The organism is Alishewanella maricola (assembly GCF_016343785.1).
Lineage (GTDB): Bacteria > Pseudomonadota > Gammaproteobacteria > Enterobacterales > Alteromonadaceae > Alishewanella > Alishewanella maricola.
This window is the reverse complement of the sequence record NZ_JAEINI020000001.1, coordinates 230,302-287,972: the sequence shown is the minus strand read 5'-3', so window position 1 is coordinate 287,972 and position 57,671 is coordinate 230,302. Positions and strand designations below refer to the sequence as shown.

Here is a 57,671-nt window from a genome sequence, read left to right as displayed (position 1 = left end):
CGCCAGAAACCAAATCGCGCAACAATAATGTTGGCAGGATATCTAACGGCATTACCCGCTCGTAGTTACCAATAGGTACCATGGCACGTGAAGAGCCATTCGTGGTTGTGGTCAGATTGAACAGTTTTTTAGGGTTAAGGTGGCCAAGGTAAGCACGGGTAACTGAGTGTTTTTCAGCGCCAGGTACAATCCAGCCAAACAATAACTTTTCAAAGCCTTCGGTTAATACCGAAACCTGATTGTGGAAGCGACCAATATAACCATGAACGCCCTGTGCGGTAGTACCTGCCAGTACTGAGCCTGAAATGATACGGTTTTGACCTTCGTTAAGTTCACCGGCAGTCAGTTCAGTAGTTGAAGCGCCCAGCAAGGTTTTCACCAAACGTGGATTTTTCACTACAGGACCGGCCAATGAAATCACCCGCTCACTGTGTAATTGCCCCGTTGTAAATAATTTACCAATGGCAATAACGTCTTGATACCCAAGGTGCCAAACGACTTTTTTCGCACTGGCTGCATCGAGTAAATGAATATGCGTGCCCACTAACCCAGCAGGGTGTGGACCATCAAATTCGGCTACAGTGACCTGAGAGACGCTAGGAATAGCCACACCGGCTTTTTTACTCAGGTAGGTTTTACCTTCAGTTAAACGTGAAACCACCGTTAAACCATGAGTAAACGCGTCGGCATCAGCATTAATGACCACAGCAGGATCGGCTGCTAATGGATTGGTATCCATCGCATTAACAAAGATGGCACGTGGCGTACTATCAATGGCAGGAGAACGGGAAAACGGCCGCGTACGCAGCGCTACCCACAATCCTGAGTCGATCAAGTTTTGTTTAACCTGCTCTACTGACAAACTGGCCAATTGCTCGACAGAGTAAGAGGTAAATTGTTCAGCCGCATCGCCGCTAGCTGCAATCACAACAGATTGCAAAACTCGTTTAGCGCCACGATTGATTTCTTTAACCGTACCCGCGATTGGGGCAGTAAACTTAACGCCAGGGTTTTTCTTGTCTTCGAAAAGCACCTGACCTTTTTTTACTGTATCGCCCACTTCGACCGCCATGGTCGGACGCATACCAACATACTCTTCACCTAAAACGGCGACAGTTGTGATGGCATTGCCCGCACTGATCTCTTGTTTAGGACTGCCTGCAAGGGGAATGTCCAAGCCTTTTTTGAGTTTTATCATACGTACTTGCACTACTATTTTGGGAAGAAACAGGGCCTAGTTTTTCAGCTGCTGAGCGGCAGCACACCTGGTTGAACAATTTAGCAAATTACAACTGCGCAAAACTTAACCAGATACACGTATTAAAGTGACGGATTCTAGCATTAATACCAGCTTGTATCCATGGTAATACCAAAAATTATCCATGTTGTATTGTACAGCAAAGTTGCTGTATCAAACGTATAAAAACCGCCTTGCGACGGTTTATTCAGCTGAGTCAATACGACTAATTGATTAGATTCTGTAACAGCACTAAGGCTTCAACATCAGCGGTATAATCAACGTGCTGGTAACCGAAACCAAACAGCCGTAAAAATTCATTGTGGTACCCCACATAGTCAGTCAGGGTATCAATGTTTTCGGTGGTCACTTGTTGCCATAAGTCTTTTACGGTTTGCTGTACATGATCGCTTAATTCTTTTCCATCCATGCGTAAACGACCGGCTTCATCAAGTGTCGGTGTAGCGCTATATAAACCCTGACGGAACAAGCCATTAATTTGCTCAATACAACCTTCATGGGTGCCTTCTTCTTTCATCACGCGGTACAGCAAGGAAATATACAACGGCATGATCGGAATGGCGGAGCTGGCTTGCGTGACTAAAGCTTTTAACGACGCCACATAGGCTTTGCCTTTTTTGCTGGCTAAGCTCGCCGTAATGGCCGCAGCGGCCCGGTCAAGATCTTCTTTGGCTTTACCAATAGTCGCCTTGCCGTAGATAGGCCACGTTAATTCTTTACCAATATAGGTATAAGCCACGGTCTGACAATTATCGGCTAACACACCGGCCGCATCTAATTGGCTTAACCAACGTTCCCAATCTTCGCCACCCATCACTTTAACGGTGTTAAAGATCTCTTCATCGTTTGCTGGCTCTACTGACACCTCTTCAATTTCTCGTTTAGAGGTATTGAGGTTTTTTGCGGTGTAAGATTGGCCAATCGGTTTTAATACCGAGCTAAACACTTCACCCGTAACAGGATCTTTACGCCGAGGGGCTGCTAAACTGTAGACAACCAGATCAATTTTGCCCATTTCACTACGAATGGTTTCAATTGCTTGCGCTTTTAATTCATCGGTAAAAGCATCACCGTTTAAATGTTTGTTCCAAACACCCGCGGCATTCGCTGCAGCTTCAAAAGCGGCGGTGTTATACCAACCCGCAGAACCGGTTTTATTGTCACTCGGGGCTTTTTCGAAAAAGATACCCAGGGTATTGGCACCCGAACCGAAAGCGGCGGTAATTCTTGAGGCTAAACCATAGCCCGTTGAAGCACCAATCACTAGCACGTTTTTCGGGCCATTTGTCACGGCCCCTTGCGCTTTTACATAAGCAATTTGTTCATTTACATGTTCTGCACAGCCAACTGGGTGTGCATTAGTACAGATAAAACCACGAATTTTAGGTTGAATAACCATAAAGAGTCCTGCTGTTGTCTTGAGTAAAGTAGCGCTAGTGTAAAACTTTAACGCAAAAAACAGGTCGGATCAGCTAATATTGATCATGACGAGGCTTTATCTGCTTTGCTACCACCGAAACATTTAGGCGAAGCTGGAGGTTTTTCTGCGTAGTATTCATACCATTCTGAAGGGGTATAAGTATGTAACGCTAAAGCGTGAATTTTCTCTGCCAGCTCTTCCGCGACGATGGCATTAACCGCACGATGCCGCTGTAACAGGCGCATGCCGTTAAAAGCAGGCGTGACGATGACAACTTTAAAATGAGACTCTGAACCTGCGGGCACATTATGATTGGCACTTTCGTTAACCACATCAAGAAATACGGGATTAAAAGCATCCAATAATTTTTGCTCTATTGCAGTATGTATTAGCATTGCCGTTCTGCTCCTTTGGGTGTCCTTTAATGCATTTTAGCTAAGGCCGTGACGTTTGTCCTGCTCAAGGTAAGTGCGAAGCGTTAAATCATCGCTAAACCAATAAGCATAAAGCTAAAATAAATTTTTTTATGCTAACGTAATACTACACTAGCGATAATTCGAGCTACGCCAGAGGGATTGCTGTTGTCGCTACCTGCTGGGCGTGTCAAAATGCCAGCCTTACTATTGAGATGAAGTGGTTATGAATACGCAGTTTACGCTTGGTTCTATCAGTCTTACCTTACATCGTTGGCCTTTAGCGCAGCCGAATCATAGTCTCCAAGCCTGGGATGCCGCAGACGAACTGATTCTCACTCAAGCTCTACCTTTACTTTCTGATTTAACGCAGCGTTTAGCCAAGCCGTCTAAAGTGTTGATCATTAATGATGCCTTTGGTGCTTTATCCTGTGGGCTGGGTGCCGGTTCGCAGGTATTAATGCAAGATTCTGTGCTTGCACAGCTGGCGTGTCGTTATAACCGTACCCAAAATCACTTGGATAATACGAACATCACAGAATTATCCAGCCTTGATGCCTTACCATACGCCCCTGATCTGGTGCTATTAAAAGTGCCACAAAACCACAGTTATTTAGCCCATATCCTCACCGCACTAAGCCAAGTGATGACCCAAGAAACGCAACTGGTGGTGGCGGCCAAAGCAAAAGATATTACCAAGCAAGTACTGGCACTTTTTAGCCATTATATTGGGCCCACCCAGGCGTCACTGACTGAAAAAAAATGTCGGTATATTCAAAGCCAATGGCAGGCGGATGCCACTCAGCGCGACGCCCCTGCCGCCATGCGTTGGCCACTTGATAATAGCCACTTTACCATGGTTAACTATGCCAATGTGTTCGCGCGAGAAAAACTCGATATTGGCGCCCGTTTGTTTTTAGCGCATTTACCCAAAGTGGCACCTGGCAGTCGTGTCATTGATTTGGGCTGTGGCAATGGCGTATTGAGTTTACAGTTGTTAGCGCAACAACCGGATTGCAAACTGATTTTAACCGATGAATCCTATTTGGCGATCGCCTCGGCACAAGCCACCATTAGCGAAAACCTGCCTGAACGACTTGGCGATTGTCAATTTGTTGCCGATGACTGCCTAACGCAACAAGCAGAGCACAGTGCAGACTGGATTATTTGTAATCCGCCTTTTCATCAGCAAAATGCCGTCACGACCCATGTGGCAAGCCAAATGTTTCGTGATGCGAAACGTGTCTTAAAAACCGGCGGACGACTGCGTATTGTTGCCAATCGCCACTTGCCTTATAAGCTGCAGTTAGAAAAGTTATTTGGACATTGCCAGCAATTAGCGGCTAACCCAAAATTTGTTATTTTAGAGTCCATCAAAAGGAGTTAATAATGCGTTATTTATCGCTGGTATTGCTGCTACTCGTTGCCGGTTGTGCCACCAAGGTACCGTCGTTTATCGTGGCACCACAAATTTTTTGGCCACAAACAACTGAACTCAGCGGGCGTCAATTTAGTTTTGCAGTGGTCGATTTGCGTCCAAGAACGCACAGTTTAACCATTCAGCAGGGGGGGAATGAAAATAACTATCGAACCTCCAATGATGTTCGTTTTCAGTTAGAAAAAACCGTGGCGGCTGCCTTAACCGAGCAAGGCGCAAACTTACTTGGCCAGCAAGGCACGCAATTAAAAATTCAAATTAACCAATTACAAGCGAACGTTCAACAACGGCCGCTTGATCACCTAGTGACCAATCAAGTTGCGCTAACCATCTTTATCCAACGTGATGATGGTAGCTTTACTAAATCCTATGCCGGTGATAGCAGCTATACCGCTCCTTTTAAAGTCGATTTAGCTGCGGTAGAACGTGAACTACGTATTCTAACTGAGCAAGTGTTAAACCAATTACTGCAAGATCCTACCTGGAAATCTGAGCTGAACTAAAGGAGCATTTATGAAACAACTTATGTTTATCATGTTACTGCTGTGCGGCGTTTCGGCGCACGCGGGGCAATTTATGCAACCTGATAACTTGTTTCCTAAAGTGAAATTTATGACCTCACATGGCGATATCGTGGTGGAATTAGATCGCAGCCGCGCGCCACTGAGCGTCAATAATTTTTTAAGCTATGTTAAAAAAAACGCTTACAACAATACGATATTCCATCGGCTTGTGCCGGGTTTTGTATTGCAAGGGGGGGGCTATACCCCCGATTACAAAGAGATTGACACGCTAAAGCCGGTCTTTAACGAGTCAGGCAATGGCCTAAAAAATCAACTCGGCTCCATCGCGATGGCACGCTTAAACGATCCGCATAGTGCGGTTAGTCAATTCTATTTCAATCTGGAAGATAACAGCAGTTTAGATCCGGGCAGTCGTTGGGGCTATGCCGTATTTGGGCAAGTGGTTTCCGGTATGGAAGTACTCGAGAAAATCCAAAATGTTGAGACTGAAATCAATCAGCAAAACGGCTGGAGCGATGTTCCGGTAGAGCCGGTGATACTAAAAATGGTCATTCTGCTCCCACAAGAGTAATTTTGACTATACTTCGGTAAAGGCTTTTTGGCGGAACTGAAGTATGGCCACTCATTTTACTGATGAAAAATCTCGGCAATTGGTGTTTTATGCCTCGCGTTTTTTGCGCGGCCAATTGCCACATCATGAATTACATTTGTTTATCTGGGATACCTTAGAAGAATGGGCGGCTTTGCAACAGCGCCCTACTACCCCCCCTCACCCGCAAGAACGTGTATTTTGGTATTTGCTGCATCAGCTGGAATTTTGGCCTGAACAGCAGCTATTGCATAACAAAAGATTGAAGCGCAACTTACAACTTTGCCTCGGCTTTATCGTCGGTAAAGCTCAAAGACCGCTCAATTGTGTGGGCTTAAGGCCCTAAACCGAAAATCTGCATTAAAAACCGTTACTTTTCAAATTCATGCTCTTTGCTGTGAGCTGCGTGTCTGTTAAGGTTTGCCTTCAGATAATTCAGGATGGGCCAGATGACACTCGGTAAACAACAAGGCGCAGCGCAAAGCTGGCGGCAAACGCTGCAAAGCTATCAAGATATCCGCCTGCTTTTCATCTTTTTCATGGGTTGTGCCTCTGGTTTTCCTTGGGTATTAATTGGCTCAAATATGAGTGGATGGCTAAGTGATGCGGGCCTGTCTCGCACGGCCATTGGTTATTTTGGCTCAGTGTTTATTGTCTATGCCTTAAATTTTTTATGGGCGCCTTTACTTGACCGCGTCAAACTACCGCTGCTTTATGCCTGGCTAGGTATGCGCCGTAGTTGGATCCTACTGATGCAAAGTATTATGTTATGCGCCACTATCGCCATTGCTTTTACCGAACCCAGCCAAAGCCTGTTGCTGACTTCGCTGCTTGCAATGGCCATTGCGCTGTCATCAGCCACTCAGGATGTGGCCATTGATGCCTATCGAATTGAAATGATCGGTGATGATAAAGTGCGAGTCGCACCAGCCGCGGCCATGGGAGTAATTGGTTGGTGGACCGGTTATTCCTTACCCGGCTACTTGGCTTTTGCCAATGCCGATCAATATGGTTGGCCTGCCGTGTATTTGGGTATGGCGTTAGTAATAGTGCTATTAATGTTCTTTACCTTAATCAGTAAAGAACCCCTGAATCAACGTGATCTATTGCAGCAGCAAGCGGCCGCTCGTCATAGCGCGGCAGTCGGCAAGCAAGTTGCCCGCCCTTATCTGATTTGGTTAACCGTAACCGTGCTAGAGCCCTTTTTGGACTTCTTTCGCCGCAACGGTTGGCAGTTATCGTTGGCCATCCTCAGTTTTGTGTTTTTATTTAAAGTGGGTGAAGCGTTCTTAGGCCGCATGTCAGTGCCATTTTATAAAGAAATTGGTTTTTCAAATGAGCAAATTGCCGAATACTCTAAATTGGTTGGTTGGTTTGCCACCATTGTCTTTACCCTAATCGGTAGTGCCATCAATATTCGTTTTGGTATTGTGCGCGGCTTATTTATTGGCGGCATCGCCATGGCTGCCAGTAATTTGATGTTTGCTTGGATCGCCTTAGTCGGGCCAAAACCCGAGTTATTTATTGCCGCTATTTTAGTCGATAACTTTACCGCTGCTTTTTCCACCGTCGCCTTTGTATCTTTCTTAACCTGGCTAACCGGCCGCGCTTTTACTGCTACCCAATACGCACTGCTCGCCTCTTTGGGTAATCTGGGTCGTACCACCTTAGCTTCTTTTAGTGGTGAAATGGTAGATTTACTGGGGGGGAATTGGGCGTTGTTTTTTGTTTTCACCTCGTTAATGGTGATCCCCGGTTTATTGCTGTTATTGTGGGTAGGTAAACGACTACAGCAACGTGAACAAACGCAACAATAAAGCATTAAAAAAGCCGCTTATCACGCCATGTTTATCCCACAAACATAACACGAAGAGCGGCTTTTGAAGTTGTTGTACTGGCTAGCCGTTAGTTAACTGCAGTAAACCTTCGGCAGGATCAACCTCAAGCGCTTGGCAATAACGCACAAACTCGACGACATCCAATCTACGTTCTTGATTTTCAACCTTACCAATAAAGGAATGCGGTGTGCCTAATAACTCAGACAAACTGCGCATAGTGTGACCTTTCTCTTGTCGTTGTCGTTTTAACCAAACACAAAGCCGTTTATTTTCATCAGAAATGACACTTTTCGTACCTTTCATTTTTTTTATTCTCCGAGCGTGTTACGCTTTTATTTATTATAGTTTATGCGCTCCTTGCAATATTGGGTTGTTGTGGTCTTGCTTGACTAACACGGATGTGACTAGTAACTAATATCATAGGTTGCGATAAGCGTACAGATTTTCAGGTTAAAAAATCAGGCGGTTAACAAGATTAATACGTTTTAAAAATATGAGCGTAAATGAGTATCTTTTTGAATATCGGCAGCGCAAAGCGCCATGAGGAAACAATGGTTAGATTAGTCTTCTTGTTACCATTATTAATGAGTTTAGGTTGGTATTTGTTCTTACGCAACTACGGCATTCCCTTAAAACAAGGCCTGCGGGGCTTTATCTATATCGGGGCATTTAACGCTATTATCGCATTAGTGTTGTGGGCGTTAATTCTCATCACCAATCGTTAAGCACCCTAAAACACGGTATCTGTGTTAAAACAGATACCGCTACATTGTTCAGGGTGAGAAGCTTACGCCAGAGCAGCGTAAAGTATGAGCGGGTTATACCGAAAAAGAAGAACCACAACCACAGGTTGTCGTTGCGTTCGGATTTTGCACAATAAAACGGCTGCCTTGTAAGCCTTCGGTGTAGTCAACCACCCCACCCATCAAGTACTGTAAACTCATCGGGTCAACAACCATGGCCACGCCTTGCTTTTCAATTAACAAGTCGCCTTCATTCACTTTTTCATCGAAGGTAAAGCCATATTGAAAACCTGAGCAACCACCGCCGGTGATATAAACCCGCAGCTTTAAGTCCGGATTTTCTTCTTCACTGACTAGGGTAGCGACTTTACGCGCAGCCGCATCGGTAAACTCTATAGGGATCTGTAATTCAGACATGGTGGCTCCAACCAGCATAACAACGGCGGCAATTATCTAATACCTGACTAATTTATTCAAGTATTAGGCGCAAGTGAGCGATAATAGTTCAGTACGTGCGAATGCCGCGACCGACACGCGCTGACCAACAGCACGCCAGTACTCATTTATGCCGCAACTATGTTAAACTTCGTTTAATTTAATCCACTTAGCATGAATTATCCTATGCGGCGCTGGCAAGATCACCTCCCCGCCTTACAACGGCGACTGGCTCTCCCCCAAACCTCGCTTCAGTTGTGCTTACTCGGCATGCTCGGCGGGTTAATTGCTGCGTTATTAATTATCTGCTTTCGTTTAGCTATTATCGGTATTCAAGGCTTTTTTCTAGAGCATACTGATGACTTTGCCAGTATCGATGCTGAATTACGCTGGTTATTACCCTTAGGTGGTGCGGCTTGTATTGGCTTAATCGCGCTGTTTACCGGTTATAAACACTATCGCCTTGGCATCCCATTTGTGATCCACCGCATCAAAACCGCTTACGGGGTTATGCCCTTTCGCAATACGCTTAGTCAGTTCTTTGGTGGGGTGGTCGCGCTCGCCAGTGGCTTTTCGGTGGGTCGGGAAGGCCCATCCGTGCATCTTGGTGCCTATGGTGCGAGCACCGTTGGCCGTTATTTAAAACTACCCTATAACAGCGTGCGTATTTTGGCAGGGTGTGGCATTGCAGCCGGGATTTCAGCCTCGTTTAATACGCCATTGGCGGCGATGATTTTTGTGATGGAAGTGGTACTGCGTGAATATCGCATCCATGTGTTTATACCTATTATGCTGGCTTCGGTGGTGGGTGCTATGGCCACCCAACTGGTTTTTGGCACCGACCGTGAACTCGCGGCATTAGATATTATTAGTCTTAGTGTTTGGCATTTTCCATATTTAATTCTTTGTGGCGTTATCTTTGGTGCGGTTGCTTGGTTTTTTAATAGCAACATGATGCGCTTATTAACGCTGTTTAAAAAGTGGCCCTTATTATTGCGCCTTGCTTTGGCCGGCATGGTAACGGCGTTAGTGGGTTATCTGATCCCTGAGGCCATGGGCGCAGAAACGGGCGCTATCCAATTTGCTATTAATAGCCCTACTGCCATCCATCTCCTGTTATTGATTTTAGCCGGCAAAATGATTTTAACGTTGTTTGCCATTGGCTTAGGTGTGCCTGGTGGCATCATTGGCCCGGTTTTTGGTATCGGCGTTGTATTAGGTACCATTTTAGCCATCGTACCGGCGCTGATTGTTGATAACAGCAGTAATGCCGGTACTTATGCGGTTTTAGGTATGGCGGGAATGATGGCGGCGACGCTGCATGCCCCCTTAGCCGCCTTGGTGGCCGTGTTAGAGTTAGCCGCGAACCAACATATTATCTTGCCGGCCATGTTGGTTATCGTTACCGCCTATGTCACGACGGTGCAATTTTTTAATAATAAATCGATTTTCTTGATGCAACTCGACTTTATGCAGTTGCCGTATAAATTATCGCCCGCAGATGATGTGCTGCAAAAAGTGGGGGTATTAGCCGTCATCAGCCAAGAATATCAAGTGTTAGATAATCCCGATGAACAGACGGTTTTAGCCAGTCTCGACACGCTTCAACCGCCCACACAATTAATCATTAAACGCCAAACCAGCGATAGCCTGCAATTTTTTACTGCACAATACGACATCAGTCTAACGCTCACTGGTGAAAGTGCCGTGCAATACACGTCTATTCAAGGTTTATCGCATCAAAGTACCATGGCAGAGGTATTTGCTATTTTAGAAGACGAACGCGAAGGGCTGGTTTACATTTATCAAGACGACCCAGCTCATCCGATCGGTATTATCCGCTGGGACCAACTGCGGGCACTTTTAACTAAACAGAATAACTTACTATGACCCTGATCCTTGTTTACAAAGCTTTACACCTGTTTTTTATGGTCGCCTGGTTTGCCGGTATTTTCTATTTGCCGCGCTTATTTGTTTATCACGCTGAAACGCAAAGCACCGATTGCGATAAGACTTTTAAAGTGATGGAGCGGCGGTTACTGTTTTTCGTTACTCCCTTTGCCTTACTTACCTTGGTTTTCGGCCTGTTATTAATTGGCAGCTATGGAAGCGCATGGTTTGCCGCGAGTCGCTGGCTACATTATAAATTGCTGTTAGTTATCCTGCTGTACCTCTATCACGGCTATTGTTTTAAGCTATTGGCCGATTTTAAACATAACCGCAATACACGCAGCGCACGTTTTTATCGGATTTTTAATGAAGCACCGGTGCTGATCCTGTTGGCAATAATTCTGCTGGCGGTATTAAAGCCGATATAAATAGCACTAACTTTTCCGTATAATGAAGCCAGTTTGGCCTCTGGGTCTCTTCCATTCGCTATCCGAAATAAGTGAGCACGCACTATGAGCTTTAAAGGTCAGCATATCCTGTCGGTTAAACAATTTGACCGCGACAGTATCCAATATGTGTTTGATATTGCCCGCAAGATGTCCCCTTATGCCAGCAGAAAAAAACGGACTAAGGTACTCGATGGCGCTATTTTGGGTAATCTGTTTTTTGAACCGAGCACCCGTACTCGGGTAAGCTTTGGTTGTGCTTTTAACCTGCTAGGCGGTGAAGTGCGCGAAACCACGGGCATGGAATCGTCAGCCTTGTCTAAAGGTGAGTCGTTATACGATACCGCACGAGTGATCAGCAGTTACAGTGATGTTATCGCGATGCGCCATCCGCAAGCCGGCTCTGTGGCAGAGTTTGCTGAAGGTAGCCGTGTGCCGGTATTAAACGGTGGCGACGGCGCCAACGAACACCCTACTCAGGCCTTATTAGATCTGTTTACCATTGAACGTGAACTAACCGCCTCTGGCCAGAGTATTGACGGTATGCATATTGCCATGGTGGGTGATTTAAAGTTTGGCCGTACCGTGCACTCGTTGTCTAAACTACTTAGTTTGTACAAAAACTTACAAATTACCCTGATTTCGCCACAAGAATTAGCCATGCCTGATGAGGTGGTGAGCAGCTTAGAAAACGCCGGCCATCGTTTGACTATCAGCGACAAACTCGAAGGCAATTTGAACGCCGACATCGTCTATCAAACACGGATCCAAGAGGAACGTTTTCCGTCGAAAGCCGAAGCCAATTTATACCGTGGTAAGTTTCGCTTAAACCAAGAAATCTATACGCGGCACTGTAAATCGAACACCGTGATTATGCATCCTTTACCCCGAGATTCACGACAAGAAGCCAATGAGTTAGATAATGATCTTAACCTCAATCCTAACTTGGCTATTTTTCGCCAGGCCGATAATGGCATCTTAGTCCGGATGGCGCTGTTTGCGTTAACCCTGGGGGTCGAAAACGTGATCCAAGATTATGAATGCGCTGTGCCTTGGTATAGCAACAAATAACTGACAGGAATCCGATAATGTCCATCTCTTCAGAACTCTTCAGCCGCGCACAACACACGATCCCCGGTGGTGTAAACTCACCGGTTCGTGCCTTTAAAAGTGTCGGTGGCGAACCTTTTTTCGTTGCTCGTGCTGATGGCGCCTATTTATTTGATGTCGATGGCAAACGCTACATCGATTACATCGGCTCTTGGGGCCCGATGCTATTAGGCCACAATAACCCGGTGATCCGCCAAGCGGTCATTGATGCTGCGGCACATGGTTTAAGTTTTGGTGCTCCTTGCCCAGCCGAAGTCACCATGGCAGAAACCGTCGCAAAACTGGTCCCAAGCATGGAAATGCTGCGGATGGTCAGCTCTGGCACCGAAGCCACCATGAGCGCGATCCGTTTAGCTCGGGGCTACACGGGCCGTGATACCATTGTAAAGTTTGAAGGCTGTTACCATGGCCATGCAGACTCGCTGCTGGTTAAAGCAGGTTCAGGGGCGCTGACTTTAGGTGTTCCCAACTCCCCTGGCGTGCCAGCCGATTTTGCCAAATATACTCTGACCTGTGAATTTAACAATTTGGCGCAGATCCAACAGTTATTCGCAGCACAAGGTAGCGAAATTGCTTGTATCATCGTCGAACCGGTTGCCGGCAATATGAACTGTATTCCGCCAGAGCCAGGATTTTTAGAAGGCTTACGGCAGCTTTGTGATGACTACGGCAGCGTCTTGATTTTTGATGAAGTGATGACCGGCTTTCGGGTCGCCTTAGGCGGCGCTCAAGCCTATTATGGCGTAAAGCCAGATCTGACCACCTTGGGTAAAATCATTGGTGGTGGCATGCCAGTTGGCGCTTTTGGTGGTAAGAAAGCCATTATGCAGCATATCGCGCCACTGGGCCCTGTTTATCAAGCGGGTACCTTATCAGGCAATCCGATTGCCATGGCGGCAGGCTTAGCCGCCATGCAAGAAATCAGCAAGCCTGGCGTATACGAAGCATTGACCGAGAAAACCAGCCGTTTAATTACCGGGTTAGCTCAAGCGGCGGCGCAACATGGCGTGCCAATGAGTTTTAACCAAGTCGGTGGCATGTTTGGTATGTTTTTTACCAACGAAGGCCGCGTCAGTAATTATCAGCAAGCAACTCGTTGTGATATTGCTGCGTTTAAACAGTTTTTCCATGGCATGTTAGAACAAGGCATTTACTTAGCGCCTTCGGCTTATGAAGCCGGTTTTTTATCATTAGCACATACTGATGATGATTTAGCCGAAACCATTAGCGCAGCGGCTAAAACGTTTGCCGCACTGTAATTAAGCGGTAACGCCAATAAGGGCGCGCCTGGCTGGTGCGCCCTTTTTTATCGGTTAATCACACTGATTTAATGCTAATACGCTGTCTTGATGGGCCGGCAATAACCAACTATTCGGGCAATACTCAGGGACGGGTAAACCGCTTTGCGTCGAAAAACGTTGCCATTCTACTTGTTCGGGCATATACCGAATTAAATTATGGGTGCCTTGTTGTTTAAAATAATCGGTAAACACCCTTAAAGCGCCGCTACCCCCGGTTAAATTAGTCGATTTGTTATCATCTCGCCCCAGCCAAACGGTCACCAATCGATCTTGATCAAAACCGCTAAACCAACTGTCCCGATAATCACTCGAGGTGCCGGTTTTACCCGCAAACGTAGGTTGTGGCCAGGTGCGCGCTAAAGATTGCGCGGTGCCCGTTAAGGTTGATTCGATCATCGCATAATGCAATAAATAAACATCTGCGGCAGGATAACGCACGCTCGGGGTCAAATTACGTTGATACACTACCGCACCATTTTGATCGGTGACCGCCTGTACCGTGGCCAAGCTTTGATGAACACCATTATTGGCGATGGTTTGATAAAGCTGACTGACTTCATAAGGTGAGAGTTCTAACGAGCCTAACAAGGCAGATGGGTATAAGGTAATATTACGCTCTAAGCCCAAACGGCGCAGGGCTTCTTGCAATTTAGGCATACCCAGTTGTAAGCCCAACCGCACCGTTGGCACATTTAATGAATCAGCCAAAGCGCGCATGAGAGAGACATTACCGCGAAATGTCTTATCAAAGTTCTGCGGTTGCCAATCTTGATTATTACTGCGTAAGCTCAGCGGGCTGTCGTCGAGCATGCTACCAAGGGTGTAGCGACCCCGTTGTGCCAAAGCTTCTAAATAAATGGCCGGTTTAATTAAACTGCCAATAGGCCGCCGCGCTTCCAGTGCACGGTTAAAACCCGCATACCCCGCAGTTTTACCACCTACCAAGGCTTGAACAGCGCCCCGTTGATAATCCACCACCAGCATCGCGGCTTCTAGCTCTTTATCCATAGCCGGAACCAGCTGAGTCACCGTGCGCTCGGCTTGGGTTTGCGCCATCGGATCCAAATAAGTAAACACTTTAATGCCACTGTGCATCAGATTGCTGTCCAGCGCTAATTGCCGTAATTCACGTTTCACGGCATCCATATAAGCCGGGAAGTTGGCATTTAAGTATTGCCCTCTTGCCACCACTTCTACCGGCCGAGTTAACGCCTGCTCGTAAGCACGTTGATCTAATAAATGTTGCTCAAACATCAGCCGCAGCACTAAGTCTCTCCGCTGCTTAGCACGCTCTGGAAACCGGCGTGGATCGTAGTAACCTGGGCCTTTAACAATGCCAATTAACAAGGCGTACTGATCGGCACTCAGTTCAGTGAGCGGTTTACCAAAATAAAAACGGCTGCCTAAACCAAAACCGTGCACCGCCGTGGCATGATTTTGCCCAAGGTAAATCTCATTTAGGTAAGCCTCAAGGATCTGATCCTTACTAAAACGATAATCGAGCACTAAGGCAATCATCGCTTCGTTAACCTTGCGCAGCAGCGTGCGATCCTGCGTTAAATACATATTCTTGGCTAACTGCTGGGTCAGCGTCGAGCCGCCCTGCACGGTGCGCCCCGCCGTAATATTGACCCACAAGGCACGTAATACCGATAACGGCGATACGCCACGATGTTGATAAAAATCGCGATCTTCTACCAGCAATAGCGTTTCTTTCAGCAAGCTTGGCACCCACTCTAAGCGCACTAATTCACGATCTTCTTGGTGGGGTGACACCAAATGCTCGATTAATTGCGGCTCAAGGCGTGCCATGCTTAATGATGACTTTTGTTGCAGCAATGCACTGATGCCACTGCGATTAAACTCGACACTAAAACGTGAAGCGGCTTGAGTGCCATCGACAAAGGTAAAACTACGGCGAAAAATCTCTACGGTGTTGCCACTGGTGCGAAATTGTCCTGGCCCAGACACTGCATTTACGCGTTGGTATTGCAGCTGCTCCAGCTCTTGCACCAACTGTTTCTGTGTCAGGTATTTGCCAGGAAACAGCTCTAAGCTGCGGCCATAAATTTGTGCTGGCACTTGCCATTTTTGCCCTGAAAAGGTGCTGGTGATCTTACTGTCGAGATATATAAAATACAAAAACAGCCCTAGAAATCCTGCCAAAGCGAGCTTTAAAGAGGTTATCCAAATCAATCGCCACCAGCGAGCTGGCCGAGCGGAGGTGGGCACTTTTTTACGAGTTCGAGTCATAGCGCATCGCTTTTTTGGTTTTAGTCGTCGGTAAGGCTTTCGCAGGATCGTCCGGCCAAAAATGTTTCGGATATCGGCCTTTCATTTCTTTTTTTACTTCATGCCAGCCTTGCTGCCAAAAACTGGCCAAGTCACGGGTAATTTGTAGTGGTTGTCGGCCAGGCGATAGCAAGGTCACACTTAACGCCAATTTACCATCGAGCACTTGCGGCGTGGTTAGTTGACCATACATTTCCTGAACCCTTACTGAAAAACCCGGCCCGCCAGGTAAGCAATAATCAATCGCCACCCGGCTGTGTGCCGGCGTGGTAAAAAACTCGGGTAAGCATTGATTCAGTTGTTGCTGCTGGCTATAACTAAGTTGCTGCCAGAGAAGATCATACAGGGGTAATTGCGCTAGCTGATTAACTTTATTGATATCCGCTAAATAAGGCCCTAACCAGCTCGTCATATTCGTGGTCAGCCCTGACAGACTGAGATCAGGCAAGCCAGCATACTGGTGTTGCGTTAACAAGGCGACACGCTGTTGTAGCTGCTGACAGCGCGCATTAAAGGGTAATATCGCAATACCTTTTTTCGCTAAGTAAGCTAACCAAGCTTGTTGCTTTTCAGCGGCAGTAAGCTGCAAGGGTTGCGGCCGCCGCTGCAGCACAATTTCACCAAACAGACGTTGCGACTCACTATAAAAGCCCGCTTGCTTTTCATCCCAGCCGGTATGAGGCTGCCATGCTAGCGCGGGCCAATCCTCCAGAATATCAGGCAGCGCAATGGCTACCGCTTGTTGCATCCGGTTGCTTTGCGCTGTTTGTGTAATACTCACGGCCACCACTAAATCTTGCTGCTGTAACGGATGGTTGGCGGGAAAACTGGCGCCTACGCCATTGGCTAAAAAATAACCCTGGCCACGGCGCTGTGCTAACCGATCTGGAAATGCTCGTAACAATAAAACGGGTAACAAACCAAGCGGCAAGCTGGTATATTTTTTAGCAGCCAATCGCTTAGCAAATACTTCGGCTTGTTGATAACGCCGCTGCTCTTGCGCTGGACGTTCTGCTAAGCGCTGCACTTGGCGGTAAAGATCCTCTTGCAAATCGCGGCTATCTTCTAGCAAGGCGGCCAACAAAGCGGCTAGCCAAAGCGCACCGGGTTGAGTGGTCTCTAACGTTTTGGCGTGCTGTAACATACTGGCTAAACGTATATCGGTGCCAAATTGATAAAGTGTTTGACCATAAGCCGTGATTTGCCCACGCTGATCCAGCACTTCAAGTTGTTGCAACAGGGCTGTTGCCGCCGCTAAGTTTGCTGATTGTGGCGAGGTTAACCAGTTTAGGTCTGCCGGTTGGCAACCCCAAACGGCAATCTCTAAACGTAAGCTGGTTAACTCGCTGATCTCAATTTCTGCAGGTTCAAAAGCCGTTCGCCGCTGCCATTGTTCAGCACTGTCTAAGCGATAACACCAACCTTCGCCAAGTCGTCCAGCTCGACCGGCTCGTTGTATTGCCGCTGCTTGGCTAATGGCAACCGTATCTAAGCGCGTCAGGCCACTGCGAGCATGATAACTGGCACGTCTTGCGACACCACTGTCGACCACCACATGAATGCCTTCAATGGTTAAACTGGTTTCCGCTAAATTCGTAGCCAATACTATTTTATAATGCCCTGTCGCCGGAGCGGCTATTGCGGCTTGTTGTGCCGCCAAACTCATACTGCCCAACAGTGGCAATACGCGCAGATTTGCCGCTAAGTCTTGCTGAGCTAACCACTGCGCAGCCTGATTAATTTCTGCTTGGCCGGGTAAAAAGACCAAAACACTACTTTGATGACGCCAAAAGCCCTGCAGAGCTAAGCGGGCACTTTGCAGCGCGATGGGCTCTTTATTCAACGGTTGATAAACGATATTTACCGGATAACTGCGCCCTTCGCTTTGCAATACTGGTGCCTGTAAATAGCGGGCCAGCATACTGGTGTCCAAGGTCGCCGACATCACTAAGATACGCAGCTGCTCGTTCAGTTGTTGTACTTCAAGCGCCAGCGCTAAACCAAAGTCAGCATGCAAAGAGCGTTCGTGAAACTCATCAAAAATCAGGATATCGACACTACTCAGCTCAGGGTCTTGCTGAATTTTCCGCGTTAAAATACCTTCGGTGACAATAAGCAGCCGAGTTTCAGCGCAATATTGGCTGTCTTGGCGAATTTGATACCCCACCGTCTGTCCAACGGGCTCATTCAGTTGGGCGGCGAGATAACTGGCGATGGTGCGCGCGGCTAAGCGCCGTGGCTCAAGCAATAGCAGCCGCTTACCTGCAAAAGCGGGGTGCTTGAGCAAATACAATGGTAAAAAAGTCGATTTGCCGGCACCTGGTGGCGCCGACAAAATAACCTTAGGCTCATGCTGCAGTAGCTGACAGAGCCTGGGCATAATCTCGTTTACAGGTAACACCAACCGCTACTCAGCACGGATCGCAGAAATGCGGCCAGGGTGACAAGTTAAATTACGCCGATAATTCATGTAACAACATAGCCGCGATTGTGCGGATCCCTTGACCCGTTGCACCCACGGCTAAAAAGCCATTAGCGCTATCACGATAGGCTGCCGCTAAATCAAAGTGCAACCAACCTTGGCCATTATTTGGCACAAAGCGACTTAAGAAACCGGCTGCATTACTGGCACCACCGGCGCCACCGCCTTTTACTGGCCGGCTGTTAGCGGTATCGGCAAAGGCCGACGGACACTGTTGCTGATGCCAAGGCTCTAAAGGCAGTTGCCACAGTAACTCTTGTTGCTGCTCGGCATAACTTAGCGCGCGTTGTGCTAAGGGTTTATCTAATGCAAACAGGGCATTGTATTCTGAGCCAACCGCCGTTACGGCTGCACCGGTTAACGTCGCCGCATCAATAATTAACGGCGCACCACTTTCCGCTGCCATTTGTAAGCCATCGGCCAAGACTAAACGCCCTTCAGCATCGGTATTAACAATTTCGACTGTGGTGCCATTTTTATAAGTAATAATATCGCCCAATTTGTAAGCATGACCACTGATCAAGTTTTCAGCACAGCACAAAATCAGTTTAACCCGCTGGGTTAAGCCCTGCAAAATAGCCAAGGCTAACGCCGCGGTCACCGTAGCGGCACCGCCCATATCACATTTCATGTGCAACATGCCTTCGGTCGCTTTGATCGAATAACCACCACTGTCAAAGGTAATACCTTTACCGACCAAGGCAGCCGCCACCGGAGTATCCGCTTTACCGCTGGGGTTAAAATCCAGTTCTAACATTGCGGGCGCTCGCACGCTACCGCGACCTACTTGATAAATACCATGCCAGCCTTCGCTGACTAATTGCTCACCACTGATCACGCGATAGCTCACTTTAGCAGTGCCAGCCACTTCTTCAATAAAGGCAGCGGCTTGTGCGGCTAACTTCTCTGGTGATAATTGCTCAGGGGTTTGATTAATTAACGCTTTAGCAAACTGAAAACAACGCGCTTGTTGCTCTAACCGTGTGACTGTGGCGCTATCACCGGTAAAGTGCACGCCACCTTGGCGCTTGGCATTCACAAAACCTTGATAAAATGCCCACTGTAATTCCAGCGGCCACTCACCGCTTAATTGCAACGACGTTACACCTAAGCCATCAAGCATCCGAGCGGCTCTTTGCACGTTACGGCGCTCTTGACCTGCGCTAAGATGAATTTGATAACCTTGCTCACTGGGGCTAATTAACGCATTAGCGCCAAACTGGGCCGCGGCGGGTTGCTGTTGCAAACTGATGTGAAGTACTGAACTGTTTGAATTCATTCTTAGCTCCGAAAATAAAAGGGCAAAGTAAGCCATCTGCTGGCTGATGGCGTATTGTAGCACACTGCAGTACTTTGCTAACGGCAGTGCGCTTAACAAATAACGCAAAATAAGTGTTTATTATTACTCACTTGAGCGAAAGTCAATGCAGACTTATCGAAAATAAGTGACGGCAAGGCGGTCTGTCTGTATACTTCCGCGGTTTTTTATTAGTGATTGCGGTAGCGGTGATATTCTGCTATCTATAGCCGCCAGCTTTTTGGCTTGGTGGGATTGTACAGGAGAGAATCATGCCAGTAGGCAATAACAATAAATCCCTTGGGCTATTAGCGCTAGCGGGCGTAGTTCCCTATGAAGCAGCGGTCGGGGAAGAGTACATGAACCCGAAGCAGTTGGAACATTTCCGGAAAATTCTGGATGCATGGCGCCAACAACTTCGTGAAGAAGTGGATCGCACTAAAACACATATGGCTGATGAAGCAGCCAATTTTCCTGATCCAGTGGATCGTGCAGCTCAAGAAGAAGAATTCAGTTTAGAATTACGCGCACGGGATCGTGAACGTAAGTTGCTGAAGAAAATTGAAAAAACGTTACAAAAGATTGAAAATGACGACTTTGGTTTCTGTGATACCTGCGGTATCGAAATCGGTATAAAACGGTTAGAAGCACGTCCTACTGCTGATCAATGTATTGATTGTAAGACGCTGGCTGAAATCAAAGAGAAGCAACTCGGCGGTTAACGCTGCGGCAACCTCAGTGTCAGTGCATCTTGCAACGCAAACGGCCGGTTATCGCGGCCGTTTTGCTCCCTCCCCCTCGGGGCCATTACATTTTGGCTCACTTGTGGCGGCTGTTGGTAGTTATCTTCAAGCAAAAAGTCAGCACGGCCAATGGCTGTTACGTATCGAAGATATTGATACGCCTCGCATGCAAGCCAATGCCGATAGCGACATTATGCGCACCCTAGAAAGCTTTGGTTTATGCTGGGATGGCCCGGTTATTTATCAAAGCCAACGGTTGGATCGCTATCAAGACGTATTTAATCAACTCCAGCAACAAGGCTTGTTGTACGGTTGCCAATGTTCACGCAAAGCAATCCAAGCCGCCGGCGGCCTCTATAACGGGCGCTGTGCCGCTAAACAATTGACGACACCGCCTTTAGCCTGGCGTCTGCGTGCGGCAGATGTGGATTGTCATTTCCATGATCAGGTGTTTGGTAACCAGCGTATCGATGCCGCCTTAGCTGCAGAAGATTATATCGTTAAGCGCCGTGATGGGTTATTTAGTTATCAACTGGTGGTGGTGATTGATGATCAGGATCAACAGGTCAGCGAAGTGATCCGAGGGGCCGATTTACTCAGTATGACTCCCAGGCAACAACATTTGTTTCAATTGCTGGGGCAAACCGCGCCACTTTACGGCCATTTACCCCTAGCCGTTACCGCGCCGGGGCAAAAACTGAGTAAACAAAACCATGCAAGCGCCCTCGCTCATTGGCCAAATCATCACAGTTTAACGGCGGCATTACGTTTGCTAGGCCATGCCCCGCCTGATGAACTGCGGCAAGCGCCAGTAACGGAAATACTTGCTTGGGCTACCCAGCACTGGCAGCTGGCGAAAGTACCAAAACAACTCGAAATTCGCTGTGCAGATTTTGCGTAATTTGCGCGACATTCACTCAGCGTAATTAAAATACAGAGAGTGTTGCCTTGCATTCTCATTTTCTGCAGATTCAGGTATGATACGCCGGTTTTTTCGGCTCAAAACAGCCCGTTCGTTTCCATTGAGGAGAAACACCATTATTTCGCGCGTGATTGACTTTTGCCGTCGTACCCTTGGCGCAAAAAATACCGAAACCGTAACGACCGAGCCAGTGGCTGCCGTTGCAAAAACTGCCGTCTCTAGCTTACCGCCGATGCGGGTTATTGGCCGTGATCAACACTCGATTTCTCGCAAAGACATCAGCCCGAATGCGCTGAAGGTACTTTATCGTCTAAAAGACGCTGGCTTTGAGGCATATTTGGTTGGCGGGTGTATCCGCGATTTATTGATTGGTTTAAAACCAAAAGATTTTGATGTGGTAACCAATGCTCGCCCAGAAGAAATTAAACAGGTCTTTCGTAACTGCCGCTTAATTGGCCGCCGCTTTCGCTTAGCGCATGTGGTTTTTGGCCGTGAAGTCATCGAAGTAGCAACGTTTCGTGGCCACCATAGCGGTGCCGAAGACGATGAAAATGTCAACAAAATCGCAAGCTTAAGCGATCATGGGCAGATCCTGCGGGATAATGTCTATGGCACCATCGAAGAAGATGCTGAACGTCGTGACTTCACTGTTAACGCGCTGTATTACTCGATCAAAGATTTTACTATTTACGATTTTGCCGAGGGCATGCAAAGCATCGCTAATCGCAATATCGAATTAATTGGCGATCCAGACGTTCGTTACCGTGAAGATCCGGTGCGAATTTTACGCGCCATACGTTTTGCCACCAAACTGAATATGCAATTGGCGGCGAAGACGGCTGCGCCGATCCCGCAATTAGCGGTATTGCTGAAAAACATTCCGGCACCACGCTTGTTTGATGAACTGGTAAAAATGTGGTTAGCCGGAAAAGGTTTCGATAACTTCATGCTGATGCGTGAATTAAAAGTGCTGAAGCAATTGTTGCCACAGTTAGAAAAACTGCTGAAACAAGAGCCTGAAGGCAAAGCCTTTCAGCTGATCACCCGAGCGTTACAAGATACGGATCAACGTGTAGCGCAAGATAAACCGGTGACTCCCGCCTTTATTTTTGCAGCATTACTCTGGTACCCGGTTGAAGTACGCGCTCAAACTTTACTCATTGAAAGCGGTTTAAACGAGAACGACGCTTTTAGTATCGCCATGACCGAAATATTGGATGATGTGCAGCGCAATATTGCCATTCCTAAACGCTTTAGCCTAGCCATGCGTGACATCTGGCTGTTACAAGGTCGCCTGACGAAGCGCGCAGGTCGACGTGCTTACAAGCTTATGGAACAAACCAAGTTTCGTGGTGCCTATGATTTTCTGGTACTGCGAGCAGCGGCCGAGGGCGGCGATTTGCCTGAATTAGCGCAGTGGTGGGAACAATTTCAGTTTACCGACGAAGCGAATCGATTAGAGTTAATTCAGCAATTGGGCCGCGCAGGACAAGAAAGACCGAAGCGTCGGCGTAATTACAAACGTAAACCGAGCCATGATTAAGCAGACAGAATTATGCTATATCGGCTTGGGAGCGAATCTCACAGAGCCCGTCGCCCAGTTACAGCGAGCGGTAGCAGCATTAGCGCAACTGCCTGCTTGCCAACTGTTGCACGTATCGCGTTTTTACAGTTCTAAGCCGATGGGGCCGCAAGACCAGCCTGACTATGTCAATGCGGTGGCGGCCTTAAATACCGAACTTAGTGCACAGCAATTACTGCAGGCTTTGCAACAGATTGAGCTGGAACAAGGTCGGCAGCGTAAAGCCGAACGCTGGGGGCCGCGCACTCTCGATCTGGATATATTATTATTCGGGCAACAGCAGATTGATACCCCCAACCTAACCGTGCCGCATTACGGTATGACAAAACGCGAATTTGTGCTGTACCCATTAGCAGAGATTGCGCCGAACTTAGTATTACCCGACGGCACTGCCCTATCGCAATGGCTTAGCGCCGTGCCGTTAAATGGCTTGCAACCGCTGCAACTTGCCGCTCAAGGTACTTTGTGCGAAGGTGCACCCTCAGACAATTAGTCGGATACGATGATATGGCGAAGATAACCACCGCAGTCTTACAAAAAATGAAACAACAAGCCGATAAAATCAGCATGTTGACCGCTTACGATGCTAGCTTTGCTAAACTGTTTGCTGAGCAAGGCGTTGATGTTCTGCTGATAGGTGATTCTCTCGGTATGGTGTTACAAGGCCATAGCGATACCCTGCCTGTGACTGTCCAAGATATCGCTTACCATACTCGCGCTGTGCGTGCAGGTGCGCCAGAAGCTTTCGTTATCGCTGATATGCCTTTTATGAGTTACGGCAGTACCGAGCAAGCGTTGCAAAGCGTTGTACCCTTGATGCAAGCAGGCGCGAATATGGTCAAGCTAGAGGGCGGTGACTTTTTATTACCCACCATTACCGCCTTAACTGAGCGCGGAGTACCGGTGTGTGGTCACTTAGGGCTAACACCGCAATCTGTACATATTTTGGGAGGGTATAAAGTACAGGGTAAAACGGCAGAGAAAGCCGATGCCATGCTGCGTCAAGCTTTAGCCTTAGAAGCTGCAGGGGCACAATTATTAGTACTGGAGTGCATTCCAACACCACTGGCACAGCGGATCACCGCAGCTCTGACTATCCCGGTAATTGGCATTGGAGCCGGTAATGTTACCGATGGCCAAGTGCTGGTGATGCATGATCTCTTAGGTATTAGCAGTGGTTACATCCCGAAATTTTCTAAAAATTATTTAGCCCAAACGGGCGAGATCCGCAGCGCCATTGCCAGCTATGTCAGTGAAGTCAAATCCGGCGTTTTTCCAAGCCAAGAGCACAGTTTTAATTAAATGAATATTCTGCAATCTGTTAATGAGCTGCGCAGCCAAATTCTGCGCTGGCGACAAGCGGGACAAAGCATCGCTTTTGTGCCGACGATGGGTAATCTGCATGCTGGCCATCTAAAATTAGTTGATGTTGCGAAGCAACAAGCCGATCAAGTGATCTGCAGCATCTTTGTTAATCCCATGCAGTTTGGTAAAAACGAAGATTTGGCCAGCTATCCTCGCACTTTAGAGGATGATATTGCTGGTTTAACACAGCACGGCGCCGCCGCTTTGTTTACCCCCACTCCTGAGATCATGTACCCTCGCGGTTTAGACGTACAAAGTTATGTTGAAGTGCCTTTACTCGGCGATCTGCATTGTGGCGCCAGCCGTGCCGGGCATTTTCGCGGTGTCAGTACCGTCGTCAGTAAGCTATTTAATTTAGTGCAACCCGATGTCGCTTGTTTTGGTCAAAAAGACTATCAACAGCTGGCGATTATCCGGCAAATGGTCACCGACTTGTCTTTTCCTATTCGAATCATTGGTGTGCCTACTGAGCGCGCTGCCGATGGCTTAGCCTTAAGTTCGCGAAACGGCTATTTAAGCGCAAGCCAGCGCCAGCAAGCGCCGGCGCTATATCAGATTTTACAGCAAGTAAAAGCGGCCATCTTGGCCGGCCAGCATGATTATCGGGCACTTGAGCGCCAAGCCAAAGCCGACTTAACTGAAGCGGGTTTTCGTCCTGATTATTTTGATATTAGCCATCAACACACCTTGGCACTGGCAGAGCACGCCACCGAGCCGAAAGTGATCTTAGCGGCTGCAGCGCTTGGCACGACCCGATTGATTGATAATCTGGAAGTTTAAGCAGTGCAGTTGTATTTGGGCTGCCCCATGTGGGCCAATCCGCAGTGGAAAGGCAGCCTGTACCCTGATGAAACGCCCCAACACGCTTTTTTAGCCCAATATGCCGCCGTGTTTAACACGGTGGAAGGCAATACCAGTTTTTATGCCGATCCAGATGCCAAAACAATAGCACGCTGGGCCTCGCTGTTACCTGCAGACTTTCGCTTACAATTAAAAGTCCCTTCGCGGCTGTCACATCAGTTACACAGTGATAATACCGCTGAACTGCAAGCCTGGTGGCAATTGCTCAGCCCGCTTCATCCTTTACTAGGTATGGTCCATTTACAACTGCCTGCTAGCACAGGCCCAGCTAATCTCGACTGGCTGACGCAACAACTGGATATCTTAAGGCCGTTAACCCCCATTTGTGTTGAGGTTCGCCATCCCGCTTTTTTTGACAAAGGCGAAGCAGAAGTGCAGTTAAATCGCCTACTGAGCCACTATCAAACCGAGCGCGTAGTGTTAGATAGCCGAGCGCTATTTTCCGTTCCCGCTAATAGCCCTGCACTGCTGGATGCACAGCAAAAGAAACCACGCTTACCGGTGCATGCCATTTGTTTAACTGAAACACCCGTGATGCGCTTTATTGGTTGTGCTGACACCAGTATTAACCAGCATTATTATCAACCTTGGCTAACTAAAATTGCCAGCTGGCTGCGTGCAGGTAAAACACCCTATTGCTATTTCCATACCCCTGACAATCAGGGGGCACCTGCGTTAGCTCGGCAATTTACCCGTGATTTACAACATCAACTGCCTGAGCTCCAACACGCAGTACTTGCCCCCTGGCCAGGCGAGCAGCGCGATCAATTAGCCTTATGGTAGCGCTATTTGCTTTTACTGATAACTCTTCCTAACCTTTAAATAAGCTCACTCTCTGGCTTGCACTGGTTTTGCCACAAAACAACGCAAGCATAATGTAGATCAAACCGCTGTTAACGCAATACCTGTACTATAACAGAGTTGATGTTAAGCATTATGCCGCAGCTAACGCCTGACAAGCTTTACTCGATGCTGCTGAGCTGTATGAGTGTTGTGTCGGCTACAGCGGGTAAAAGCCATTACTAACTTGCCGCCATACTCAATAAGCATAGCCTTAGCGTATCGTATTTATTAAACAACATAAGGATATGATCTTGTTTGCAGTACTTTTCGGCGTCAGTCGCGCAAACTTTCTTACTTTAACGCTAGTGTGTGTGTTACTGGCTGCTACGGCAGGCTGGCAAATGGTGGCCATGTCAACATGGCAAAACTACCTACTGGTGACCTTAATTGCGCTCAGTGCTCATATCAGCGTCAATGCCTTTAATGAATACTTTGATTTTAAATCGGGGCTCGATTTTTTAACCCAGCGAACGCCATTTAGTGGTGGCAGTGGTACCTTAGTAAACCACCCTGAAGCCAGTAGTATTGCGCTGAAACTGGCGATTATTTCGTTATGTGTGGTCATTTTTGCCGGTCTTTATCTGAGCTTTCAGCAAAACTGGCAATTACTGTTGATTGGTATCCCCGGTGTGCTGATTATTTATGCTTATACTCAGCATTTGAATAAAAACGCATTAGCCTGCTTATTGGCACCCGGTTTTGGCTTTGGCTTACTGATGACACTGGGCGCCTTTTGGGTGTTTGCTGGGGGCTTAACCGCCGGTGCTTGGGTACTGGCGATGATTATCAGTTTGTTAGTCAGTAATTTACTGCTACTAAATCAATTTCCAGATGTTGAAGCGGATCGTCAAGTCGGCCGAAACCATCTGCCCATCGTTATTGGTCGCCGACGCAGTGCCATGGTGTTTACTGCTTTATTGCTAGCCAGTTATGGCTTATTGATCATAGCCGTTGTTATGCAATTACTACCCTGGCAAACCTTGCTAGGCTTACTCAGTTTACCCTTATTGCTGAAGTTACTGCCGGGCATTTTTAAGTATGCCGACCAACCGACCGAACTTAGCCCCTTTCTTGGGATAAACGTCATACTTTGCCATGTGTATCCCTTGTTACTTTGTGCCGGCCTCGCTTGGGCGGCAGTTTAAACACTCGCACACTTTTAAGGATTTTAGATGCAGGTACTAGAAACGGATATCGCCATCATAGGTGGGGGTGGCGCGGGGTTAAGAGCGGCGATCGCTGCAGCAGAAGCCGACCCGGCTTGTCGAATCACCCTGTTATCTAAAGTGTATCCCATGCGATCACATACCGTTGCTGCCGAAGGAGGTGCCGCCGCAGTAACCTTGGCGCAAGACAGTATGCAAGGTCACTTTGAGGACACTGTTACGGGTGGCGATTGGTTAGCAGACCAAGATGTGGTTGAGTATTTTGTGCAACATGCCTATGAAGAATTAGTTAATTTAGAACATTGGGGGTGCCCTTGGAGCCGACGCGAGGATGGCAGTATTCAAGTCAGACGCTTTGGCGGCATGAAAACCGAGCGAACTTGGTTCGCCGCAGATAAAACCGGTTTTCATATTTTACATACGTTGTTTCAAACATCTTTTAAATACCCGAATATTCAGCGTTTAGATGAGTTTTTTGTTTTAGATTTATTAGTACATGAGCAACAGATAGTTGGTGTACTTGCCATACAACTCAACACGGGCGAACTGTATCAGATCCATGCCAAAAGCGTCATTCTGGCAACAGGGGGCGCTGGCCGAGTATTTCACCACAACACCAATGGTGGCATTGTTACGGGTGATGGTATGGCACTGGCCTATCGGCATGGTGTCGCGCTGCGCGATATGGAGTTTGTGCAATACCATCCAACCGGTTTGCCCGGCTCTGGCATCTTAATTACCGAGGCATGCCGTGGTGAAGGTGGCATTTTACTCAATCGTGACGGCTACCGTTACCTGCAGGATTATGGCCTAGGCCCTCAAACTCCGCTGGGTAAGCCGGAAAATAAATGCATGGAGCTGGGCCCGCGCGATAAATTATCGCAAGCCTTTTGGCACGAACAGCAGCAGGGCCGAACGGGTGATTGTCAGGGGCATGCGGTTGTCTATTTAGATTTGCGCCATTTAGGCGAACGCCATCTGCAACAACGACTGCCCTTTATTTGTGAATTAGCTAAGGCTTATGTCAATGTCGATCCCGCAAAAGCCTTAATACCGATCAGACCGGCCGTGCACTACACCATGGGGGGTATTTTAACTGATGCCCAATGCCAAACCAGTATCGCCGGTTTATTTGCCGTCGGCGAATGTGCCTCTGTGGGGCTGCACGGGGCCAACCGCTTGGGATCTAACTCTTTAAGCGAATTACTGGTGTTTGGCCATGTTGCCGGTAAGCAAGCGGCCAGCTTTGCTAAAACGGCAAAGGCCGCTGCTCGCACTAAACTGGATCAGTACTGCCAGCAGCAACAGCAACAGTTACAAGCCAAACTCGGCGTAAAAAGCGCCGACAGTGTCGCCGCAATTCGCCATGAGATGACACTGGCAATGGAACAAGGTTGTGGCATCTATCGTGATACTGCGGGTATGCAACAATGTTTAGCTACTCTGGCGCACTTGCAGCAACGTTATCAACAGGTGTTCGTCAGCGACCACAGTAAGGTCTTTAATACTGAGTTAATTCAACATTATGAGCTGGGCTTCGGCTTAGATGTGGCCAACGCTATGGTCAGCAGTGCATTGGCACGGCAAGAGTCTCGAGGCGCTCATCAGCGGATCGATGAAGGTATGCAACAGCGTGATGATGAGCGCTTCCTACAACATAGCCTAGCCCAGTTAACCGAGCAAGGTGCCGCCAGTATTCATTATCAGTCCGTACGTATCACTCAGAGCAAACCGGCGGTCAGACGTTATGGTGCAGAGCCTAGCCAACAGGAGCAGCGTTAATGCAGAAAACACTGGTGATTCAACGCTACAACCCAGAGCAAGATCACAAACCGCATCCGCAGCATTTCACTGTACCCTGCGATGACAGCACTTCGGTGCTCGATGCATTGTTGTATATTCAGCAGCAACTGGATCCAACGCTGGCTTTTCGATGGTCTTGCCGCATGGCTATTTGTGGCTCCTGTGGCGTGATGGTCAATGGCATACCGAAGCTTGGCTGTAAAACGTTTCTGCGTGATTATAAAGATGACATCACGCTGGAAGCCTTAGCACACTTTGCCACCGAAAAAGATCTGATTTCTGATATGTCAGTGTTTTTAACCCATTTGCAGGCAGTCAAACCTTACCTCATTAACCACGACACCCACTTACAGCCGCATCAGCAAACACCAAAACAGCTGGCGAAGTATGCTCAGTTTTCCAACTGCATTAATTGTGGTTTATGTTATTCCGCTTGTCCGCAATTTGGTTTAAACCCAGCGTTTTTAGGCCCCGCCGCGCTGACTTTAGCGCAGCGTTATAATCTCGATAGTCGCGATCAGGGAAAAGCACAGCGCATGCCGCAGCTTAACGGTAAAAATGGCGTCTGGGGATGTACCTTTGTCGGCTTTTGCTCGGATGTCTGCCCAAAACAACTCGATCCGGCCGCTGCCGTCAATCAGGGTAAAGTAGCGTCTGCTGCGGACTTTGTGATTGGTATCTTTAAACCTTAGGAGCGCATCATGTCAGAACCCCGTCAGGTTAACCAAGCTTATCAGAGTCAACTGCGGCGCAATTGGTGGTTAAAGCATGGCTACTATCAACGTTATATGCTGCGTGAAGCAACCGTTTTACCCTTATTGTTTTTTTGTGGTTGCCTGCTAACCGGCCTGTACAGTTTGCAACATAGCGAACAAAGCTGGTTGAATTGGCTTGCCTTTATGGCCACCCCTTGGGTGATTGGCCTAAACCTTTTGACCTTTTTTGCTAGTTTGTTTCATGCCAAAACCTTTTTTGAATTGTTCCCTCGGGTGTTACCCATTTTGCCAGCGCCGTTAATGATTGCAGGGCAATGGCTTGGCACACTCAGCGTGACGTTATTACTCGCATTGTTATTAGGGGGTGTGCTATGACGCAACCGGCCCGTTCTGATGAACCGATTTGGTGGGCTTTATTTAGTGCCGGCGGTGTGTGTTTTGCCGTGCTGATCCCAGGGGTAATTCTTACCCTCGCGATTGCCTATCCTTTGGGATTATTACCGGAAAACGCTTTAGATTATGCAAAAATACGCCAGTGGCTCTTTAGCGATTATTGGGGATTAGCAGGCTTAGTGCTGGTGGGCGCAGGGCTGTGTTTGCCGCTGTTTCATGCCATGCACCGCGTGCATCATGGTATGCATGACTTAATGCTCAGAGCGGGCGGCTGGGGTAAAGTGCTCTGCTATGGTAGCGCCAGCTTGTTAAGTGTGCTGGCGCTGTATTTTTGGTATTTAGGCCTAAGTGCAAGCTAACCCCCCCTGACGCCGCAGCGTCAGAGTCAGGATTAAGCTAAGATATCAGCAGCAAATTGGCGTAATTTGGGATAAAAGTCTTTGTCTAATTGCGCCAACTGATCTTGTTCCACTAAGACCTCACGCAGAATCTCTTCTGTGGTAAGGGGGTTCGCCAGTACCACGCGAAAGACGATTGTTTCTTGTCGATCATAGCGCACAGGAGTTAACCGGGTACGAGAGACAAAAGATTTCCCCTCTTCCCGCTGCCGTTTTTGAATAAACTGCGTTAAACCATTTAACAGCTCGTTGATACGGCGGCGTTGCTCAGGCGTGCCATGCGCCAGCGCTTTTTGCACCTGCGCGGGAACATAGCGATAGGTCAAAATGCACAGTTCAGGCTCAGTGATCAGCTCAAAATCAATATTATGGCTAATCAGCGTGGCAAAGTACTTGGCTTTTTCGATACTGCGTTCAATTAAGATCTGATAGCCTTTATAGCCAATCACTTGCAAACACGCGTGCACCAGCATTGCCATGCCCGGCCTAGACCCTTCTAAGGTTTGGCTGCCGAGATCTTTCGAGCCCTTACGCAAAATATATTCAGCATGATGCTCAATCGCATTCGCCGCAGACGGATGCTTAAACACCACCATGCCCGCGCCCATTGGTACATACATTTGTTTATGCGCATCAATGGTCACCGAGTCGGCGCGCTCTATGCCCGCAAGCAGGGTTCGGTGCTTAGCCGAAAATAACGTCGCACCGCCCCAGGCCGCATCAACATGGAAATGACACTGATATTCTGCGGCCAGATCGGCCAATTTATCTAACGGATCCACGTTACCGGTTTCTGTTGCACCGGCCACTCCGACAATCGCTAACACTTTAATCTGCTTTTGCTGTAGCTCGTTCAACACCCGGCGCATCTCGGTAATATCGGCTTTGTTATTCGCGTCAGTTTTTATCGAAATAACCGAATCACGGCCAATGCCAAGTACATCAGCCGCTTTACCTAACGAGTAATGCCCCCGCTCAGACACGACAATTGCTAAACCTTGATAACCGTAATGCTGCATCGCGCGGAATAAGCCCTCTTTTGCAATACCTTTAAAATCACCCTCAGCTTTCAGTAGTTTGTTACGCGCAATCCATAATGCGGTAATGTTGGCAATGGTGCCGCCAGAACAAAACGCGCCGAGCGAGTGATTGGCACTGTGCATCCATTTTTTATAGAACCCTTCGCGCTCGCCGTACACTAAATGGTGCATCATGCCGAGTACTTGCCGCTCTAATGGCGTAAAGGCTTTAGAGGTTTCAATCTTCACCAAGTTTTGATTAAGCCCTACCATCATTTTCGACAGCGGCAACACAAAATAGGGTAAGGCTGACGTCATATGGCCAATAAAGCTGGGCGCTGCTGTATGCACAGAGTGTGCAACCAGCTTTTGCATAATGCTTTCGGTATAGTCAGAGACAAAACTGGGTTGTTCTGGGATCTGGTATGCCTGAAAATCCCGCTCGATTTGCCATAGCGGTTTTTCGACAGCAACAATGCTCTCGTTTAAAAAACCAGCCAAATTCTGCGACAAATTCTGCTCAATAATACTCAGTGTCGAGTCCGGTGCTTCCGGTACAGTAAAGATCCGCCACAACGCTTCTTCCGAGGCGGTTGCTTGGCGTTTTGTTTGGTCATTCATGCCTGTCAGTACCTTGCTGCATTCGATTAACCCTAGGTTGGTTTATACACCAACCTGGAGTGTTATGGTTGCAACCATTAAATGTCTGCAAAAATCATATCCCTGTATCCGGGATTTAGTATTTAGCTACGCAAACCTATACCTTTGTTAATAAGATACATGGCATAACTGAATAAAACGATAATAAATCCTAAAACTACTGCTAGCGCTAACCACAGACTGACGTCTGAATACCCTAAGAAACCATAGCGAAAGGCGTTAACCATATACACTATTGGATTTAAAGCAGCAACTTTTTGCCAAAAACCAGGCAATAACGACAACGAGTAAAACACCCCACCCAAATAGGTTAATGGCGTTAAGACAAAGGTGGGGATGATACTAATATCATCAAAGGTTTTCGCATACACCGCGTTGATTAAGCCACCTAAAGCAAACAGCATAGACGTTAAAATCACCGTAACAATAATGATCGCCAAATTATGAATTTGGATCGTTACAAAAAACAACGACAAGATGGTTACGATTAAACCGACCAACATGCCACGCGCCATTCCACCGCCAATATAACCCAGCACGATGATAAAATTTGGCACTGGCGCAACTAATAACTCTTCGACATTACGTTGAAACTTCGCACTAAAAAACGATGAGGCAACATTAGTGTAAGAATTGGTGATCACCGACATCATAATTAGGCCAGGTACAATAAACTCCATATAGCTAAAGCCATTCATCTGACCAATACGTGAGCCAATCAAGCTACCAAAAATAACAAAATACAAACTCATGGTAATGGCGGGTGGCACCAAGGTTTGCACCCAGATCCGCATAAAGCGGGTAATTTCTTTATTTAAAATACTTTGTAATGCAATCAAGTACTGGCTTCTCATACTGCCACCTCCCGACCATGCTCTACTAAAGTGACAAACAACTCTTCTAAACGATTCGCTTTATTGCGCATCGATAGCACTTTGACGTCTTGTGCACTGAGTTGGCTAAAGATAGGGTTTAAGCCTTGCGATTTTTCTACATCCACTTCAATACTTTGTTCATCCAACTGTCGCCAAACAAAGTCGGTTAATTGTAAATTTGCAGGCAACTGTGCCACATCGAATATAAAGGTTTCTTTGCCTAGCTTGGCCAGCAATGCCTTCATGGTGGTGTTTTCAACAATATTGCCTTTATCAATAATGGCAATATTGCGACAGAGCATTTCGGCTTCTTCTAAATAATGCGTGGTCAGAATAATGGTGACACCTTGCTGATTAATGGTTTTTAGGAACTCCCACATCGAGCGGCGTAATTCGATATCCACGCCAGCGGTAGGTTCATCTAATATCAATAGTTTAGGCTCATGCATTAGCGCTCGCGCTATCATCAAACGCCGCTTCATACCACCGGATAACTCACGCGCCGGCGCCGACCGTTTTTCCCACAAACCAAGCTGCCCGAGGTACTTTTCGGCGCGTTTTAACGCCACCGTTTTCGGTACGCCATAATAACCTGCTTGATTGATCACAATCTGTAACACCGTTTCAAACTGGTTAAAGTTAAATTCTTGCGGTACCAACCCTAAGCAACTTTTCGCTGCTTCTAACTGTGTATCGATATCGAAGCCAAACACCCGCACCTTACCTTGCGTTTTATTCACCAACGAACTGATCACACCAATAGTGGTGCTTTTACCTGCGCCATTCGGGCCAAGTAAGGCAAAGAAATCACCCTGCTTAACTTGCAAATCAATGCCTGACAACGCCACCGTGCCGCTGCCATAAATTTTATGCAGATCTGAAATATCCAGTGCAATTTCCAATGTTAACTCCTCTTTGAATACTTAGTTACCACCGTAGCCCCAACGCGCGACTAATTGCTGCGACAAACCCAGCTGGTCGAGAATACGTGCTACCATAAAATCCACTAAATCGCTGATCTGCTGTGGTTGATGATAAAAGCCTGGTGCGGCAGGCATAATACAAACCCCTAGCCGACTCAGCTTTAACATGTTTTCTAAATGGATGGCACTGAGTGGGCTTTCTCGCACCACTAAAATTAACTTACCGCCCTCTTTAATAACGACATCGGCGGCGCGCTCTATCAAGTTATCACTGGCACCTTGAGCAATCGCTGACAGACTCCCGGTTGAGCAGGGACACACCACCATCTGCCGCGGTGCGGCCGAGCCGGACGCGACTGGTGAAAACCAGTCATCTTTGCCGTACACCTTGAGTAGTTCAGCGTCACATTGAAAATGTTGCTGTAATTGCGCAGCACAGCGCTCAGCGGCGGCGGGTAACTTAATATCATGTTCGGTAGCAAAGACCACGCGCGCCGCACTAGAAATCAGCAAGTGCACTTTGACCTGTTGCTTTAACAACAATTCTAATAAGCGCCAGCCATAAGGCGCACCTGATGCACCGGTAAAGGCTAAGGTGATTTCTGTTGGGGATTGATTCATTAAGTGTTCCATTTATCTGTGAGGGCAGTCAGTAGTTTCTGATGAATCCCGCCGAAGCCGCCATTACTCATAATGACAATGCTGTCACCGGGTTGAGCGGTTGCCACTAAACGCGTCAATAATTCATCAATATCGTAACTCACACTGGCCGGGCCATGAAGCCGCGCAACCAATTCACTCATCGACCAGCCGGCATTGCGTGGTTCAAACAGTAACACTTCATCGGCACTGAGTAACGCTTGCGGTAACGCGGCTTGATGTACGCCCAGTCGCATGGTGTTCGAGCGTGGTTCAAGTACGGCTATGATACGTTGCTGGCCCACTTTGGCACGTAAACCTTTTAAGGTCGTTTCAATCGCCGTGGGGTGATGTGCAAAATCATCATAGATAGCAATATTACCCGGTGTCCCTTTTAATTCCATACGGCGCTTCGGCGCAATAAAACGGGCTAAAGCTTCAATACTGACGGCAACCGGCACGCCCGCATGGCGAGCCGCGGCAATGGCCATCATACCGTTATCGACATTATGCTGGCCGGTTAGCTGCCAAGTGACGCTACCTTGCAACTGTTGTTGCCAAAACACCTGAAATGCCGAACCATCCGCTTCCGTTAACGCGACTCGCCAATCGGTACCATACGCTTCGCGTTGACTCCAGCAACCTAAGGCGAGTGTTTGCGCTACGGCCGGTACACCTTCCGGCGACACCACTAAACCTGAAGCCGGTACAGTGCGCAACAGATGATGAAATTGCCGTTGAATGGCGGCCAAATCTGGGAAAATATCCGCATGATCATATTCAAGGTTGTTAATCACTAAGGTGCGTGGCCGGTAATGCACAAACTTCGAGCGTTTATCAAAAAACGCCGTGTCATATTCGTCGGCTTCAATTACAAAAAACGGCGCATCGCCTAAACGGGCAGAGCAATCGAAGTTTTGTGGCACACCACCAATTAAGAAGCCCGGTTTTAAACCGGCATACTCGAGGATCCAAGCTAACATACTTGCGGTAGTGGTTTTACCATGCGTGCCGGCGACGGCAATCACCCAACGCTGCTGCAAGAGTTGCTCGGATAACCATTGCGGCCCTGAGCTATAAGCTAAGCCGTGTTCTAATACATACTCCACCGCAGGGTTGCCGCGAGACAGCGCATTACCAATAATCACCAAGTCAGGTGCAGGTTCCAACTGGGCAGGATCGTAACCTTGCGTTAAACTGATGCCAAGTTGTTGCAGTTGCGTGCTCATTGGCGGGTAAACATTGAGATCGGAGCCGGTGACGTGATGTCCCAAGGCTTTCGCTAATGCGGCGATGCCCCCCATAAAGGTGCCACAAATACCTAAAATATGAATATGCATATATCTTTTCTCTTAACAATCGCCGGCTATTGTAACAAATGCAGATAAAGCTGCGATGAAAACTGCAATTTAAGGAAAACTTCTTTAAAATAACTATTGCTGTTAACAGCAAACCTCTGACCCGATAAGAAAAGGACCTACTATAATGCGTCGCATCTCCCCCGTACTGCAACAAGATGGCGTGGATCCAGACCTGATCTCGCTTTTGAAGACTATTCTCGCTGCCTGTCGTGAAATTGCCTTTCGGGTAAGTCAAGGTGAACTGGCCGGTGTTTTAGGATCAACCCTGGCCGAAAATGTCCAAGGCGAAACACAAAAAAAACTCGATATTATCGCCAACGAATTACTCAAAGAAATTATCTTAGAGACCGGTGTTGTCAAAGCGATTAGCTCTGAAGAAGAAGACACCATAGTACCGGGTAACCCTAATGGGCGTTACTTAGTCACGTTTGATCCGCTCGACGGCTCATCTAACACCGATATTAACAGCCTACTCGGCACTATTTTCTCAATTCTTCCCGCTGATGCAGCAAAAGAGGCTGATGATGCCAGTCAATTTTTACAACCCGGTACGGCACAAGTTGCCGCAGGTTATGTGCTCTACGGTCCGTCGACCATGTTAGCGCTAACGACCGGTAAAGGCACGCGTCTGTACACCTTGGATAAAACCTATGGCGGCTTCTTATTAACCGAAGACACGGCGACTATTCCTAAATACACCGCCGAATTTGCAATTAATATGTCAAACCAACGTTTTTGGCAGCCTGCTATGCAGGAATATATGGCCGATTTACTAAAAGGCAAGGAAGGGCCTCGTGGTAAAAACTTTAATATGCGCTGGATCGCCGCGATGGTCGGTGATGTACATCGCGTATTGTGCCGTGGCGGCATCTTTATGTATCCACGCGATAACAAAGACCCGAGCAAGCCCGATAAACTGCGTTTAATGTACGAAGCTAACCCGATGAGCTTTTTAGTAGAGCAAGCCGGTGGGGCAAGTTCAACCGGCTATGAACGTATTATGGATATCGTGCCCACCGATATTCACCAGCGTGTGGCCGTCATTTTAGGCTCAAAACATGAGGTCGAGACCTGTGTAAGCTATCATGCTAAGCAGCCCAACTAAGACCAATAACTTATAGCGAATTTTACGGGTGTCATTATAATGTCGCCCAGCCATTAACCAGAGGACCAAGCGATGAGCTTAAGCGATGTAGCTGCAGGTAAAAACCTGCCAGACGAAATTAACGTAATTATTGAAATTCCAGCTAATGCTGACCCGATTAAATACGAAGTCGATAAAGATACTGGCACGGTATGGGTTGACCGCTTTATGTCGACCCCGATGTTCTACCCTTGTAACTATGGTTTCGTTAACCAAACCTTATCGTTAGATGGGGACCCAGTTGACGTTTTAGTGCCAACACCTTATCCATTAGTACCAGGTGCGGTAATCAAGTGTCGTCCGGTTGCCGTTCTGCATATGGAAGATGAAGCAGGCCAAGATGCCAAAGTATTAGCGGTTCCAGTCAGTAAACTGACGAAGCTGTATGATCATATCCATGATGTGAATGACGTGCCTGAACTGCTGAAAAAACAAATTCAGCACTTCTTTGAACGTTACAAAGAACTGGAAAGCGGTAAGTGGGTAAAAGTAACAGGTTGGGGTGATGTTGCTGCCGCCAAAGCCGAGATCATGACCTCATTTGAACGCGCGAGCAAGTAACCTCATTACGCCATAAGCCAGCATCATTGGCTTATGGCGTTTAACTGCATTAATTTTCTGCTAAATAAGCCATTAATTCAGCATGTGGCAGTGGTTTAGCGAAGAAATAACCTTGAACTTCATCACACTGCATTTGAGTAATCACCGCCAACTGCTCTGCCGTTTCTACGCCTTCAGCAATGGTTTGTAAGCCAATACGCTTACCTAAATTGATAATGGTTTCAGCAATTAAGCCACCATCTTGCTGATCAATTGCATTAATGAAAGCCCTGTCTACTTTAATGCGATCCAACGGTAATTGTTGTAAATAACTTAACGACGAAAAGCCGATACCAAAATCATCTATCGCGACCTTAATACCAAAGCTTTTCAGCTTTTGTAATGCACTGATCACCCTATTCGGTTCGTCCATCACCACCGATTCGGTGATTTCCAGTTCTAACAGATGTGGCGCAACCTGATAACGCTGTATGGTTTCGATAACCGAAGGCACAAACTGTGCTGAACGAAATTGTGGCATCGACACATTTACGGCAATTCGCAGATTAGTATAACCGACCTCAGCTAAGCGCTTTAATTGCTGACAAGCCTGTTCTAGCACCCATAAACCAATATCCACAATCAACCCTGAATACTCCGCCAATGGAATAAACACGGCCGGTGAAATATATTGATTTGGCTGGTGTGGCCATCGTAATAAGGCTTCCATCCCAACTACTTTTTGCGTTTTGATACACAGTTGTGGCTGATACCATAACTCCAATTTGTCTAGGGCAAAGTCGGCTCTGAGCTTACGCAACATGTTTAAGCGATTACTGACTTCATCCTCCATCGAAGGCTCATAATATTGATGATTCACCCCCAAAGTCTTTTTGGCTTTATTCAGCGCAATATAAACATGCTTCATAATAACCATGCCCTGCTCACCCGAGTCGCGTAAACGACAAATACCATAGGTAGAATTAACTTGCAGGCTATGCTCAAACGCTTGAAATGGCGAACTAAAAACCGCTTTTAACCGCGTGGGGGTTAACTGGTCTTCTGGGCCCACTAAGGCGAAGACATCCGCCCCCACCCGGCCCAACTGACAGCTAATGCCAAAATGTTCGATCAAGCGCAGCGTAACAGCAACCAACAGTTCATTACCCACCTCTTGACCCAGGCCATCATTCACATCTGAGAAATGATCAATATCCACCAGTACGGCAACCATATTGTCAGGTTCAAACCGTCGCGTATCCTGCAAGATTTGAATAAACTCATTACGATTTGGCGTTTTGGTTAACGGGTCAATATAGGCCGCATGTCTTAATTGTTGGAATAAAGCGACATTCTCATAACCAATCGAGATATTGGTTAAAAATACTTCGATAAGTTGCTGATCCGCGGTATCAATAGGCCGATTGGTTTCAATATAAACGGCGGCATTGTGTTTCTCGTTGCCTAAATATAAAACGGTGTCACGTTCCGAGAAGATATGCCGTTTACTCAATAGACACAGATTAATTTGCTCAACAATCCGTTTATTCTCTAAGCGTTCTAATTGGCATTTAATGTAAGGCGCGTAATGCCCAGCCGCACCCAATACATAAATACGATCACTTGCCGAGCCGTCATCTTCAATCTGCGCACACAAAACACCTTCAGCGTGCAAGCCAATTAACGAAGAAATTTGCGTGACCACGCCTTCAGAGAATTCGTGTAATGAATGCTGTTCCAGCAAATTGGCACCGGCACTGATGATTTTTTGTAAACCAAGGCGATTTTGATTAATGGTTTTAATTTGCTGATAGGAACGAATGGAAGAAATAATCGAGGTAACCAGTTTACTGCGGGTCAGTTCTGTTTTCGTTTTGTAGTCGTTGATATCGTATTCTTTGATAACACTTTCTTCAGGCGCATAACCTGGCTGACCGGTGCGCAAGACAATACGTAACTCATCCATACGCAATTCGTCTCGAATACGCCGCACAACCTGTAAACCGGCGTCATCGGTCTCCATCACCACATCGAGTAAAACCAACGCTGTATCAGGCTGTTTCAGTAAAAAATCGATGGCTTGCTGTCCGGAGAAGGCATGATGAAATTGCAAACGCTTACCTAGCACGATCAAATCATTCAGCGCCAGTTTGGTTACGGTGTGGATTTCTTCATCGTCATCGACGATCAACAGATGCCAAACGTCGAGTTCATGCAACGGTGTAGTCGGCGCATGTTCATCGTCTGCTAAAAACAGAAATCCTTCATCTGCGTTATTTTGTATCATCGGCCAACCTTTATATTAACGTCCTGCTAATTTAACCGCTTCCTAACTGCAAAGGGCGTGCTGCTAATCCCCTAATAGGTATGCGCATAGCTTAGATTTTTAATGTAGCTGATAATGCGCTAACAGTGCTGCAAATTTACTCGGTTCTAACGGCTTTAACAAGATATCATCCATACCTGCTTTTTTAAATTCGGCAATTTCTGCCGGTAACGCATGCGCGGTAAACGCTAATATGGGTGTATGTTGATATCCGGGTAAAGCTCGCAACTGTTTCGCTACTTCGATACCCGACATATCAGGCAAACGAATATCTAATAAAATCATATCAAATTGCTGATGCAAGCACAGCTGTAACACCTGCTTACCGGTTAACGCTGAAGCGAGCTGCACAGGTTTGTTTTGCAGCAGGATATTAATAAAAGCTTGGTTCGTTTCATTGTCGTCGACCACTAATAAACTTTTATGCCGCTGGCTTTTTAACACCTCGACAGCGTGTTGCTGTAGCATCATTAAACTAAATTCTGAACTCGCTATGCAAGGCAATAGTGCTTGCCAATGCGATAACGTTAACTCTGGAGCAAAAGCTTGTATGTTAATACTGGCTTGATAAGAGGAAATTAATTGCTGCCACGCTTCATTGGGTTGTTCTGCCGGCAAAAACATTAATAACCGCTGTGGCGCTGTCTGCTCTAATTTGCGTTTTAACTCGGAAAAATGACTGCAAGCACTTACCTGCACCGCTTGGCTAGCTAAGCCTGCTAAACGACCCTGTAGCCTGTCGCTATCTTGATCAAACACCAGTAAGCGATCGACCGGACTACTAAAGGTCACCCCTTGAAGCGCAACCGGAAAACGCAAGCGAATACTTGAGCCGAGCCCTTCTAATGATTGCACCTGTAACTCAGCCTGTAACAACTTAGCCATCAATTGTAATAGGGTTACATCCACATCGCGCCATTGCCAGTTTGACGATTTGGCCTGGCTGATATGCTCAATAATATGCGCAGGTAAACCATTGCCATCACAGCTCAGATGCAGCAGCAGATGAGGCTGCGCTGTGGCTTCTAAGGTCACTCGGCACAAAATACGCTGAGTATTCTCAGAGCGTACCGCCAACAACAACATCGCTTGTAAACTGGCTTGTAGCACTTCCTCGTCTAACAATACATCAAAATTTATATTATCTGGGCCTTCTACCCAATCAATACTGGTTCCTTGAGCCAGGATCTTATGCAAAGCACCAAACTGTTGCGGTAACCAATGCACCAGCGATAACGGATCTTTTTTTAAACTACGCGGATTAAACTGAAAGAGACCATACAAAAAATGCAACCGCAATAACGTTTGAAACACTGCCACTGATAATTGCTCTTGTCGCTGCCACAGTAATTTACAGTGCTGTAACCAAGCTGACATTTGTTGGCGCAGTATGTCAGCCTGCTCGGTCAAGACGCTGCTTTGTTGTTGTTGGGCTGTACATTGCTGCTGCAAAAATTGCTGCTGTTGCGCCGCATTCTCTAACTGCTGTTGCAAACTCAGTTGCTGTTGCTCTGCCTGTACACGCCAGTCAAGTAACGCCCGTACATCAGACGGCACATTCGACAGCCCACGGGTTTCGGTATCAACGGCGGTCAGGCGATCTAGCCATAAGTTACGTTGTTGTTGCCAAAGATAGACCAGCCATAACGTTAGCATAAAAAACACAGTAAAAATTAACCCACTAATACTCAGAGGTAACAGCACTGACGGCCAAGTTTCGGCGGTTTCAGGTAGGATTAATAGAAAAGCATCGGGCGTTTTAAAATGATCAAATTGGCCTGACGCGGCAGACCAAATCATCAACGGTTGTAAAGCCACACGACCTTGCTCAGTTTGTAACAACTGATATTGCCGACTTTGCGTTTCAATTTTAGATGGTAATGCGGTCAAAGCGCCGGTGCTGGCTAATTGTATGCCATCAGATTGATAGACGCCGAGTGCGGCAATCGGTAGTAAGGCGCTGAACTGTAATTCATTAAGATGGGAACTAAGTTGCTCAGCCGACGTTTGTAATAACAAGGGTTTTAAACTGATTTTTAACAGATCGGCATATTGCTGCAGCTGGCGCTGCGCCTGTTGATCAGCAACGCGGACTTGCCAGCTAAATAAGACGGCCGCCAACATAAGGCAGGCGGCGACATAGATAAGCGTAAGATTTCGGAAAAGCTGCGTCAACATTGTGCTCTTTAAGCATAATAAAGACGGTTACTATATGACTTAAGGCTAATAGTAACAAGTCAAACCAGAATACTTAGGCTTTTTTAACTAAAAGTGCAATTCTACGCCGGCAAAAGCGCCTTTAAATTGTAAATCGGCGTACAAATCATCGATATCATCCAAACGTAAATCGACTGTGCGATAACCCACTTTCAAGCGAAGATCTATCAGCAGATTGTCAACCAGCTGGTAGCCAATTCCCGCTTGAGCATCATATAAATGACTGTCTTGCCAGCGCGTAGCATTCGCCGTTGCAAATACATCTAACCCCGTACCAAGGATACCAATACGCGTATCGACATACAGCATCGGCACCACTTGGTTAATATCTTGAATCGTTCCAACGGAAGCTGAACGGGCTACGGCATAGCCTTTTAAATGTTTCGCAGTGACACCTAAATCTAGGGTGATTAAGCCATTATCTAACACTTCATAATACAAGACATAATCCGTACTGCTGAGATCCAGCTCAGTGGCTATGTTAGTACCTTGAATGTAATTGACGCCACCAAAAGTAAAAGTGCTATTGAGCAGTGTATTACCTTGTGTTTCCAAGGTTTGATATTGAATACGCAAATTAGGCAGTAGCGGCAACGGGTGCTCTAACGCCAAGTAAAAAGATTGCTGAGATGCATCTTCAAAGTTAAAGGCCTGTGTTTGCTCAGAATTAGCGAAACCACCATTCACTTGAGTTTGCCAGTAATCGGCACCGGCATAGAGACCTAATACGGTATCTGCTTGCACTGTCGTGCTGAGCAACAACAATGAACCTATTACACCCACACACTTTTTCATTTTACTATCCTTGTATTAACAACTCTGACAAATCAATTAATGCCGCATTAGCGCGTGAAATATAATTAGCCATCACTAAACTATGATTGGCCAGCACCCCAAAACCACTCCCGTTTAACACCATAGGGCTCCAAATCGGTTGCTGTGTCGCTTCCAGTTCGCGAATAATTTGCTGCAAACTGACCATGGCATTACGACGTTCTAATACATCAGCAAAATCAACCTCAATCGCCCGCAGGTATTGTAATAACGCCCAGGTCGCACCACGGGCTTCGTAAAATTCATCATCCAATTTCCACCAACTGGTTTTTAACCACTGTTTTTCGGGGGTCGTTGTTGATTGACGTGCGGCAGCATCACCCGCTAAATCCGTATTTAAACGCTCTTGCCCTACACTTGCGCTTAAGCGTTGCGAATAACTGCCCAAGCGCTTTTCAACGTTTTTTAGCCAGTCGCGTAAATTATCCGCGCGAGCATAAAACTGGCTATCGTTCTGTTTTGGATCCATTAAAGCTTGCCGATACATATAAAACTGTTCAATTGCTTTACGGTATTCTGATTCGGCGCTGGGTAACATCCAGCTTTGATGATCAATATTTAATTGCGGCTGCGCCACTTTAAGAAATGCATTTTCGGCCGATTGGGATTGCGAACGGCTGAAATCTTTACGCAGTGCTAGCGCTAGATCACGTGACATTTCTAGTACACCAAATTCCCATGCTGGCATATTGTCTAGCAAGCTAAAAGGCGGTAAGACATCATTTGCCATATAACCGCCCGGCTTGTTTAACAGAGTTTCACTTACTTGAATTAAAGCGGTAGTGGTACTGTAGCCAGCAACACGCTGCTGCTCAGTGCTAATGCTGTTTGTTGCAGTAGCGGGTAACACCATGGCAGGTTCTCGACTAACCCACCAACTGAGCATCCAAAACAACAATAACAAGATAATGGCAGACCAACTGCCAATCATAGATTTATTCATGGTTTCTCCTATCGGCGTGGCATGGCCACTAACGGGAATGCAAACTGTAACTGGCTTCCGTCTTTAAATTGAAGAGTGACCGGTACCGTTTCACCAATCACCAGCGGTTGCGTTGGCGTAAACATCATCATATGCAAACCGCCTGGGGCAAAAATCAAGCGCGCACCGGCATCGACTTCAATGCTAGCTACTTCAACCATGCGCATCATGCCATCTTGTTCGATATGTTGGTGTAGTTCAATTACCTCAAAAGCGGGACTACTGGCAGAGACTAACTCAATGGATTTTGTTGAGTCATTTTGCAATTGAAAGTAACCTGCTGTTACCGTGCGACCGGGCAAGGGCGCACGCACTTCTGCTTGGGTTAACTGCAGTTCAGCTGCACTTAATGCCGCACTGGCTAAACACAAAGCACTGCAACACATGAAGAAAAAATATCGCATCTTACTGATCCTTGCTGGTTTGACCTGCCTTTATCTTACACCAAAACCACTACAGCGACAGTGTAAATCCGGTTTTGATCCGTGCAGCTTGCTCAATCGTTGGCGTTTTTTTGCGACGAGGCTTGCTAAAGCGCCACACCACTAAAGCCGGTAACATGCCTAAAATAAAGCCAAGTAACGGCATAATGTAAATCAACAGCAGAGTATCATGTTGAAATAACATCATTTGCCACCTGCCTTATGATTAAACAGGCGGTTTAACGGATTTAAGAATGGCATAGACGGCTCCTTGCTTAAGCATCATCCTAGAATCAGGAACATGCCTAAGTTGTTTCAAGTGCCGTGCCAGTAAACAGCAAAACCATAAGGCTATGAATTATATATAAAAAAATAAAGTCAGCGAAATGCTAAGGTGATTACTCGATAGCTGAAAATAAAAAAAGTGGCGAAAATCACCACTTTTTTAAGATTTAGCTTACTCAGGTACTTTGGCCAAAGCCGCTTCAAGTAAGGTCGGAGTCGCGCTGCTGAGATGGCCTTGCTCACTGAGTAAACGTCGCCACTGACGTGCTCCCGGTAAGCCCTGAAATAGCCCGAGCATATGCCTAGCGATATGCCAAAACCGCGCACCTTGCTGCATCTGCTGCTCTATATAAGGTAACATCTGCCGCACGAGTTGATGCTGCGAAAGTACTGGATGCGCATCGCCATATAGCTGCGCATCCACTTCGCTCAACATGTAAGGGTTAGTGTAGGCTTCTCGCCCAATCATCACACCATCAAGTTGTTTTAAATGTGTCGCGGCCTCAGCTAAAGTTTTAATACCGCCGTTAATACTGATATCTAAAGCCGGGAAATCCTGTTTTAACTGATAAACTCGACCATAATTAAGCGGTGGAACTTCACGATTCTCTTTTGGGCTTAAGCCCTTTAACCACGCTTTACGCGCATGGATAACAAACTGCTGACACCCCGCATCCGCCACAATTTGCACAAAATCTTGTAAAAATTGATATTCATCTGAATCATCAATACCAATACGTGTTTTTACTGTAATAGGAATCGCAACCTTATCTTGCATGGCTTTCACACAATCAGCTACTAGTTGTGGCTGTGCCATAAGACAGGCGCCAAACATACCGTTTTGCACGCGATCTGATGGGCAACCAACATTAATATTGATTGCATCATAACCACGCTGTTCCGCCAGTTTAGCGCAAGTGGCCATATCTTTTGGAACAGAGCCGCCTAATTGCAATACCAACGGATGTTCTTGTTCGTTATAGCCAAGGTAATCGCCTTTACCGTGAATAATGGCACCGGTAGTGACCATTTCGGTGTACAACACTGCATGCTGGCTCATTAAACGATGAAAATAACGACAATGCTGATCGGTCCAATCGAGCATGGGGGCAACAGAGAGTCGTTGCGGTAACAGTTTTAGCGTCAAAGCAGGAAGTCCTCTTAACAGAGCAATTAGGCATGTACCAAATAGCTAGTGAGTTTTTTCACCATAGGCAGTACCAATAACAAGGTAGGAAAAGCAATTACCCAAGACAAACCCCAAGCGGATAACCAGCCAGAAAAGGTAAATGCAGGCCACCCCAGACTACTTAGCGTACTCACCAAGGACACAATACAGGTCATCATAATAGATAATAACAAGGGCATAACCAGCCCTGCCGTTTTCGCGGGTAATCGAGGCATAAAATTTTTATTTATCTCTACAAACGAGTGAATGACTCACCAATAAAACCGTTGGCAATTATACCAAAAACCTAAGCAGAAAGCAGTTGTTGTCAGCAAGCATATAACATTAGCTAGCAACATGCTCAAGCTGGCAGTGTGCAAGCAATATGGTACACTGACAACAGAAATGGAGTGGAGACTAAGTATGTCAACTGAGAGTTTAGTGTCACGAGCCAAAGCCATCTGTGTGCAAAATGGCGCGCGCTTTACCGCGATCCGGGAAAAGGTCTTTCGTTTAATGGCCGAAAACCAAGGGGGCCAAGGTGCTTATGATTTATTAGAGCAGTTAAAACAAAGTGAACCCGCCGCGAAACCGGCAACTATCTATCGCGCTTTAGAGTTTCTGACAGAACAAGGTTTTATCCACAAAATTGAATCTAGCAACGCCTTCATGTTGTGTCATCATTTTGAAAAACACCACCCTGCACAGTTACTGATTTGCGAAGTGTGTGGCAATGTTACCGAATTGCACTCTAGCGCTTTGCAAACCGAATTTAGCCGTCAAGCGGCCCTGCAAGGATTTGATATTCACCATCAAACCATCGAAGCAAGAGGTAAGTGTCGGAATTGCCGTGAAAATTAAGTATCTTGCGAGTAATCATGCTTGTATTACACTAAAAAAACTTCTAGGCTTAGTATTGCGTGTTAGGCGAACGCTTGTATAAACCCCAAAGGCATTTACATGAATGTTGAATACGTAAACCCATTTTTGTCCTCTTTGGTCAATGTGTTATCGACAATGGCCAATACCAAAATTGTGCCTGGACAGCCTCGCATTAAAAAGAATGAAATTGCAAATGGCGATGTCTCTGGTTTAATTGGCATGGTTGGCCCCACCATGAAGGGGTCTTTTTCGGTTAGCTTTGATGAGTCGTTAGCCATTGAAATTATGTTTCGGATGCTAGGCGAGCGGCCAACAAAAATAGATGCCGATGTTACTGATATGGTCGGTGAGATCACGAACATGGTTACCGGCGGCGCTAAGCGGATGTTAGGTGAAAAAGGCTACGAATTTACCATGGCAACACCGATTGTTGTTTCTGGCAAAAGCCACACTATTACTCATCGCTGCGATGGCCCAACGATCTTAATGCCGTTCACTTCAGACTTTGGCAAAGTGCACATTGAAGTGACCTTTGATAAATAGCTCGAACGCTAAAACGGCTGGGCTCTCTCAGCCGTTATCACCTAAATACTGATATTGCACGCGTGGTGTAATATTACACAGCAATTCATAAGCGATAGTTTCTGCCTGAGCAGCCACTCGTTCTATCGCTAGTTCGGGCCCCCACAACACTGCTTCATCACCAATCTTATCTTTGCAGAAATGACCTAAATCAACGGTAATCATATCCATCGATACCCTACCTGCTAAAGGCACTTCACGGCCATTTAGCCACACCGGCGTGCCATTGGCTGCATGCCGGGGATAGCCATCACCATAACCCACCGCGATCACGCCGATAAAAGTATCTGTTTTTGCTCGCCAAAGCCCAGCATAACCGACAGTGTCACCTGCCTTAACCTTACGGATAGCAATTAAACGGCTACTTAAACGCATCACAGGCTGCAATTGATGATCCGCCCCCTGTTTACCAACAAAAGGTGAAATACCATGCAGCATTAAGCCGGGTCTAACCCATTGGCCATGCGTGGCAGGCCAGGCTAAAATTGCCGCAGAATTGGCTAAACTGTGTTGCTCGGCTTTATCGGCACACAGCTGTTGAAATAATGCGAGCTGCTTCGAAGTGGTTGCTGAATCAAGTTCATCAGCGCAACTAAAATGACTCATCAAACGAATGCCGGGCAACACATTAGAGCATTGCCACAAACGTCGATACACATTATCAACTTCAGCTGGGTCAATGCCCAAACGGTGCATACCCGTATCAATTTTCAGCCAAACCTTTAATTGGCCTTCTAACGGGGTCTGCTCTAAGGCTTGCAGTTGCAGCTCGTTATGAACAATAGTTTGCAGGTTATTGGCTAATAATAAGGGTAACTCTGCCGCCTCGTAAAACCCTTCTAACAACACTATGGGTTTAACAATACCCGCGGTTCGCAAAGCGAGTGCCTCATCAATCCGCGCTACGGCAAAAGCATCAGCGGCAGTCAGTTTTTGTGCCACCTTCACTAAACCATGACCATAGGCATTGGCTTTTAATACTGCGAGCACCTGACTGTCTGGCGCTAATTGCTTCACCCGCTGTAAATTCTGTTGTAACGCCAGCAGATCGATCTGCGCAACAGGACGCCGACTCATTAATACTCGTCCTCAAAACGAGCACTGCCGGCATAATTATCAAAGCGCGAGTAATGGCCATGAAAGGTTAAGCGCACTTTGCCGATGGGGCCATTCCGCTGTTTACCGATGATGATTTCCGCCAAACCTTTATCTTGGCTTTCATCGTTGTACACTTCATCTCGGTAAATAAACATAATCAAGTCGGCATCTTGCTCAATAGAGCCCGATTCACGTAGGTCTGAGTTTACCGGTCTTTTATCTGCCCGCTGCTCTAACGAGCGGTTTAACTGCGACAAGGCTACCACCGGCACTTTTAATTCTTTGGCCAGCGCTTTTAATGAACGAGAGATTTCAGCAATTTCTAAGGTGCGGTTTTCTGACATACCTGGCACCGTCATTAACTGCAGATAGTCGACCATGATCATACTCAGGCCACCGTGCTCTCGGGCAATGCGTCGTGCCCGCGAACGCACTTCTGTTGGGGTTAAACCTGATGCATCATCAATATACATTTTGCCTTTGCTGTTTAGTAACTCAATGGCGGATGATAAGCGTGCCCAATCTTCATCTTCTAATTGGCCGGTGCGTACCTTAGTTTGATTGATCCGGCCCAACGAGGCCAACATCCGCATCATGATTTGGTCGGCGGGCATCTCTAAGCTGAAAATTAATACTGGCTTATCACTGGTAATCGCAGCATGTTCACACAGGTTCATCGCAAAGGTGGTTTTACCCATCGATGGACGTGCCGCCACGATAATTAAATCGGAAGGCTGCAAACCATTGGTCATTTTATCTAAATCGGTGTAACCCGAAGAAAGCCCCGTCACACCCGTTTGCGGGCTACGGTATAACGCATCGATTTTATCAATGGTCTTCGCCAAGATATTATTAATTGGCTCAGGACCTTCATTAGCATTGGCGCGTTGCTCGGCAATTTTAAACACTTTGGTTTCGGCAAAGTCGAGCAATTCGGCACTGGTACGCCCTTGCGTATCATAGCCGGCATCGGCAATATCATGCGCGACTGAGATCATGTCGCGCACCACAGCACGCTCACGGACGATCTCCGCATAGGCCATAATGTTGGCGGCACTGGGCGTGTTTTTAGCTATTTCGCCCAAGTAGGCAAAACCACCAATATCATCTAATTGTTGATTGGCTTCTAAGGCTTCTGAAACAGTAATTAAGTCTATCGGCTGATTGGCTTCAGCTAAGCGTGACATCGCACTGAAAATAAAACGGTGCGAGCGTAAATAGAAGTCTTGCTCCACCACTTTTTCTGAGACGCGATCCCAGGCTTCATTGTCTAACATCATGCCACCAAGCACAGACTGTTCAGCTTCAATAGAATGCGGCGGCATCTTTATGGCGGCGACTTGCTTATCTTTTACGTTACTCATAGGGTGTTCAAACTGCCGAGGGGGAAATAACAGAATACTGTCTGTCATGCTAACCTGCAGCGCGCAGAAGTCAAAGTAAAGTCTGAAAAAATCTTAGGGTAATGCGGGGTGTAATTCAGAGTAAAATAGCAAGTTGGAACGAGGAGTAGAGGAAAGCACACCGCCGCAGGGCAGTGTGCTTAATGCCTTAGGCTTCAGCGATCACAACAACTTTGATTGTTGCGATAACTTCAGCGTGTAACTGCAGATCGATTTCGAACTCGCCAGTTTCACGTAAAGTACCGTTTGGTAATTTAACTTCAGCTTTAGAAACAGCAACACCGGCTTCAGTGATCGCATCAGCGATATCACGAGTACCGATAGAACCGAACAGCTTGCCTTCGTCACCCGCTTTAGAAGCGATAGTCACTTCTGCAAGCTCAGTGATTTTTGCTGCACGCTCAGTTGCCGCAGCTAAATCAGTGGCCAATTTGGCTTCTAATTCAGCACGACGTGCTTCAAATTTCTCAATGTTAGCCTGAGTTGCTGGCACTGCTTTACCCTGTGGGAATAAGAAGTTGCGAGCATAACCAGACTTAACAGTTACATTGTCACCTAAACCACCAAGGTTCGAGACTTTGTCTAACAAAATAATTTGCATTGTCTATACCCCTCTGTATTAGCTGTGTGAGTCGCTGTATGGTAACAGGGCCAGGTAACGCGCACGCTTAATAGCGCGAGCTAACTGACGCTGATATTTAGCGCTAGTGCCAGTAATACGGCTAGGTACGATCTTGCCGCTTTCAGTAACGTAGTTCTTCAGAACGGCGGTATCTTTGTAATCAATCTCTACAGTGCCTTCTGCAGAAAAACGGCAGAATTTACGGCGACGGAAAAAACGTGACATTTGTCTGTCTCCTAACTTAATTGTTCAATCTGTTGCGCATGCAGGACCAGTTTAGCCTGACCACTGCGATTCTGATGTCGGTTTAAAAAACCTGCCACCCGAACCTGATTGCCCAACGTCAAATGCTGAGCTTGTTGCTGTAACACGGTACCGCTAAGAACAACCTGCATTCGCACATAAGCTTGCCGGTTTAACCCCGACTCTTGTTGCATACTGCGGTGTTCTAAGGTTAATACAGTGTGCGGAATACCCGCCGGACTCTCACTGCGTTCAGGGTGCCGACATATGGCGCCACTAAGCACAAAGTAATTGTCCATTAACAACTTACTCGTCGTTTGCTACTTGCTCTTCAGATTCACGAGGAGCACGATCACGGCGCTCATCACGTACCTTTGCCATTGGTGATGGCTCGATTACTGCACCATTAGTGCGCATAACCAGGTTACGTAAAACAGCGTCGTTGTAGCGGAAGTTAGTTTCCAGCTCATCGATCACAGTCTGTGGTGCTTCCACGTTCATTAACACATAGTGTGCTTTATGTAACTTTTGGATTGGGTAAGCCAGTTGACGACGACCCCAATCTTCAAGACGGTGGATAGTACCGCCAGCTTCTTTGATCGAACCAGTGTAACGTTCAATCATACCAGGCACTTGTTCACTCTGATCAGGGTGAACCATAAAAACGATTTCGTAATGACGCATTGTAGCTCCTTACGGTTAGTAAGCCTCGGGGGAACTCGGCCGGGTTCTCATAAAGGCAAGGAACGTGAGTTGAATGGCCGAAGGTCGCGTATTTTACGGAGTTAGCGGATAAATAACAAGCATTGATATGAGCATGACCAAAATACTTCAGAAAAACCCCGTTCGCAGTCGCCGCACGGGGTTATTTCAAAGGTCAAAACCGATTAAAGCGTGTTTACGGGTAGCACTTTACAACGTGCCGCAGTGAGCAAAGCGCTGTTACCCGAAGCGGGATGTTGGATCAGGCAGCCTCGTACTGACTTCAGTAAAACAAACCGATAAGCCGGCAAGGCATGCCGGCCATCTAAAGGGTTACCCTTAGCATCTAAGGGCATCCGCTGGCTAATATACAGTTCAGCTTGCTGCATAAAGACATCATCGGCCAGTATTACTGAGTTTCCCCCCACGATGTCGGTTATAAAGGCTGACAGCTGTTGTTTTAAGACGGCATCAACAGCCTCCTCTAGTACCGCTGGCTCAGCCGCTCGACTTAACTGGCAACCACTTAACATCAGCACTAAAGATGCACCGATTAACAGCAGGCGTTTCACGGTTGTTGCTCCGCAGGTGCCAGCTCAGTAATCACTTTGTTGTGCAAGATAACATCACGATAGCGAGGATCTAACAGCGGCATACCACCGCTCAAAGAGGCTTCGCCAGTCGTCGATTGTACGTTGCTCGTCGCACTGGCTTGGCCTACGGCCAACGGTGGACAACTGTTATTTTGAGCATAATATAACGCCGCAGAAAGTAAGCGTTCACTGGGATCGCCCAGCGGTTTACTGAAATCATCATTCAAAGCACAGCCTTTCACGTCGGCCGCAAACACTGGGTTATTTTTAGGAATGAATCCATCCGCATATTCGCCAAAGCCTTGCGCATTGACGCCGGTAAACTGAATAGTAAAGTAGGTTGTACCGCAGTTATCTGTTGGATAAAAACCGTAAGGCTTACCACAGGTCTTATTACCGACCAAGATCACCTCGACGTTGATGCCTCGCAAACCGTTGATCAGCGCTTCACTAGCAGAGCAAGTGTTACCGGTACTTAAAATAAATACCCGGCTTAAATTTAAAGAAGGCAAGTCGGTGTTAGTCAGTCGATTACCTTCGTAATCGATTACTTTAGAATAAAACGGGATTGGCGCTAAGCTCGCCCCCGTGATCGGATTCGTGTTGGGATACTTATCATTAAAGATAGTTCGTTCAAAAAACTGGTTTTGAATAATCGCAGGCCCCGTAACCATATAGCCAAGCTGTGAAGCTAAAGCTAACAAACCACCGCCGTTGTAGCGTAGGTCAATGACCAAATCTTTGACGTTAGCACTAGCAAATTGCTGTACCGCACTGATCAACTGCGGCTGAGCAGGTGCGATATGCGTATTAAACTGCATATAACCCACTTTACCGGTTGGTGTGTCTAGTACCGCCACATTTTGTACTGCCGAAGTACTGACATTCGCCGAGGTCATGCTGACCGTTTTACGAGTGCCATCGACCGCAGTAAACACAAAGTTAAAGGTTAAACCCGTTTCTGATGGAAAAAGCGCGCGGTTGAGTAAATCGACCCCGGCTTCAGAATTATCATTCACAAAGTCAACACCATTGATACTGACCAATTGATCACCGCGCGCTAAGCCGGCGTTTCGCGCCGGAGAATTAGGCTCGGTATAAGCAATGGTGATAGAGCGAGGTGGGCTATTTCGGCCAAAAGACCATTTAATACCGTAACCTGCGGTCACGCCCGCTTGGGTTTGTTGTTGATATTCAGCGGTGACTTCGGTGAAATGAAAATTGTCTTTAGGGGATCCCGAATCGGTCAATTGCTCGGTTCTGAGCAAGTCGAAATAGTTAGCGACCGAAAAAGGCGCAGGATCACGATCCGCGACTTCTCGATACCATAAATAACTGTTATTGGTCCAAGAACGCAGCCACATTTTTTCATGCATACTGCTACCCGCACGATCGGGATAGGCTTCGTTACTGAACGGATCAATACCGCTTCGAGGTGTCTGGCAATAGTTTTTTAAGGTGCTTTCGGCAGGATATTGACCCGCGATCCACGTGGGTGGGGTAACACCGCTGCCGCCGCCTGAGCCAGAACCGCCACCGCTGGTAGGGGTTGAACTACCACCGCCTCCGCCGCCACAAGCCGTTAAACTTAAAGCAGCGCAAGACATCAGTATAGCTGTTGCAATAATTTTGCGATCCATAAACAAACCCTCGATTTAGCACCATAAAACCGACAAAGATAAATTTACCAAAACTTAACATGGCTATTTAGCGTTATCAAGTGTGTTTACGCTAAGTGAGGGCGCTAGGATCGGCTAAGCCCGGTTATTGAGCACGTTGACGTACCGCTTCAAATAAACAAATACCCGTCGCAACCGAAACATTTAAGCTAGAAACACTGCCAAACATCGGAATTTTTACCAATACATCACAGGTTTCCCGCGTTAAACGGCGCAGTCCCTCCCCCTCAGCGCCTAACACTAAGGCTAATGGCCCTTGCAAATCAGCTTGATAGACTAAGGTTTCTGTTTCGCCAGCCGTACCCACTACCCATACCCCAGCTTCTTGCAGTTGACGTAAAGTACGCGCTAAGTTAGTCACAGTAATAAAAGGCACGCTTTCAGCGGCGCCGCAGGCCACTTTTCGAACCACTGAGGTGAGCTTAACAGAGCGATCTTTAGGCGCAATCACCGCATGCACACCGGCGGCATCAGCACTGCGCAAAATAGCGCCTAAATTGTGTGGATCGGTGACACCGTCTAACACTAATAAAAACGGTTTAGTTTGGCTATCTAACAAGGCGGCCAGATCAGCTTCATTGCCACCACTGCTTAAACGCGCTTTAGCCACAATACCTTGATGCTGACCACCCGTCATATCATCTAAAGTGCGGCGATTGCAGAACTGGATAGAAATGCCTGCTTGCCGCGCTTGTTGCAACAACGGTTGCATTCTTTTGTCTTCGCGATCTTTTAACGCGAAAATTTCTAATACATCGGCTGGCGTACGTTCTAATATCGCGCTAACCGCGTGAAAACCAAATACAACATCATTACTCATGTTTATCGTCACTCATCTAGCCTTACGGCCTTTATTTCTTTTTGGCACGCCGTGGCTTTTTCGCCGCCGTGGCTTTGGCTTTTACGGTTTTTTTCGCGGCCGCCGCTTTAGGCTTTTTCGCTTTGCTACCGGTGTTTTGCATTTTCGCTTCAAAGGCAGCATTACGGCTGGCTTTCACTTTACGACCTGACACCTTCGTATGCTCAACGCCCACCATGGCTAAATCAATTTTTCGCGCTTCAAGGTTAACGGCAACCACTTTCACTTGCACCAGATCGCCCATACGATAACTGACACCAGAGTGTTCACCGGTTAAGACTTGGCGCTCTGCATCAAACCGATAGTAATCGTTGTTTAACGACGTAACATGCACCAAACCTTCGATATACAAATCGCTTAAGCGCACAAATAAACCAAAGTTAGTAACCGTTGATACCACACCGGCAAACTCACTGCCTAAATGATCTTGCATGTATTCACACTTTAGCCAATCGGCGACTTCACGCGTTGCATCATCCGCACGGCGTTCTGTCATCGAACATTGTTCACCTAAGGGCGCAATTTCTTTTTCAGTGTAGGCTTTTGGCCCCGTCACCGGTTGTTGCTGTTTGGCTAATAACGCCTTAATGGCGCGATGCAATACCAGATCCGGGTAACGGCGTATCGGTGAAGTGAAGTGCGCATACGCTTCCAGCGCTAACCCAAAGTGACCTTGGTTATCCCCTTGATAAACAGCTTGCTTCATCGAACGCAGCATCGTCATTTCGATCAACTCGCGATCGGGACGATCAGCTAACGCGGCTAAGGTGGTGGTTAACTCTAATGGCGTGGGTTCAGCTGATAAATTGGCTTCGATACCCAATTCGGCTAAAAAGCGCCGGAAATTAGCAAAACGATCACTATCGGGGCGTTCATGTACGCGGAATAACGCATGCGCTTCATGCTTTTCAATAAAGCGGGCAGACGCCACGTTCGCCATGATCATACATTCTTCAATAATCTTGTGCGCTTCGTTACGATGCACCGGCACAATCTGTTCAATCTTGCGATGGCTATTAAAGATAAAGCGCGTTTCAACCGTTTCGAATTCAATAGCGCCTCGCTGTGCACGAACTTTAGCAAGCTTTTTATACAAGCTGTACAGCGTTTCTAAATTGGTCAGTTGCTCAGCATATTCCTGCCTTAACTTGGCATCGCCCTGTAAAATGGCGTGTACTTTATTATAAGTAAAACGCGCCGCTGAATGCATGACCGCTTCATAAAATTGGTAGCTTTCTAATTTACCTTGACTGCTAATTTGCATTTCACAGACTAAGCACAGTCGATCAGTATGCGGGTTCAGTGAACACAAACCATTTGAAAGTGCTTCTGGTAACATCGGCACCACATGGTCAGGGAAATACACCGAGTTACCACGCTCTAAGGCACTGTGATCAAGTGCAGTACCAAATTTCACATAGGCACTGACATCGGCAATGGCAACCCAAAGCGTCCAGCCGCCATTATCTTTGGCTTTGGCATAAACCGCATCATCAAAATCACGAGCATCTTCACCATCAATCGTCACTAAAGGCAGTGCCGTTAAATCAATACGCCCTTGCTTAGCGGCAGCAGGAACTTCTTCGCCATATTCGGCCACTTGGGCTAATACTGCGTCAGAGAAAACATGCGGAATTTGATGATTACGAATAGCGACTTCGATTTCCATACCCGGCGCCATATGCTCGCCCAGTACTTCAATTACGCGACCCGTTGCACTAACCCGTTTCGAGGGCCGCTGGCTAATTTCAACCAAGACAACTTGGCCATGTCGTGCCGCGCCCTGCTGGCCATCAGGAATAATGATATCCTGACAGATCCTTGCATCATCGGGTACCACCACACAGATGGCAGAATCTTTGTAATAGCGGCCAACAATGGGCTCGCTGCGGGGCTCAAGCACGCGTACCACGCGCGCTTCCACTTTATCTTTGCTTTTGATGGTGGTGGCCGTCGCCAACACCAAGTCACCGGGGATCACCCGCTGCATTTCATGAAAAGGCAGATACCAATCAGGGCCGCCTTGTTCTAATTTGATAAAACCAAAACCGTCACGGTGACCAATCACGGTGCCCTTGACCAAATCCATGTGTTCAACCAAGCCATAACGCTTGCTCTTAGTGAACAACAATTGACCATCACGCTCCATCGCCCGTAAACGCTTTTTCAGGGCAAAAATGGCATCATCATCCGTTAAGGCTAATTCAGAGACGAGTTCTTCAAAGTAGGCAGGTTGTTGCCGTTTCTCAATATGCTCGAGAATAAATTCACGGCTGGGGATAGGGTTCTCGTATTTTTCTTGCTCACGCGCAAGATGCGGATCATTTACCGTCATTAATTAAACTTAGTTTTCCTTTTAATACTATTCAGTGTAACAGCTTGGCAAGAAAATAGGATGACTTTCATTTGACAGGCCGTTCGGCATTCGCAACCACTCTGGCAGGCATTTTTTCTGCCAGACGTTGCTTTAACTTAGTTAGTTTAGCATGAACCGCAGGATCTGCGGTAATAGCATGATGTAACCAGCGATAACTCTGCTCAAAATCGGTAGGGCTACCCTGCCCTGCGACCAAGATTTCAGCTAAACGGATCTTGGCATTAAGATTGCCCACCGCAGCGGCTTCGCGCAAATAAATAATCGCTTTGTTTAGGTCTTTTTGCACAAAGCGGCCAATATGATAATAACGGCCAATTTGCTCTAAACCTTCTGGTAAGCCTTGTGCCGCAGCTTGTAACATAAAATCCCAGCCCCGCTCTACATCGCGCGGCACACAAACGCCGTAGGCTAACATGTCACCAAATAAAAACTGGTAAGATGGCAATTTCATAATATCGGCGCGGGCTTCAATATCGCGCACGAGCTGGCAATCATCGGCTTTCACCCGTTGTAAATGCGCATTACGCTTTATCAGCGTTAATAACTCATCTTGTGAATACAATTCGACTGCTTGCAACTCTTGTGCTTGAGCCGTGGTGTTCAGTAATAAGCCCACCAACAGTGTTCCAATCAATAACTTATGCATAGTGTCAATTAACCGTAATAGAGGCGGCAAAAATGCCTAAATGCTAATTATTAAGCAAAAATTAGACCAGCTCATAAAATCACCACCCTATGCAGCCTAGTACATCGCAAAAAATGCCATGTCAAAGCGACAGGGGCTGAGCGGCGAGCAAAAAAAACGCTACTCTAAGGTAGCGTTCTTCAATGCAAAACCAAGGCTTAATTGAAGGGATGCTTCAATACGATAGTTTGCACGCGATCCGGACCCGTTGAAATAATATCAATTGGCACACCGGTCAACTCTTCTAAGCGCGCAATGTAGTTACGGGCAGCTTGCGGTAATG

General features: G+C 47.0%; 59 protein-coding genes (2 of these 59 only partly in view). 26 read left to right on the top strand and 33 right to left on the bottom strand.

Features of this window, described 5'->3' with window-relative positions:
• From JAO78_RS01430 to JAO78_RS01420, 3 genes are all read right to left on the bottom strand, one after another.
• Nucleotides 1-1,198: the 5' portion of a Na(+)-translocating NADH-quinone reductase subunit A gene (locus tag JAO78_RS01430; RefSeq protein ID WP_226749569.1), read on the bottom strand. 140 nt of this gene lie to the left of the window's left edge; the window shows 1,198 of its 1,338 coding nt (coding positions 1-1,198); the start codon lies at nt 1,196-1,198; its stop codon lies off the left edge, out of view.
• Between the two features lie 265 nt (nt 1,199-1,463).
• Nucleotides 1,464-2,657, bottom strand: coding sequence for an enoyl-ACP reductase FabV (fabV, locus tag JAO78_RS01425; RefSeq protein WP_226749568.1), 1,194 nt, complete (start codon nt 2,655-2,657; stop codon nt 1,464-1,466).
• An 83-nt stretch (nt 2,658-2,740) separates the two neighbouring features.
• Nucleotides 2,741-3,073: a BolA family protein gene (locus tag JAO78_RS01420; protein ID WP_226749567.1), complete on the bottom strand. Its 333-nt coding sequence runs from the start codon at nt 3,071-3,073 to the stop codon at nt 2,741-2,743.
• Nucleotides 3,074-3,317: 244 nt separating this feature from the next.
• Between JAO78_RS01420 and JAO78_RS01415 the strand changes: the two genes are divergently transcribed.
• The 5 genes from JAO78_RS01415 (at nt 3,318) to JAO78_RS01395 (ending at nt 7,459) form a co-directional block, all read left to right on the top strand.
• Nucleotides 3,318-4,478, top strand: a complete 1,161-nt coding sequence (locus JAO78_RS01415; protein ID WP_226749566.1) for a methyltransferase — start codon at nt 3,318-3,320, stop codon at nt 4,476-4,478.
• A 2-nt stretch (nt 4,479-4,480) separates the two neighbouring features.
• Nucleotides 4,481-5,032, top strand: coding sequence for a YajG family lipoprotein (locus tag JAO78_RS01410; protein ID WP_226749565.1), 552 nt, complete (start codon nt 4,481-4,483; stop codon nt 5,030-5,032).
• A gap of 10 nt (nt 5,033-5,042) precedes the next feature.
• Nucleotides 5,043-5,624 (top strand): peptidylprolyl isomerase, encoded by a 582-nt coding sequence (locus tag JAO78_RS01405; RefSeq protein ID WP_226749564.1) that lies wholly within the window; start codon nt 5,043-5,045, stop codon nt 5,622-5,624.
• Nucleotides 5,625-5,667: 43 nt separating this feature from the next.
• The gene (locus tag JAO78_RS01400; protein WP_226749563.1) at nt 5,668-5,988 is read left to right on the top strand and encodes a hypothetical protein; all 321 of its coding nucleotides are present in this window, start codon (nt 5,668-5,670) and stop codon (nt 5,986-5,988) included.
• A gap of 103 nt (nt 5,989-6,091) precedes the next feature.
• Entirely contained in the window at nt 6,092-7,459 is a 1,368-nt protein-coding gene (locus JAO78_RS01395) for an AmpG family muropeptide MFS transporter (protein WP_226749562.1), read from the top strand.
• A gap of 81 nt (nt 7,460-7,540) precedes the next feature.
• Here the strand turns inward: JAO78_RS01395 and JAO78_RS01390 are convergent, their stop codons facing one another.
• Entirely contained in the window at nt 7,541-7,783 is a 243-nt protein-coding gene (locus tag JAO78_RS01390) for a helix-turn-helix domain-containing protein (RefSeq protein ID WP_226749561.1), read from the bottom strand.
• Nucleotides 7,784-8,031: 248 nt separating this feature from the next.
• On the opposite strand from JAO78_RS01390, the gene JAO78_RS01385 reads away from it, so the two are divergent.
• The gene (locus JAO78_RS01385) at nt 8,032-8,205 is read left to right on the top strand and encodes a hypothetical protein (protein WP_226749560.1); all 174 of its coding nucleotides are present in this window, start codon (nt 8,032-8,034) and stop codon (nt 8,203-8,205) included.
• A gap of 93 nt (nt 8,206-8,298) precedes the next feature.
• On the opposite strand, the gene erpA is transcribed toward JAO78_RS01385, so the two are convergent.
• Complete coding sequence (erpA, locus tag JAO78_RS01380) at nt 8,299-8,640, bottom strand: iron-sulfur cluster insertion protein ErpA (protein ID WP_226749559.1); 342 nt, start codon at nt 8,638-8,640, stop codon at nt 8,299-8,301.
• A 204-nt stretch (nt 8,641-8,844) separates the two neighbouring features.
• On the opposite strand from erpA, the gene JAO78_RS01375 reads away from it, so the two are divergent.
• From JAO78_RS01375 to hemL, 4 genes are all read left to right on the top strand, one after another.
• Nucleotides 8,845-10,548 carry a chloride channel protein gene (locus JAO78_RS01375; RefSeq protein ID WP_226749956.1) on the top strand — a complete coding sequence of 568 codons (1,704 nt, stop codon included), beginning with the start codon at nt 8,845-8,847 and terminating at the stop codon, nt 10,546-10,548.
• On the top strand, nt 10,545-10,976 hold the full coding sequence (locus JAO78_RS01370; protein WP_226749558.1) for a CopD family protein: 432 nt from the start codon (nt 10,545-10,547) through the stop codon (nt 10,974-10,976). Before JAO78_RS01375 ends, JAO78_RS01370 begins: the two co-directional genes overlap by 4 nt.
• Before the next feature lie 84 nt (nt 10,977-11,060).
• Nucleotides 11,061-12,065: an aspartate carbamoyltransferase gene (locus tag JAO78_RS01365; protein ID WP_226749557.1), complete on the top strand. Its 1,005-nt coding sequence runs from the start codon at nt 11,061-11,063 to the stop codon at nt 12,063-12,065.
• Nucleotides 12,066-12,082: 17 nt separating this feature from the next.
• Complete coding sequence (gene hemL, locus JAO78_RS01360; RefSeq protein ID WP_226749556.1) at nt 12,083-13,363, top strand: glutamate-1-semialdehyde 2,1-aminomutase; 1,281 nt, start codon at nt 12,083-12,085, stop codon at nt 13,361-13,363.
• A 54-nt stretch (nt 13,364-13,417) separates the two neighbouring features.
• Here hemL and mrcB read toward each other — a convergent pair whose 3' ends face one another.
• The 3 genes from mrcB to pepB are packed head-to-tail and all read right to left on the bottom strand — an operon-like array spanning nt 13,418 to nt 19,458.
• Nucleotides 13,418-15,658: a penicillin-binding protein 1B gene (gene mrcB, locus JAO78_RS01355; RefSeq protein WP_226749555.1), complete on the bottom strand. Its 2,241-nt coding sequence runs from the start codon at nt 15,656-15,658 to the stop codon at nt 13,418-13,420.
• On the bottom strand, nt 15,642-18,098 hold the full coding sequence (hrpB, locus tag JAO78_RS01350; protein WP_226749554.1) for an ATP-dependent helicase HrpB: 2,457 nt from the start codon (nt 18,096-18,098) through the stop codon (nt 15,642-15,644). Before hrpB ends, mrcB begins: the two co-directional genes overlap by 17 nt.
• Nucleotides 18,099-18,150: 52 nt before the next feature.
• Entirely contained in the window at nt 18,151-19,458 is a 1,308-nt protein-coding gene (pepB, locus tag JAO78_RS01345) for an aminopeptidase PepB (RefSeq protein ID WP_226749553.1), read from the bottom strand.
• A gap of 290 nt (nt 19,459-19,748) precedes the next feature.
• Between pepB and dksA the strand changes: the two genes are divergently transcribed.
• The 12 genes from dksA (at nt 19,749) to frdD (ending at nt 30,229) form a co-directional block, all read left to right on the top strand.
• Complete coding sequence (gene dksA, locus JAO78_RS01340; protein ID WP_226749552.1) at nt 19,749-20,198, top strand: RNA polymerase-binding protein DksA; 450 nt, start codon at nt 19,749-19,751, stop codon at nt 20,196-20,198.
• 16 nt (nt 20,199-20,214) lie between these two features.
• A complete protein-coding gene (gluQRS, locus tag JAO78_RS01335; RefSeq protein ID WP_226749551.1) occupies nt 20,215-21,120 on the top strand; it encodes a tRNA glutamyl-Q(34) synthetase GluQRS in 906 nt (301 codons plus the stop codon).
• Between the two features lie 253 nt (nt 21,121-21,373).
• Nucleotides 21,374-22,684, top strand: a complete 1,311-nt coding sequence (gene pcnB, locus JAO78_RS01330) for a polynucleotide adenylyltransferase PcnB (RefSeq protein ID WP_255654367.1) — start codon at nt 21,374-21,376, stop codon at nt 22,682-22,684.
• Nucleotides 22,677-23,216 carry a 2-amino-4-hydroxy-6-hydroxymethyldihydropteridine diphosphokinase gene (folK, locus tag JAO78_RS01325; protein WP_226749550.1) on the top strand — a complete coding sequence of 180 codons (540 nt, stop codon included), beginning with the start codon at nt 22,677-22,679 and terminating at the stop codon, nt 23,214-23,216. Before pcnB ends, folK begins: the two co-directional genes overlap by 8 nt.
• Before the next feature lie 14 nt (nt 23,217-23,230).
• Nucleotides 23,231-24,025, top strand: coding sequence for a 3-methyl-2-oxobutanoate hydroxymethyltransferase (gene panB, locus JAO78_RS01320; RefSeq protein ID WP_226749549.1), 795 nt, complete (start codon nt 23,231-23,233; stop codon nt 24,023-24,025).
• Nucleotides 24,026-24,868 (top strand): pantoate--beta-alanine ligase, encoded by an 843-nt coding sequence (panC, locus tag JAO78_RS01315; protein WP_226749548.1) that lies wholly within the window; start codon nt 24,026-24,028, stop codon nt 24,866-24,868.
• 3 nt (nt 24,869-24,871) lie between these two features.
• Complete coding sequence (locus tag JAO78_RS01310) at nt 24,872-25,732, top strand: DUF72 domain-containing protein (protein WP_500786065.1); 861 nt, start codon at nt 24,872-24,874, stop codon at nt 25,730-25,732.
• 311 nt (nt 25,733-26,043) lie between these two features.
• On the top strand, nt 26,044-26,937 hold the full coding sequence (locus JAO78_RS01305; protein WP_226749546.1) for a prenyltransferase: 894 nt from the start codon (nt 26,044-26,046) through the stop codon (nt 26,935-26,937).
• A 27-nt stretch (nt 26,938-26,964) separates the two neighbouring features.
• On the top strand, nt 26,965-28,740 hold the full coding sequence (gene frdA / locus JAO78_RS01300; protein WP_226749545.1) for a fumarate reductase (quinol) flavoprotein subunit: 1,776 nt from the start codon (nt 26,965-26,967) through the stop codon (nt 28,738-28,740).
• Nucleotides 28,740-29,453 carry a succinate dehydrogenase/fumarate reductase iron-sulfur subunit gene (locus JAO78_RS01295; protein WP_226749544.1) on the top strand — a complete coding sequence of 238 codons (714 nt, stop codon included), beginning with the start codon at nt 28,740-28,742 and terminating at the stop codon, nt 29,451-29,453. Before frdA ends, JAO78_RS01295 begins: the two co-directional genes overlap by 1 nt.
• Before the next feature lie 9 nt (nt 29,454-29,462).
• A complete protein-coding gene (locus JAO78_RS01290; protein WP_226749543.1) occupies nt 29,463-29,852 on the top strand; it encodes a succinate dehydrogenase/fumarate reductase transmembrane subunit in 390 nt (129 codons plus the stop codon).
• On the top strand, nt 29,849-30,229 hold the full coding sequence (frdD, locus tag JAO78_RS01285; protein WP_226749542.1) for a fumarate reductase subunit FrdD: 381 nt from the start codon (nt 29,849-29,851) through the stop codon (nt 30,227-30,229). Before JAO78_RS01290 ends, frdD begins: the two co-directional genes overlap by 4 nt.
• 32 nt (nt 30,230-30,261) lie before the next feature.
• On the opposite strand, the gene panP is transcribed toward frdD, so the two are convergent.
• The 5 genes from panP to mpl all read right to left on the bottom strand — a co-directional run bounded on the left by panP (nt 30,262) and on the right by mpl (nt 35,724).
• On the bottom strand, nt 30,262-31,908 hold the full coding sequence (panP, locus tag JAO78_RS01280) for a pyridoxal-dependent aspartate 1-decarboxylase PanP (protein WP_226749541.1): 1,647 nt from the start codon (nt 31,906-31,908) through the stop codon (nt 30,262-30,264).
• Nucleotides 31,909-32,030: 122 nt separating this feature from the next.
• Complete coding sequence (locus tag JAO78_RS01275; protein WP_226749540.1) at nt 32,031-32,801, bottom strand: ABC transporter permease; 771 nt, start codon at nt 32,799-32,801, stop codon at nt 32,031-32,033.
• Entirely contained in the window at nt 32,798-33,724 is a 927-nt protein-coding gene (locus JAO78_RS01270; RefSeq protein WP_226749539.1) for an ABC transporter ATP-binding protein, read from the bottom strand. Before JAO78_RS01270 ends, JAO78_RS01275 begins: the two co-directional genes overlap by 4 nt.
• A 21-nt stretch (nt 33,725-33,745) precedes the next feature.
• Nucleotides 33,746-34,366, bottom strand: a complete 621-nt coding sequence (locus tag JAO78_RS01265) for a flavin prenyltransferase UbiX (RefSeq protein WP_226749538.1) — start codon at nt 34,364-34,366, stop codon at nt 33,746-33,748.
• The gene (gene mpl, locus JAO78_RS01260; protein WP_226749537.1) at nt 34,366-35,724 is read right to left on the bottom strand and encodes a UDP-N-acetylmuramate:L-alanyl-gamma-D-glutamyl-meso-diaminopimelate ligase; all 1,359 of its coding nucleotides are present in this window, start codon (nt 35,722-35,724) and stop codon (nt 34,366-34,368) included. Before mpl ends, JAO78_RS01265 begins: the two co-directional genes overlap by 1 nt.
• Before the next feature lie 145 nt (nt 35,725-35,869).
• On the opposite strand from mpl, the gene JAO78_RS01255 reads away from it, so the two are divergent.
• Together JAO78_RS01255 and ppa are read left to right on the top strand one after the other, a co-directional pair.
• Nucleotides 35,870-36,850, top strand: coding sequence for a class 1 fructose-bisphosphatase (locus tag JAO78_RS01255; RefSeq protein WP_226749536.1), 981 nt, complete (start codon nt 35,870-35,872; stop codon nt 36,848-36,850).
• Between the two features lie 72 nt (nt 36,851-36,922).
• Nucleotides 36,923-37,450, top strand: a complete 528-nt coding sequence (gene ppa / locus JAO78_RS01250) for an inorganic diphosphatase (protein WP_226749535.1) — start codon at nt 36,923-36,925, stop codon at nt 37,448-37,450.
• A gap of 49 nt (nt 37,451-37,499) precedes the next feature.
• Here ppa and JAO78_RS01245 read toward each other — a convergent pair whose 3' ends face one another.
• The 8 genes from JAO78_RS01245 to JAO78_RS01210 form a co-directional block, all read right to left on the bottom strand.
• Nucleotides 37,500-39,716, bottom strand: coding sequence for a two-component system response regulator (locus JAO78_RS01245; protein ID WP_226749534.1), 2,217 nt, complete (start codon nt 39,714-39,716; stop codon nt 37,500-37,502).
• 99 nt (nt 39,717-39,815) lie between these two features.
• Nucleotides 39,816-41,879 carry a response regulator gene (locus JAO78_RS01240; protein ID WP_226749533.1) on the bottom strand — a complete coding sequence of 688 codons (2,064 nt, stop codon included), beginning with the start codon at nt 41,877-41,879 and terminating at the stop codon, nt 39,816-39,818.
• A gap of 141 nt (nt 41,880-42,020) precedes the next feature.
• On the bottom strand, nt 42,021-42,767 hold the full coding sequence (locus JAO78_RS01235; protein WP_226749532.1) for a TIGR04219 family outer membrane beta-barrel protein: 747 nt from the start codon (nt 42,765-42,767) through the stop codon (nt 42,021-42,023).
• Nucleotides 42,768-42,771: 4 nt separating this feature from the next.
• Nucleotides 42,772-43,749, bottom strand: coding sequence for a DUF2333 family protein (locus JAO78_RS01230; protein WP_226749531.1), 978 nt, complete (start codon nt 43,747-43,749; stop codon nt 42,772-42,774).
• An 8-nt stretch (nt 43,750-43,757) separates the two neighbouring features.
• Nucleotides 43,758-44,192 (bottom strand): copper chaperone PCu(A)C, encoded by a 435-nt coding sequence (locus JAO78_RS01225; RefSeq protein WP_226749530.1) that lies wholly within the window; start codon nt 44,190-44,192, stop codon nt 43,758-43,760.
• 49 nt (nt 44,193-44,241) lie between these two features.
• Nucleotides 44,242-44,418, bottom strand: coding sequence for a hypothetical protein (locus JAO78_RS01220; RefSeq protein WP_226749529.1), 177 nt, complete (start codon nt 44,416-44,418; stop codon nt 44,242-44,244).
• 249 nt (nt 44,419-44,667) lie between these two features.
• A complete protein-coding gene (gene dusA, locus JAO78_RS01215; protein ID WP_226749528.1) occupies nt 44,668-45,642 on the bottom strand; it encodes a tRNA dihydrouridine(20/20a) synthase DusA in 975 nt (324 codons plus the stop codon).
• 26 nt (nt 45,643-45,668) lie between these two features.
• Nucleotides 45,669-45,899 (bottom strand): DUF2798 domain-containing protein, encoded by a 231-nt coding sequence (locus JAO78_RS01210; RefSeq protein ID WP_226749527.1) that lies wholly within the window; start codon nt 45,897-45,899, stop codon nt 45,669-45,671.
• Between the two features lie 187 nt (nt 45,900-46,086).
• On the opposite strand from JAO78_RS01210, the gene JAO78_RS01205 reads away from it, so the two are divergent.
• Nucleotides 46,087-46,524: a transcriptional repressor gene (locus JAO78_RS01205; RefSeq protein WP_226749526.1), complete on the top strand. Its 438-nt coding sequence runs from the start codon at nt 46,087-46,089 to the stop codon at nt 46,522-46,524.
• 99 nt (nt 46,525-46,623) lie between these two features.
• Nucleotides 46,624-47,088, top strand: a complete 465-nt coding sequence (locus JAO78_RS01200; protein WP_226749525.1) for a chemotaxis protein CheX — start codon at nt 46,624-46,626, stop codon at nt 47,086-47,088.
• Nucleotides 47,089-47,115: 27 nt separating this feature from the next.
• On the opposite strand, the gene alr is transcribed toward JAO78_RS01200, so the two are convergent.
• The 12 genes from alr to JAO78_RS01140 form a co-directional block, all read right to left on the bottom strand.
• Nucleotides 47,116-48,204: an alanine racemase gene (gene alr, locus JAO78_RS01195; protein WP_226749524.1), complete on the bottom strand. Its 1,089-nt coding sequence runs from the start codon at nt 48,202-48,204 to the stop codon at nt 47,116-47,118.
• Nucleotides 48,204-49,589 carry a replicative DNA helicase gene (dnaB, locus tag JAO78_RS01190; protein WP_226749954.1) on the bottom strand — a complete coding sequence of 462 codons (1,386 nt, stop codon included), beginning with the start codon at nt 49,587-49,589 and terminating at the stop codon, nt 48,204-48,206. Before dnaB ends, alr begins: the two co-directional genes overlap by 1 nt.
• A 187-nt stretch (nt 49,590-49,776) precedes the next feature.
• Nucleotides 49,777-50,229 carry a 50S ribosomal protein L9 gene (gene rplI / locus JAO78_RS01185; protein WP_226749523.1) on the bottom strand — a complete coding sequence of 151 codons (453 nt, stop codon included), beginning with the start codon at nt 50,227-50,229 and terminating at the stop codon, nt 49,777-49,779.
• 18 nt (nt 50,230-50,247) lie between these two features.
• Nucleotides 50,248-50,475: a 30S ribosomal protein S18 gene (gene rpsR, locus JAO78_RS01180; protein ID WP_008218940.1), complete on the bottom strand. Its 228-nt coding sequence runs from the start codon at nt 50,473-50,475 to the stop codon at nt 50,248-50,250.
• An 11-nt stretch (nt 50,476-50,486) separates the two neighbouring features.
• Entirely contained in the window at nt 50,487-50,792 is a 306-nt protein-coding gene (gene priB, locus JAO78_RS01175; RefSeq protein ID WP_226749522.1) for a primosomal replication protein N, read from the bottom strand.
• A gap of 7 nt (nt 50,793-50,799) precedes the next feature.
• Nucleotides 50,800-51,177: a 30S ribosomal protein S6 gene (rpsF, locus tag JAO78_RS01170; RefSeq protein WP_226749521.1), complete on the bottom strand. Its 378-nt coding sequence runs from the start codon at nt 51,175-51,177 to the stop codon at nt 50,800-50,802.
• A 203-nt stretch (nt 51,178-51,380) separates the two neighbouring features.
• Nucleotides 51,381-51,767: a hypothetical protein gene (locus tag JAO78_RS01165; protein ID WP_226749520.1), complete on the bottom strand. Its 387-nt coding sequence runs from the start codon at nt 51,765-51,767 to the stop codon at nt 51,381-51,383.
• Nucleotides 51,764-53,428: a S41 family peptidase gene (locus JAO78_RS01160; protein ID WP_226749519.1), complete on the bottom strand. Its 1,665-nt coding sequence runs from the start codon at nt 53,426-53,428 to the stop codon at nt 51,764-51,766. The genes JAO78_RS01165 and JAO78_RS01160 overlap by 4 nt, the downstream gene beginning before the upstream one ends.
• 124 nt (nt 53,429-53,552) lie before the next feature.
• Nucleotides 53,553-54,287 carry a 23S rRNA (guanosine(2251)-2'-O)-methyltransferase RlmB gene (gene rlmB / locus JAO78_RS01155; RefSeq protein ID WP_226749518.1) on the bottom strand — a complete coding sequence of 245 codons (735 nt, stop codon included), beginning with the start codon at nt 54,285-54,287 and terminating at the stop codon, nt 53,553-53,555.
• A gap of 31 nt (nt 54,288-54,318) precedes the next feature.
• Complete coding sequence (gene rnr / locus JAO78_RS01150; protein ID WP_226749517.1) at nt 54,319-56,661, bottom strand: ribonuclease R; 2,343 nt, start codon at nt 56,659-56,661, stop codon at nt 54,319-54,321.
• Between the two features lie 67 nt (nt 56,662-56,728).
• Nucleotides 56,729-57,349 (bottom strand): tetratricopeptide repeat protein, encoded by a 621-nt coding sequence (locus JAO78_RS01145; RefSeq protein ID WP_226749516.1) that lies wholly within the window; start codon nt 57,347-57,349, stop codon nt 56,729-56,731.
• Nucleotides 57,350-57,546: 197 nt separating this feature from the next.
• Nucleotides 57,547-57,671: the 3' portion of an adenylosuccinate synthase gene (locus JAO78_RS01140; RefSeq protein ID WP_226749515.1), read on the bottom strand. Its footprint extends 1,171 nt past the window's final position; 125 of the gene's 1,296 nt are visible here — the last part of the coding sequence; its start codon lies beyond the right edge, outside the window; its stop codon occupies nt 57,547-57,549.

Bases quoted from the DNA above. Each gene is read 5' to 3' on its own strand.
- JAO78_RS01390 (WP_226749561.1), bottom strand. From the start codon at position 7,783: ATGAAAGGTACGAAAAGTGTCATTTCTGATGAAAATAAACGGCTTTGT.
- mpl (WP_226749537.1), bottom strand. From the start codon at position 35,724: ATGCATATTCATATTTTAGGTATTTGTGGCACCTTTATGGGGGGCATC.
- JAO78_RS01400 (WP_226749563.1), top strand. From the start codon at position 5,668: ATGGCCACTCATTTTACTGATGAAAAATCTCGGCAATTGGTGTTTTAT.
- pcnB (WP_255654367.1), top strand. From the start codon at position 21,374: ATGCGGGTTATTGGCCGTGATCAACACTCGATTTCTCGCAAAGACATC.
- rlmB (WP_226749518.1), bottom strand. From the start codon at position 54,287: ATGAGTAATGATGTTGTATTTGGTTTTCACGCGGTTAGCGCGATATTA.
- JAO78_RS01375 (WP_226749956.1), top strand. From the start codon at position 8,845: ATGCGGCGCTGGCAAGATCACCTCCCCGCCTTACAACGGCGACTGGCT.
- JAO78_RS01145 (WP_226749516.1), bottom strand. From the start codon at position 57,349: ATGCATAAGTTATTGATTGGAACACTGTTGGTGGGCTTATTACTGAAC.
- ppa (WP_226749535.1), top strand. From the start codon at position 36,923: ATGAGCTTAAGCGATGTAGCTGCAGGTAAAAACCTGCCAGACGAAATT.
- JAO78_RS01210 (WP_226749527.1), bottom strand. From the start codon at position 45,899: ATGCCTCGATTACCCGCGAAAACGGCAGGGCTGGTTATGCCCTTGTTA.
- hemL (WP_226749556.1), top strand. From the start codon at position 12,083: ATGTCCATCTCTTCAGAACTCTTCAGCCGCGCACAACACACGATCCCC.
- frdD (WP_226749542.1), top strand. From the start codon at position 29,849: ATGACGCAACCGGCCCGTTCTGATGAACCGATTTGGTGGGCTTTATTT.
- JAO78_RS01290 (WP_226749543.1), top strand. From the start codon at position 29,463: ATGTCAGAACCCCGTCAGGTTAACCAAGCTTATCAGAGTCAACTGCGG.
- JAO78_RS01420 (WP_226749567.1), bottom strand. From the start codon at position 3,073: ATGCTAATACATACTGCAATAGAGCAAAAATTATTGGATGCTTTTAAT.
- JAO78_RS01265 (WP_226749538.1), bottom strand. From the start codon at position 34,366: ATGAATCAATCCCCAACAGAAATCACCTTAGCCTTTACCGGTGCATCA.
- rplI (WP_226749523.1), bottom strand. From the start codon at position 50,229: ATGCAAATTATTTTGTTAGACAAAGTCTCGAACCTTGGTGGTTTAGGT.
- dnaB (WP_226749954.1), bottom strand. From the start codon at position 49,589: ATGAGTAACGTAAAAGATAAGCAAGTCGCCGCCATAAAGATGCCGCCG.
- frdA (WP_226749545.1), top strand. From the start codon at position 26,965: ATGCAGGTACTAGAAACGGATATCGCCATCATAGGTGGGGGTGGCGCG.
- panC (WP_226749548.1), top strand. From the start codon at position 24,026: ATGAATATTCTGCAATCTGTTAATGAGCTGCGCAGCCAAATTCTGCGC.
- JAO78_RS01245 (WP_226749534.1), bottom strand. From the start codon at position 39,716: ATGATACAAAATAACGCAGATGAAGGATTTCTGTTTTTAGCAGACGAT.
- JAO78_RS01365 (WP_226749557.1), top strand. From the start codon at position 11,061: ATGAGCTTTAAAGGTCAGCATATCCTGTCGGTTAAACAATTTGACCGC.
- panB (WP_226749549.1), top strand. From the start codon at position 23,231: ATGGCGAAGATAACCACCGCAGTCTTACAAAAAATGAAACAACAAGCC.
- JAO78_RS01415 (WP_226749566.1), top strand. From the start codon at position 3,318: ATGAATACGCAGTTTACGCTTGGTTCTATCAGTCTTACCTTACATCGT.
- rpsR (WP_008218940.1), bottom strand. From the start codon at position 50,475: ATGTCACGTTTTTTCCGTCGCCGTAAATTCTGCCGTTTTTCTGCAGAA.
- erpA (WP_226749559.1), bottom strand. From the start codon at position 8,640: ATGTCTGAATTACAGATCCCTATAGAGTTTACCGATGCGGCTGCGCGT.
- JAO78_RS01385 (WP_226749560.1), top strand. From the start codon at position 8,032: ATGGTTAGATTAGTCTTCTTGTTACCATTATTAATGAGTTTAGGTTGG.
- JAO78_RS01275 (WP_226749540.1), bottom strand. From the start codon at position 32,801: ATGAGAAGCCAGTACTTGATTGCATTACAAAGTATTTTAAATAAAGAA.
- JAO78_RS01295 (WP_226749544.1), top strand. From the start codon at position 28,740: ATGCAGAAAACACTGGTGATTCAACGCTACAACCCAGAGCAAGATCAC.
- priB (WP_226749522.1), bottom strand. From the start codon at position 50,792: ATGGACAATTACTTTGTGCTTAGTGGCGCCATATGTCGGCACCCTGAA.
- JAO78_RS01255 (WP_226749536.1), top strand. From the start codon at position 35,870: ATGCGTCGCATCTCCCCCGTACTGCAACAAGATGGCGTGGATCCAGAC.
- JAO78_RS01410 (WP_226749565.1), top strand. From the start codon at position 4,481: ATGCGTTATTTATCGCTGGTATTGCTGCTACTCGTTGCCGGTTGTGCC.
- JAO78_RS01405 (WP_226749564.1), top strand. From the start codon at position 5,043: ATGAAACAACTTATGTTTATCATGTTACTGCTGTGCGGCGTTTCGGCG.
- pepB (WP_226749553.1), bottom strand. From the start codon at position 19,458: ATGAATTCAAACAGTTCAGTACTTCACATCAGTTTGCAACAGCAACCC.
- JAO78_RS01205 (WP_226749526.1), top strand. From the start codon at position 46,087: ATGTCAACTGAGAGTTTAGTGTCACGAGCCAAAGCCATCTGTGTGCAA.
- JAO78_RS01240 (WP_226749533.1), bottom strand. From the start codon at position 41,879: ATGTTGGCGGCCGTCTTATTTAGCTGGCAAGTCCGCGTTGCTGATCAA.
- JAO78_RS01220 (WP_226749529.1), bottom strand. From the start codon at position 44,418: ATGATGTTATTTCAACATGATACTCTGCTGTTGATTTACATTATGCCG.
- rpsF (WP_226749521.1), bottom strand. From the start codon at position 51,177: ATGCGTCATTACGAAATCGTTTTTATGGTTCACCCTGATCAGAGTGAA.
- panP (WP_226749541.1), bottom strand. From the start codon at position 31,908: ATGAATGACCAAACAAAACGCCAAGCAACCGCCTCGGAAGAAGCGTTG.
- mrcB (WP_226749555.1), bottom strand. From the start codon at position 15,658: ATGACTCGAACTCGTAAAAAAGTGCCCACCTCCGCTCGGCCAGCTCGC.
- JAO78_RS01395 (WP_226749562.1), top strand. From the start codon at position 6,092: ATGACACTCGGTAAACAACAAGGCGCAGCGCAAAGCTGGCGGCAAACG.
- rnr (WP_226749517.1), bottom strand. From the start codon at position 56,661: ATGACGGTAAATGATCCGCATCTTGCGCGTGAGCAAGAAAAATACGAG.
- alr (WP_226749524.1), bottom strand. From the start codon at position 48,204: ATGAGTCGGCGTCCTGTTGCGCAGATCGATCTGCTGGCGTTACAACAG.
- dksA (WP_226749552.1), top strand. From the start codon at position 19,749: ATGCCAGTAGGCAATAACAATAAATCCCTTGGGCTATTAGCGCTAGCG.
- fabV (WP_226749568.1), bottom strand. From the start codon at position 2,657: ATGGTTATTCAACCTAAAATTCGTGGTTTTATCTGTACTAATGCACAC.
- JAO78_RS01200 (WP_226749525.1), top strand. From the start codon at position 46,624: ATGAATGTTGAATACGTAAACCCATTTTTGTCCTCTTTGGTCAATGTG.
- JAO78_RS01230 (WP_226749531.1), bottom strand. From the start codon at position 43,749: ATGAATAAATCTATGATTGGCAGTTGGTCTGCCATTATCTTGTTATTG.
- JAO78_RS01160 (WP_226749519.1), bottom strand. From the start codon at position 53,428: ATGGATCGCAAAATTATTGCAACAGCTATACTGATGTCTTGCGCTGCT.
- JAO78_RS01225 (WP_226749530.1), bottom strand. From the start codon at position 44,192: ATGCGATATTTTTTCTTCATGTGTTGCAGTGCTTTGTGTTTAGCCAGT.
- JAO78_RS01235 (WP_226749532.1), bottom strand. From the start codon at position 42,767: ATGAAAAAGTGTGTGGGTGTAATAGGTTCATTGTTGTTGCTCAGCACG.
- JAO78_RS01370 (WP_226749558.1), top strand. From the start codon at position 10,545: ATGACCCTGATCCTTGTTTACAAAGCTTTACACCTGTTTTTTATGGTC.
- folK (WP_226749550.1), top strand. From the start codon at position 22,677: ATGATTAAGCAGACAGAATTATGCTATATCGGCTTGGGAGCGAATCTC.